Source organism: Mesorhizobium sp. M0276 (assembly GCF_040321755.1).
Lineage (GTDB): Bacteria > Pseudomonadota > Alphaproteobacteria > Rhizobiales > Rhizobiaceae > Mesorhizobium.
This window is the reverse complement of the sequence record NZ_JAMYSC010000002.1, coordinates 172560-229656: the sequence shown is the minus strand read 5'-3', so window position 1 is coordinate 229656 and position 57097 is coordinate 172560. Positions and strand designations below refer to the sequence as shown.

The window sequence follows — 57097 nt, the reverse complement described above, 5'->3', positions numbered from 1 at the left end:
ATGGTTGCCAACTGATCGTCAACGACTATTGGCGGCTCGCCATTGAGGAAGGCTGCGACTTCGTCCATCTCGGCCAAGAGGATTTGGCTGCGGCCGACCTGCTGGCGATTAAGTACGCCGGATTGAAGCTCGGGCTTTCCACGCACGATCATCTAGAACTGGAAACGGCCATCGCTGCCGAGCCCGACTATATCGCGCTCGGCCCCATCCATCCCACGGTCCTGAAGCAGATGAAATGGGCGCCGCAAGGGCTCAAGCGGATCAGCGAGTGGAAGCATCGGGTGGTACCCATTCCCCTAGTCGCCATAGGCGGCCTCACCCCTGACCGGCTCGACGGTGTCTTCAAGGCTGGTGCGGACAGCGCGGCAGTGGTCACCGACATCACGTTGAATGCCGATCCCGAAGCGCGCACGCGAGAATGGATCGAAAAGACAAAGCCATGGCGCTGAGGCGAGAACCGCATGTGCTCGTGGTCGGCGGATCAGACTCCAGCGGTGGGGCTGGAATTGCACGCGATATCGAGACGATCTCTTCCATTGGCGTGCGCACCTGCCTTACCGTCACCGCGCTAACGGTGCAGACGCACGAAGCCGTGATGGAAATCCATCCTTCGCAGCCCGATCTTGTGGCCAATCAGATGCGCGCTGCGCTGCAGGCCAACAAGGTGGCGGCAATCAAGATCGGCATGCTGGCAACGGCTGAGGTCGTCGTTGCCGTCGCGGCTGTGCTACGCGAAAATCCACAGGTGCCGGCAGTACTCGACCCGGTGCTGGCCTCGACGTCAGGCCGGGCGCTGCTGGACGCAAGGGCCATCGCCGCCATGAAACGCGACCTGATGCCCCTTTGCCGCCTCGTCACACCCAATCTCATCGAGCTGGCGCTTCTTGTTGGCTTAGAGCCAGCGGTGGATGAAGACGGCGCAGTGTGGCAAGGCCAGAAATTGCTGGTGGCCGGGATGCAGGCCCTGCTGCTCAAGGGCGGCCACGCGGCGGGACCCCGATCGACCGATATTCTGTTGCGCTTGGATCAAGGACCAATCCGCTTTGACATGCCGCGCCTTGCCGTATCGATGCGCGGGACGGGCTGCATGCTGGCCAGCGCGATTGCAGCGCATCTGGCGAAGGCGAGATCACTTGAAGACAGCGTGCGTGAAGGCAAGCTGTTTGCTTTCAAGAGGCTCCAAAAGAATGCAGCCGGACGAAATTGACTTTGCCTCGGTCAATCCAATCGTGGCCCCACAATCACGATATCCACGCTATGTCCGCGCAGCGCAAGATGTCCGCCATCCTTCTGCAAAACCTCGAGAATGGCGATATCGATCCTGTCCAGCGGCATTTTTCGTGACTCGTGCGAAAATCCTGCGATTTCTCGCAACGATTATCGAAACGCGCGATCCCGCGCAAGCGCATTCGCAAACACCTGCGCAACGATTCCTGGTTCACTACACTAGACAGGGAGTGAGCCCAAAAGGGCGGATCAGGAGAAGAAAAATGCGCGTCGGCTGCCCCAAGGAAATCAAGAACCATGAATACCGCGTCGGCCTGACACCGGGTTCCGTCCGTGAATATGTCGCGCATGGCCATGAAGTGCTGATCGAGACCGGAGCCGGAGCCGGCATCGGCGCCGATGACAACGCCTATCGCGCCGCTGGTGCCAGGATTGCCAAGACGGCTGCCGACGTGTTTGCCAAGTCGGACATGATCGTCAAGGTCAAGGAGCCGCAGCCCACCGAATGGGCGCAGCTTCGCGAAGGCCAGATCCTGTACACCTATCTTCATCTTGCTCCGGATCCGGAGCAGACCAAGGGCCTGCTCGCTTCCGGCGTGACGGCGATCGCCTACGAGACCGTGACCGACGATCGTGGCGGCCTGCCGCTGCTGGCGCCCATGTCTGAAGTCGCCGGACGCCTGTCGATCCAGGCCGGCGCCACGGCGCTTCAGAAGGCCAACGGCGGCCGCGGCGTGCTGCTCGGCGGCGTGCCCGGCGTGCTGCCCGGCAAGGTTGCCGTGCTCGGCGGCGGCGTCGTGGGCTGCACGCTGCCAGGATGGCGGCGGGGCTTGGCGCCGATGTCACCATCATCGACCGCTCGATCCCGCGCCTGCGTCAGCTTGACGACCTCTTCGCCGGCCGCGTCCACACCCGTTACTCGACCGTCGAAGCGCTCGAAGAAGAATGCTTTTCAGCCGATATCGTCGTCGGGGCGGTGCTGATTCCGGGTGCCGCGGCGCCAAAACTGGTTTCGCGCGAAATGCTGTCAGGCATGAAGAAGGGTTCAGTGCTGGTCGACGTCGCCATCGATCAGGGCGGCTGCTTCGAGACCTCGCATGCGACCACCCATGCCGAGCCGACCTACGAGGTCGACGGGGTTATCCATTATTGCGTCGCCAACATGCCCGGCGCGGTGCCTGTCACCTCGGCCCACGCGCTCAACAACGCGACGCTCCACTACGGTCTGCAGCTCGCCGACAAGGGCCTGAAGGCGCTGGTCGACGACCACCATCTGCGCAACGGCCTCAATGTCCACAAGGGCAAGATCACCAACCGTGCGGTCGCCGAGGCGCTCGGCTATGAGTTGGTCGAGCCGAAAGCCGTTCTCGCGGCCTGATTCCAGTTACAACCGTTTCCTCCCGTCTCGCCCGCCGGTTCGTTCCGGCGGGCTTTTTCGGTCAGACCTGTCTCCTCTCCCGTTTCCACCAACGTCCGCGGTGAAGCTTCATGCGCGAGACGCCGGTCGCCGATGAAGCTGATCGCGTTCTCACCAGACCGGCCTGACGAACTCCCTCCAGCCCCCTCCCCGAGGCACAAGCTTTGGCGTCTCTGGCTGGTCAGTGCAATCGATCCCCTATCCGATCGTTACTGACGAACAGGAGAACCTGCCCCACCGACGGGTCAGATTCTGCCGCATTATTTGTGTCCTAGTCGTACAGGCGCCGACCGCCTAATGATCACAGTTGAACTGTCACTGTGATACCACCATGCGGGGTCCTATGTGGCAATGCGTTCACGGCCGATCTGCGAGCTCGGGTCGGTCGGCGCGCCGGTGCCAGCTTTGTCGTCAACAGCCCCCCAGGCATCGGCTCGATACGGTCCAGGCATGAAGCTTCTGGATGAGCTTTGGTGGGGATGTTCCTCGCCGAGGTGCTGCTTCGCAGTCCGAAGCTTTGTGAACGACGTGTGCCCAAAATGAGCATTGCAGGCGAACAGCTTTTCCTTCCGGCGGCAAAGAACAGCATCCGGTACTTTATAGTCTACGAAATTGATAGACATAATCAGATGAGCTTGGGCCTTATCAATTGGAGAGAGAGACGATGATGTTGGCTGTGAAGTTTTCGAGAAGGAAGTTTGGTGCATTGGTCGCCGCTTTGGCGGTAACCTTGGTCGCTTCTTCCTCCGCTTTCAGGGCCGAGGCGGGCAGTCCGGACACGGGTAAACTGCCGACCAAAATCCCGGAGGGCACTGTGCTTCGTATCGGCGATCCGGAGACGCAAAGAGCCCTGGAACTCTCGGGTCTGATTGACCAGCTACCCTTCAAGGTTGAATGGGCCAACATCAGCGGCGGTCCGCAGACAATCGAAGCTTTTCGCGCCGATGCATTGGACGTCGGATCGGTCGCCGACATTCCGCCCATCCACGCGACCTGGACTGGGCTCAAGGTCAAGATCATTGCTGCGAAGTTCCGCAGGGATCCGGTTTCACACCCGATTTATCAACTCGGCATTGCGCCGGGCGTCGAGGTCAAGACGCTCGCGGATTTGCGCGGCAAACGGATCGCCTTCAGCCCTGGTCAGGCGCAAGGCGCGCTGGTGCTGAGGGTCCTGCAGGCCGCCGGCCTGAACAAGGAGGATGTAAATCTCATCGAACTGCCCAGCAAAGGCGATGCCTATCCGGTGGCACTTGCCAGCAAGCAAGTCGATGTCGCACCGATCTGGGGCGTCCTCGTCAAGCGCTATCTGCGCCAGTATGGGGCGGACGGCGCCACCACCATACCGCATGGCTTGCGCGATGATCCAGACCATCTTTACGCCCCGCAGGCCGTGCTCGACGATCCGGCCAAGGCTGCCGCTCTCGGCGAATATGTGCGCTACTGGGCACTTGCGGCCCGATGGGTAGAGCAGCACCCGAAAGAGTGGATCGAGGGCTATTACGTCGCCACCCAGGGCCTCAACCACGAAGATGGCCAGTATCTCGTCGAAGCCGACGGACGGTTCGACATTCCATCCGACTGGAACGATGTGATCGTGCGCCAGCAAGCGACGATCGATCTCCTGGCCAAAGAGCTGAACAAGCCTCGTATCCAGGCCGAGGATCTTTTCGACAGGCGCTTCGAGACGATCGCCGCAAATGCGCTGAACGCGTCCTGACGACCTGCTTCCCAGCACTGGAGACGACGCAGATGACCGCAATCTCACATACCGCCGCAGTTGCACTCCCCATCCCCTACGCATCCGATGAAAGGGGGTTGATTGCGCCCGCTGTACAGGCGCGCAAGGCGGGAACGAGGCGCCGCCTCGCCCTCGGACGGGCGATCCCCTTTGGCGCCATGATCGGGCCCGCACTGCTTCTCGTGATCTGGTCCATCGGCAGCGTCGCCGGTGTTATAGATCCAAGAACGCTGCCGGCCCCTTGGTCGGTTGTCGGCACTGCCATCGATCTCATCGCCACAGGCAAGCTCCAGGATCATTTGATGACGTCTGCCTGGCGGGCAGCACAGGGGCTGGTCTTCGGCGTACTGATCGGGACCGTGCTGGCTCTCATTTCAGGGTTGTCCCGGTTGGGCGAGGCGATCATTGACGGCCCGGTTCAGATCAAGCGAGCCATACCGACGCTGGCTCTGATCCCGCTGCTGATGCTCTGGTTCGGCATTGGCGAGGGCATGAAGGTGACGACTATCGCCTTGGCCGTACTGATCCCGATCTATGTCCAGACCCACAGCAGCTTGCGCGGCATAGACAACCGAATGTTGAACTGGCCCAGACCTTGCGAATGGGCTACGGCGAATTCATCCGCCAGGTCATCCTGCCAGGCGCCCTTCCAGGCTTTTTCCTCGGCCTGCGTTTCGCAGTGACCTATGCCTGGCTGTCGCTGGTCGTCGTCGAACAGGTTAATGCCACGAGCGGCATCGGCTACATGATCGATCTTGCACGCAACTATGGCCAGACTGACATCGTCATCGTCGGTCTTGCCGTCTACGCGTTGCTCGGTCTCGCCTCCGACGGCATCGTCCGCTTTTTTCAGGAAAGGTCTTTGTCATGGCGTCGCACTTTGGCGGATTGAGCGGCGCGCCCGCGGTGCGGGTCGAGAGCCTTGTGAGAAGGTTCGGGCCGCGAACCATCCTAGACGGCCTCAGTCTCGACATTGACAAGGGAGAGTTCGTCGCCCTTCTCGGCCGCAGCGGGTCGGGTAAGAGTACATTGTTGCGGGCGCTCGCCGATCTCGATGGCAAAGTCTCCGGGTCAGGCCGACTGGAAACACCCGATAAGAAATCGGTGGTGTTCCAGGATGCTCGGCTGTTGCCATGGAAACGGGTGCTTGAGAATGTCGTTCTTGGTCTCGGCCTGCCGGACGCCACCCAACGCGGGCGCGCAGCTCTCGAAGAGGTTGGCCTGAGCGGCCGTGAGACCGCATGGCCGGTCGAACTCTCTGGAGGCGAGCAGCAGCGTGTGGCATTAGCGCGCTCGCTTGTTCGTGATCCTGAACTGCTGCTGGCGGATGAGCCGTTCGGCGCGCTCGACGCGCTGACCCGCCTGCGCATGCACGATCTGCTGCGCCAGCTGTGTGCTCGTCACCAGCCGGCGGTCCTGCTGGTCACCCATGATGTGGACGAAGCCGTGACACTGGCGGACCGGGTATTAGTGCTCGACAACGGCGCGATCGCCGCCGACATCGCCGTCAATGTCACCAAACCACGCAATCATGGCGATCGCCGGTTCGGCGAGATCCGCTCCGAACTTCTGCGTCATCTCGGGGTCGAGACAGCGCCGGCTCTGCCAGTCTGAGGGCCTCAAGACTTCTCGCCCAATCACTACCCAGGAGACCAACACATGCCTGCCGAAAAACGACAGCTGAACCTCAACCTTTTCATCTATCCTGGCGGTCATCATGAAGCCGGCTGGCGCTACAAGGATTCCGCCCCCGAGAGAGTGCTGGACATCGCCTATTATCAGGAACTGGCGAAAAAGGCCGAGGCGAGCAAGTTCGACGCGCTGTTCTTTGCTGATGGGCCAGCACTCGCCGACAACATCCGCTACGCGAGCCGCTTCAGGCTGGAGCCGCTGACATGGATTTCGGCGCTCGCCGCGGTGACTGAAAGAATAGGCTTCATCGCGACCGCCTCGACCACCTACAACGAACCCTACAACCTGGCCCGGCTGTTTGCTTCTATCGATCATCTGAGCGGCGGGCGTGCCGGTTGGAACATCGTCACCACGGGCGACGCGTCGGCAGCGTTGAATTTCGGCTTTGACCGACATCCAACCCATGCCGACCGTTACGAGCGCGCCGGCGAATTCGTTGATGTGGTGACCAAGCTCTGGGACAGCTGGGAGGACGATGCGCTCGTCGCGGACAGGCAGTCCGGAATTTTTGCCGACACCGACAAGATCCACCCAATCAACCACATCGGCAAATATCATCGGGTAAAGGGACCGCTCACGCTTCCGCGCTCGCCGCAGGGGCGTCCGGTCTACGTCCAGGCGGGTTCGTCTGAAGACGGACGGTCATTCGCAAGCCGCTATGCCGAGGCGATATTCACAGCACATCAGACACTCGGCAACGCGCAGGAATTTTATGCTGACATCAAAGCGCGCGTGAAGTCGGTTGGCCGCAACCCTGACCATGTCAAGGTGTTGCCCGGTATCAGTCCCTTCATCGGTTCAACCGAGGCTGAAGCCCGGGCACTGCATGACGAGTTCAACGAGCTGACGCAGCCGGAATATTCTCTCGATCAGTTACGCCGCATCGTGGACGCCGACCTTTCCAGCTACGATCTGGACGGGCCATTTCCGCGCGAACTCATCAGTGTCGAGGGCGAGCGCGGTGCGAGCAGCCGCTTCCATGTCGTGCTCGATATCATCGAGCGCGAGAATCCGACCATCCGCCAGTTGCTCCACCGTCTCGCCGGCGCGCGCGGGCATTGGGTCCAGGCCGGGATGCCCGAACAGATCGCCGACAAGATCCAGGAATGGTTCGACAACGGTGCCGCGGACGGCTTCAATGTCATGCCGCCCTATCTGCAGGGCGGGTTCGACGTGTTCGCCGAGGAGGTTGTGCCGATCTTGCGAAGACGCGGACTATTCCGGCACGACTATGAGGGGGCAACGCTAAGAGACCATTTCGGTCTGCCCCGCCCGGAAAACACGTTCAGTCAGCCGCAAAAGGCGACCGCCTGAACTTACCTTCGCATCGAGCCTTCGACCTTGAAGCGATTCGATAACATCCTGCAGTCGATGTTGTTGGAACGAAATTCGAAACGGCAAAGTACGGTCGACAGTCCGGCCGAGACCGACGCCGGGCTTGTCTTCATCATCGCGCCTTGTCACCCAGCGCCAAGGCCGCCGAGGCGGCGCGGTCGGTATTGGCTCGTTTGCGCACTGCTCCGCAGTTTTTTCGTCCAAGCAAAATGCGATCAACAAAGTCTATCCAATTAGTAGAATATTCTTTGAGGGCCTAACCCCGACCCGGTACGCTCATCGACACTGGGCGTTCCCGACTGCGCTCCCTGAATTCGGGTGCAACGTGAGGCATGCTTCGTGCCGTGGATTCAAAAGACCTCAGCGACCATGGGAAGAGGAGTCCGATTGATGAATGCCTTCATACGATACGTTGCGAAGCTCGCGCTCGCCGGCAGCATTGCGTTGGGCGCCGCCACGGCAACTCATGCGGAAGACAAGATCGTCCGTATCGGGTTTCAGAAGTACGGCACACTCATTCTGCTGAAGACGAAGGGGTTGCTCGAGGAAAAACTGAAGCCGCAGGGCTACACGGTTGAATGGACCGAGTTTCCGGCTGGGCCGCAATTGCTTGAGGCACTCAATATCGGCTCCATCGATTTCGGCACGACCGGTGAGGCGCCGCCGATCTTCGCGCAGGCGGCCGGAGCACCGCTCGTCTATGTCGGCTACGAGCCCCCGGCGCCAGAAGCCGAGGCGATCCTGGTCCCCAAGGATAGCCCGCTCAAGACCGTCGCCGACCTGAAGGGAAAGAAGGTCGCGCTGAACAAAGGCTCGAATGTCCATTACCTTCTCGTCAAGGCACTGGAGAAAGCCGGGCTGGCCTATTCTGACGTGGAAGTCTCGTTCCTGCCGCCGGCCGACGCACGCGCTGCCTTCGAGAAGCAGGCTGTCGATGCCTGGGTGATCTGGGAGCCATTTCTGGCGGCCGCGGAAGCAGCTACCGGTGCCCGCCAATTGGCAAACGGCAGCGGCGTGGTGGACAACCACGAATTCTATCTCGCCTCGCGCGACTTCGTCGACACTCACCCCGACGTCGTCGACACCATCGTGGCATCCCTCGGCGAGATCGACACATGGATCAACGCCAATCGCGGCGATGTGGCCGAACAGTTTTCGCCGGCACTCGGCATTCCTGCCGACATTCTCGAAGTCGCAGTCCAGCGGCGCTCCTATGGCGTGAAACCGATCACACCGGAAGTGGTGGCCGCGCAGCAGAAGATCGCCGATGTGTTCCATGAACTCGGCCTGATCCCGACCGCGATCTCGATCGCCGATGCCGTGAGGAAGCCACAGTCGTGAACGTCGCCGCCGAGCTTTCTCCCGACCGCGTTAACGTGCTGTGGTTCCTGCCGACTCATGGAGACGGCAGGTACCTCGGCACAGCCACTGGCGGGCGCGCCACAGACCTGCCGTATCTGCGCCAAATCGCCCAGGCAGCCGACCAGCTCGGTTACTACGGCGTGCTGTTGCCCACGGGAAAAAGCTGCGAGGACTCCTGGATCGTCGCCTCGGCGATGCTGACCTCCACCGAGAAGCTGAAATTCCTGGTCGCGGTCAGGCCGGGGCTGCAGCCGCCGACGGTGGCGGGGCGCATGACCGCGACGCTCGACCGTCTGTCGAACGGCCGTCTACTGATTAACGTCGTCACCGGGGGTGACCCCGTCGAGAACAAGGGCGACGGCATTTTCGCGAGCCATGCCGACCGGTACGAGATCACCCGCGAGTTTCTGCATGCCTACAAGGCGCTGCTCGCCGGCGAGACGGTCAACACTTCGGGCAAGCACATCCGCCTGGAAGGCGGGCAGTTGCTGTTTCCGCCTGTTCAGGCGCCGCATCCACCGCTTTACTTCGGCGGCTCCTCGGAGGAAGGGATCGAAGTCGCCGCAGAGACGGTAGACAAATATCTGACCTGGGGCGAGCCGCCGGCGCTCGTGGCGGAGAAGATCGCGACGGTCAAAGCGGTAGCCCGGAAGCACGGGCGCAAGCTCAGCTTCGGCATTCGTTTGCACGTCATCGTCCGCGAGACGTCCGAGGAAGCCTGGGTGGCTGCCGACCGCCTCATAGCGCATCTCGACGACGAAACGATCGCCAAAGCGCAATCGGTGTTCTCGCGCATGGACTCTGTCGGACAGAGCCGGATGAGCGCGCTGCACGGTGGCCGCCGCGACAAGCTCGTCGTCAGCCCGAACCTGTGGGCAGGCGTCGGCCTCGTCCGCGGCGGCGCCGGGACCGCGCTGGTCGGCTCGGCCGAGGAAGTCGCGGCGCGGATGGAAGACTATCGGGCGATCGGCATCGATACTTTCATCCTCTCCGGCTACCCGCATCTCGAGGAGGCCTTCCGCTTCGCCGAGCTCGTCTTCCCCCTGCTTCCGCTCGCCCACGCACCGGAGAGGGCGAGTCTTTCCGTCAACACGGGTCCGTTCGGCGAGACCATCGCCAACGAGATCCGGCCGGCGGCCCGAAGGGCATCCTGACCGTGGCTCACCCGACGCAGCTTCGAAACGCAGGCGCAGCGGCACTGCAGATCCTCGCGTCCTGGGCCTTGCCGATCGGCATTGTGGTCGTATGGGAAATTGCTTCGCGCAGCGGAATAATGTCGACCCGCCTCCTGCCAGCTCCGAGCGCGGTGGCCACCGCTTTTTGGGAAAGCCTGCGCAATGGGACGCTTCTCACCCATGCCGCCATCTCGACGGAACGGGCGCTGAAGGGGCTTGCTATCGGCGGCAGTATCGGCTTCGTCCTCGGCGTTCTGGCCGGAATTTCGCGGCCGGCCGAGACGGTGTTCGACTCGTCGATGCAGATGCTGCGTAACGTGCCGCATCTGGCCATGATCCCACTCGTCATTCTTTGGTTTGGCATCGGTGAAGAAGCGAAGATCTTTCTCGTTGCGGTCGGAACAGCCTTTCCGATCTACCTGAATACGTTTCACGGCATCCGCACCGTCGACGTCAGGCTGATCGAAATGGCGCGCGTCTATGGGCTCGGCCGCCTGGCGCTGTTCTGGCGGGTGATCCTGCCGGGTGCGTTGCCGTCGATTCTTGTCGGCCTGCGCTTCTCGCTCGGCATCATGTGGCTGACGCTGATCGTCGCCGAGACGATCTCGGCCTCCTCGGGCATCGGCTACATGACAATGAATGCGCGGGAATTCCTGCAGACCGACATCGTTGTCCTCGGCATCATCGTCTACGCGCTGCTCGGCAAGCTCGCCGACGCGATCACCCGGCTGATCGAGGCTCGCGCTCTCGCCTGGCATCCGGCGTACCAACCCGCCGCCACCAGGGCAGCACCATGAGAGAAGTTGCAACCGCGCTCCGGCTGCGCGAAGGCGGCCCCACAGTATTCCAGGAAACGGATTCCGTCCTGGTTCGTACCAAGACGCTCCGCGAATTCGCAGAGCGTGGTCTTGAAGAGCGCTCAGCGAACGGAGAGGCCGTGCTGCTCGACGGCTTGTCCAAGTCGTTTGGAGAAAGGCGGGTGCTGTCCGAGTTCGGTCTGAGTATTCCGGCGGGGCAACTGCTGGCGATTGTCGGTCGCTCCGGCTGCGGCAAGTCCACGCTCCTTCGCCTGATCGCCGGCCTCGACCGCCCGACGAGCGGGACCGTCTCGGTCGGCGGCGCGGAGGTCCAATCGCTGCAGTCGAACGTCCGGCTGCTCTTCCAGGACGCGCGGCTTCTCCCTTGGCATCGCGTTCTCAGCAATGTCGGCATCGCACGGGCGTACGGCTGGCGCGAGACCGCCACGGCAGCGCTCGCCGATGTCGGACTTGCGGATCGGGCGAATGATTGGCCCGCGGTCTTGTCGGGCGGCCAGAGCCAGCGCGTCGCTCTTGCTCGTGCCCTGGTGAGCCGGCCCGGTGTTCTTCTCCTCGATGAGCCATTCGGTGCTCTTGACGCGCTGACGCGCATGGAGATGCACCGCCTGCTCGAGCGTATCTGGCGCGAGCACGGTTTCACGACGGTTCTCATCACTCACGATGTCGCCGAGGCGGTGGCCCTAGCCGACCGGGTGATTGTCATCCGCGATGGCGCCATAGCGCTCGACATTCCTGTCGATCTTCCTCGCCCTCGACGCGAGGCCGCGGACACGTCGGCAGTCGCCCTGCAAGCGCGAATTCTCGAAGAGGTATAGGCGCGGCATGCCTTCGATCAGTGCAGCGCTTCGGCGAAACAAGGAGATCGCAATGACGCACTGGGATCACGGATCAGAAGGCGAAGGCCAGACCGGCCGTGAGGCATCCGCACCGGATAGGGCAGATGTCCACAACGGCGGCCGCCGCCGGTTTCTTGGAGCGGCCGGAGGCGTCGCAGCGATAGCGGTTACAGGGTTACCTCCCCTCGCAGCCGTCGGCTCGGCCAGTGCGCATGCCGGCGAGGAGGAGACCGAGGCTCACCTTGTTTTCCGCAAACACGCCTATGTCGCGCGGAGCGCCGCGGCGGACACCGATTTCGCGGTGGCGGTTCCGCTGCATCCGGTCAATGGCGACGAGGAGAAGTATACGAACCTCATCGGTTCCGACACCCGCGGCCTGCCGCATGACGAACGCGGCGAAGTCGACCGACCAGCCTTCGACGCGACGCTGAAAGCCTACGCCTCGGGCGATCCGGTCGACTTCGAGGCGATACCGCTCGGCGGCAAGCGCAAGCAGCTCAATCCAATCGGTTCCCTCGCCGTGAATCTGACTGGCTGCATCGGCCCGCAGTTCGCGGTCCCGCCGGCACCTGCGCTCGACAGCGCGACGCGGGCCGGCGAGGCCGTCGAGCTCTATTGGCAGTCGATCCTGCGCGACGTTCCGCTGTCCGAGCTGACGGACGACACCAGCAATAAGGACGTGGTCGCCGCGGTCAACGAGTTGAGCAAGCTCGCCGCCTTCAACGGGCCGCGCACGAACGGAAGCATTACTCCACAGTCGCTGTTTCGTGGGACGGCGCTCTACGTCGACGCGGCCGATCCGTCAGGAAGAACCAGTCGCTATGTGACGCCGCCCAGACGCTCCATGGTCCCTACATCTCGCAATTCCTGCTCAAGGACGCTCCTTACGGCAGCCAGCTCATCCCCGCCCGCATTCGCACCGTCGCGGCCGGGAACGATTTCCTCACCGGCTACGACGAGTGGCTCGCCATCCAGAACGGCAATCCGCCCGCCAAGCCGACCAGCTTCGACCCGACGCCGCGCTACATCGCAACCGGCCGCGATCTCGCGGAATACGTCCACAACAATCCGGCCGCCTTCTGGTCGGCAGCCCTGCTCCTTGGTGTAGCACCCGACAAGACCAATCCGGACTATGGCGGTTTTGGAATCCCCTTCAGCAAATCCAATCCGTAAGTGAAGTCGAAGACGCAGACCGGCGGTTACGGCACGTTCGGCCTGCCCTACGCGCAGAGCCTGCTGCCGATCACCGCCTCGCTGGCCATCCGCGTTGCGTACTGGCAGAAGTTCTATGTCCACCGCACCCTACGGCCGGAAGCGTATGGCGGGCTGATCCATCACCGGATCGCCAACAAGGTGGACGTCTATCCGGTCCACAGCGACGTCCTGAACTCGGCTGCGTTGGCGCGAAGCGTCGGCAAGTTCGGCAGCCATCTCCTGTCGCACGTCTACCCCGAGGGCGCGCCGATCCACTCGAGCTATCCCGGCGGAGCCGCCCAGATCGCCGCGTCAAACGTGACGATCCTCAAGGCGCTCTTCGATGAGGACGCCGTGATTTCGAACCCGGTTCAGACTGATCCCAAGGATCCGACGAAACTCATCCCCTACCAGGGTGAGCCGCTCACTGTCGGAGGCGAGCTCAACAAGCTTGCCTGGAACTACGGCGTCGGCCGCGACTGGGCCGGCATCCATTGGCGCTCGGATTTCTCGGCGTCGCTGGCGCTCGGCGAAGAGCTCGCGATCAGCATTCTCCGCAACGAGCGGCAAACATATCGCGAGCCGTTCGAGGGGTTCAGATTCACCCGTTTCGACGGCACCAAGGCGGAGGTTTAGTCACCCGATGCCAGTGGTTGTGCAAGATAGTGTTGCAGGACGAACCGTGCCTGCCGTGCCGTCGGCCCGGGGAACCGACGCGATCCGATCATCGAGCCCGACGCACTACCATCGTTCGCCGCGTTCCGCTTGCTTGACGTGCGCGAACCCGCGGCATTCGAAGCGGATCATCCGGCCAATGCCCTCCGGGTGCCGATCGAAGCATGGGAGGCCGCGGCGAAGTCGGGCGAGACCTCCTTTGAGAACGTCACCTACTGGGAGCAGGCGATCACCGATCTCGGCGTCGGCGGCCCACGGCCCGCTGTGATCTAATGACGACGGGCGCATGACGGAGGCCGCCCGCGTCTGGTTCATCCTGCAATATTTCGGGGCAGAGGCGCTCATCGTGAATGGGGGATGGCCTGCCATCCGCGGACAGAGGGAACTGCTTGCGCAGGCAAGCGGACTTTCAGGTCCGACGACATTCCAGGCTCGACCGGGATCGGGATCGGTCGGGCTCGTTGACCGGCAGACGCTGAAGGCCGACCTGGACGGCGTCAGGCTTCTCGACGCTCGGACCGCGGACGAGTTCGCCGGCACGGATCTGCGGCGCAAATCACGGGGCGGCCATTTGCCCGGCGCGCGGTTGCTTCCGCATGAGAGCCTGCTCGACGATGGCCGCCTGAAGTCAGCCGGCGACCTTCGCAATCTTCTCTCCGACGCCGGGTTCCGGGCCGGACGTCACCTGGTCACCCATTGCGACGGTGGTGGCCGCGCGGCACTCGCGGCCGCCGCCGCGGTCCGGGCAGGATATGACGATGTCCGCGCCTACTATCTGAGCTTCGCCGACTGGGCGAAGGACGAGAGCTGCCCGGTCGTACTGGACCCGCAAACCCGGTGACCGCCATGACAACCCCCACCGTCGTCGGCTTCTCAGGCAATCTCACGCGGCCATCCAAGACGCGCGGTTTCGTCGAGCATTTCGTCAGGGAGATTGCGCATCGGCACGGCCTTGCGGCGGTGACCTTCGATCTGGACGATGTCGGCCCATCGCTCGGGACGGCGCGTTGGTCGCGCGACCTCGACGACACAGGCCGAAGGGTGCTTGATGCGGTCGTCTCGGCCGAGGTGCTCGTCGTCGGCTCGCCCACGTACAAGGGCAGCTACACCGGCCTGTTCAAGCATTTCTTCGACCTCGTCGATCCGGCTGCCTTGCGCGGTAAGCCGGTACTTCTGACCGCGACCGGCGGCGGTGAGCGCCATGCACTGATGATCGAACATCAGCTCAGGCCTCTCTTTGCCTTCTTCGAAGCGCTCGTCTTGCCGACCGCCGTTTATGCGACGGACAAGGACTTTCTGGATGGTGCGCTTGCCTCTGAGGCCATTCGCAAGCGCGGCGAACAGGCGATCGACGATGCGAGCTCTCTCCTGATCTCCCGCCGACGCAGCGTCGAACGCGCTTCTTTAACCTGACGACTATTCGAAAAATCCTGACGACTATTCGAAAAATCGATTCTTGGGACGTGCCAGACCAAGATTTTCGCGGAGCGTCGACCCCTCGTATTCGCGCCGGAACAGCCCGCGCCGTTGAAGTTCCGGCACCACCGTGTCGACGACATCGTCGAGCCCGGCTGGCAAGAACGGGAACATCACGTTGAACCCGTCGGCCCCCTCCTCGACGAGCCATTCTTCCATCTGATCGGCTATCGCTTTTGCTGTGCCGACAAACGCCAGGCCGGAATAGCCTCCCAGACGTTGGGCAAGCTGCCTGACGTTCAGGTTTTCCCGGCGAGCAAGCTCGATTACGCGTTCGCGCCCGCTTTTGCTGGCATTGGTCTCCGGAATGTCCGGCAGCGGCCCATCCAGATCGAAATTGGACGCATCGTGGCCTATCGCAATGGAAAGCGAGGCGATCCCGCTTTCATAGTAGACCAGGCTGTCGAGCGTGGCCCGCTTGGCACGGGCTTCCTCGACCGTGTCCCCGACGATCACAAAGGCGCCGGGCAATATCTTGATCTGATCACGAGCACGTCCTGCTTGTTCCGCCCGGCTTTTCACGTCTGCATAAAAACGTTGACCGGCCGCCAGATTCGCATGTGCGGCGAAAACTACCTCGGCCGTCTCGGCGGCAAGCTGCCGCCCCGCCTCCGATGCACCCGCCTGGACGATCACCGGCCAGCCTTGAGGCGGCCGAGCGATGTTGAGCGGCCCGCGCACCGCGAGTTGCGGTCCCTTGTGATCAAGGACATGCAATTTGGCCGGATCGAAGTAGAGGCCGCTTTGCTGATCGCGAACAAATGCATCGTCTGCGAAACTGTCCCAGAGACCGGTCACCACGTCGTAGAACTCACGAGCGCGGCGATAGCGTTCGCCATGCTCGACGTGATCCTCCAGCCCGAAATTCAGTGCAGCATCCGGGTTGGACGTCGTCACGATGTTCCAGCCGGCCCGTCCGCCGCTGATGTGGTCCAGCGACGCAAAGCGCCGGGCGACGTGGTAGGGCGCATCAAAGGTCGTGGAGGCGGTAGCTACCAGCCCGATGTGGTCGGTGACCGCCGCTAACGCCGACAGCAACGTGAATGGCTCGAACGAGGTGACGGTATGGCTCCGCTTCAGAGCCTCGATGGGCATATTGAGCACGGCCAGATGGTCCGCCATGAAGAACGCATCGAACTTGGCGGCTTCGAGCGTCTGCGCGAAACGCTTCAGGTGAGCGAAATTGAAGTTCGCATCCGGGAAGGCGCCGGGGTAACGCCAGGCACCCGTATGGAGACTGACGGGGCGCATGAACGCGCCGAGCCGCAATTGCCGTTTCTGTGTTATGGAAATGAGATCCTGGACAAATGCTCAGGCGATAGGGGATGTCGCACGCATGGATCGACCTTCACCTGCCTGACGCATAATTTCCACTCACCCGTTTCGCCGCCGCCTCGGCGGTCGCCATATCCCGTGCGCGCAGGAAGACGCTCTCCATCCGCCAATGTTCGTTGGTGTAGCGGGGGTCGTGTGCCCATTCGTCCCAGCCATGATTGCGGCGGAATTCGCCGAGCAGGCCGGAAGCCAGGATCTCGTCCTTGTCGACTGGAGTGGCGTTTTCACAATCGGGCGCGACGTAGATCGCGTCTCCCCGACAGTAGAGCTCGCACATGAAGCAGGTCTGGCAGTCCTCCTGCCGGGCGATGTGCGGCACATTGCCGGAGACGATTTCGAGCACGTTGGTCGGGCAGACTTCGACGCAGGCGTTGCAACCCGTGCAACGCTCGGCGATGACGAGTTCGATCATGATGCGAGTTCCAATGCGTGGCCGTAATCTGATCTCGTCCAGACCTTGTCCAGGCCGCCAACGAGGATGCGCCGGTCGAAGCGGGGATCCGTCTCCGGCCGATCGTCGCGCTGGTGCATGCCGCGGCTTTCGTCACGCGCCAGCGCCGACGCGGCACACCAGCGTGCCGTGGCCAGCATGGCCGCAGTTTCTCGAGTTCTCAACAGACCGCCGCCAACACCCTCTGCGTGCGCATCAAACTCCGCCCAGGCACCCTCAAGTACCTCAGCGGAGTGCCGAGCTTTTCCCCGCTGCGGAAGATGTTCTTGTCGTAAGGCTGCATCTCACTCTGAATGGCGGACAGCGTCGGACCAAGGTCGACGTCACGCCGCGCGGCGGCCGGGCGGAGGCCTGCTTGCCCGATGGCGCGCCCGTCCGACGCGGAACCGTTGGCCGCGACATGGCGCGCCGCACCCTGCCCGGCCCATTGGCCTGACGACACCGCCCAGGCAGAATTGACGTTACCGCCGCCTGAAATCGCACCGGCAACCAGTTCACGCGTCGCCGCGTCGCCTGCCGCATAAAGGCCGGGAACCGAAGTCGCACAATCCTCGCCGACAATGCGCAGCCCGCCGATGCCGCGGATCGTCCCTTCCCCATGCAAGGTCACTTCGAACCGGTCCTTGTATGGGTCGATGCCCCAGCGCCGGAACGGCAGCATGAAATTGGGCGAGATCGTCGGCACCTGCGCGCGGATATCCTCCGGCGTGCGGGCGAGATCGCAGAAGACGCGGCCCTTCAGCATGGCCCGCGCCAGTGGCCGTGTCGTCTCCGGCCCCGGCGGCATCGGAATGACTGCACCGTCCTCGTCGTAATAGGTGGCGAAGGCGTAGGACATCGAGCGTGTCATCGTCGAGCGCACCGGCGCGACGGTATAGTAGGTGGTGAACTCCATCCCAGAGAGTTCGGCGCCGGCTTCCGCCGCCATCAAATAGCCGTCGCCCGTATTGGTGTGCGAGCCAAGCAGGCGCGACAGGAACGAAGTGCCGCCGGTGGCGATCACGACCGCGCCGGCATTGACCTGCCAGTCGCCACCCGCCTGCCGCCGGATGCCGCGCGAGCCTGACACCGAGCCATCGGAACGCTGCAGCAGCTCCAGCGCCGGGCTGTGGTCGAGGACCGTCACGCCAAGACTGTCGACCAATTTGCGCAGAGCACGCATGTATTCCGGGCCGCGCAAGGCACGATACTGCTTCACGCCGTTCTCATCCGTGGAGAAGTCGTAGAAGCGTTCGAGTGTCGGAAGGCTCTCCCAGGTCCGCGCCAGGATGCGCGCCATCCATTCCGGATCGTTCAGGCCCGCCCCTGTCCTTCTCCTGTTGCGGATGGCCGTATCGCGCAATTCGGGAGGGTCTGGCGGTATCCACCAATGGCCGGGTCCGGCCGTCGCCGTGACGCCGCTGGTGCCGCAATAGCCCTTGTCGACCAGTATGACGGAAGCGCCCGTGCGCCGCGCCGCCGAGGCTGCCCAGGTTCCGGCAAGCCCGCCGCCGATGACCAGCACGTCGGCGGTCAGTTCGAGAGTCTCGCCGCTCGATCTGCTCATCGTCCAACACCCTCAAGCATTGCCATGAGTGCCATGGCGCACGCCCAGCCAGTCGAGAAGGCTGCCGCGTATCCTGGCGAAGACTGGATCGGCGACGTCGCGCGGACGGGCCAAGTCGATCCGTTCCTCATGCGCGATGATCCCATCCTTCATGACCAGAACCCGGTCTGCGAGAAGCACCGCTTCCTCGACGTCATGGGTGACCAGCAAGATGGCGCAGCCATGCCGCTGCCAGAGTTCACCGACCAGATCCTGCGCCTTGATCCGCGTCAGGGCATCAAGCGCGGCAAAGGGTTCGTCGAGAAGCAGCAAGTCGGGTTCGCGCACCAGCGCGCGGGCCAGCGACTTGCGCTGCGCCTCGCCGCCCGACAGCACCTTCGGCCACACGTCGGCGCGGTGGCCGATGCCGACCTCGTCGAGTGCCGCCAGTGCGCGCGTCCTGTCGGGTCGCCCCGGCAAGCCGAGCACGACATTGCGCCACACCTTCTTCCACGGCATCAGCCGCGGCGCCTGGAAGGCGACGGCGCGGCGCACCGGCACTTCCACCTCGCCGAGGATTTCGCGGTCGAGATTGGCGAGGATGCGCAGCAGCGTGCTCTTGCCGCAGCCGCTGGCGCCGAGCAGCGCCACGAACTCGCCCGGCGCGATGTCGACATCGAGGCTCTTCAAGACCTCGCGATCGCCGAAGCGGCGCGAGAGGCCGCGAACCCTGACTGCAGGCAGCGGCGCTTTCGGCTTTTTCGGGGCGGACGTCGCGGCCGCCTCAACCACGTTCACGTTCCGCTGAAAGCTGGCCGCCATGCGAGAAACACCTTTTCTAGAGTGCGGACGGTGAAATCGACGCCAAGGCCGAGCAAGGCATAGACGACGAGACACACGACGATGACGTCGGTCTGGAACATCTCCCGCGCATTGGCCATCAGATAGCCGATGCCGGCAGTGGCGTTGACCTGCTCGCCGAAGACCAGCGCCAGCCAGGCGATGCCGAGCGAGTAGCGCAAGCCGACCAGCGCGCTCGGCAGCCCGCCCGGCAGCACCACGTGACGGATCATCGCGGCGCGGGACAGGCCAAGCGTGCGACCGGCCTCGATCAGCGTCGAATCGACGTTGCGGATGCCGGCATAGACGTTGAGATAGAGCGGAAAGGCGGTGCCGAGCGCGATCAGCGCAATCTTCGGCGCCTCGCCGATGCCGAACCAGATGATCAGCAAGGGGATCAGCGCGACATTGGGCACGGTGCGCAGCATCTGCATCGTGGCGTCGACCAGATCCTCGCCGAGCCGAAACAGTCCGGCGAGGACAGCGAGCGTCACGCCAATTGTGCCTCCGATCGCCAGGCCCGCCAGGGCGCGGCTGAGCGAGATGACCATCGCATCCTGCAGCTCGCCGGTCTCAATGAGCTTGGCGGCGCTGCCGATCACCGTGGACGGACCGGCAAGCACCTCGCCCGGCAGCACGCCGGTTTGCGACGCGACATGCCAAAGCAGGACCAGAAGCACGGGGCCTGACAGACGCCGCAACCAGCGCGGCATTCCCTGCCCGGCGGAGGACGCCGGCTCGATGCGCTGCCGCGCCGGCGAAGCGTCGGATCTCGCGGTCTGCTCCGCCGGCCGCCTTTCAGCAGCGCCCGGCGGAATGGTAATCGTGGTTATCGAACTCATCGGCTGCTCCTTCGAACCGGCGTCAGTTCGTCGGCAAGCCGCGGTAGACGTAGTCGGCGAGATTGACGTCGCCGCTCAGAACGCCGGCTTCCTTCCAGGTCTCGAAAACGTTCTGGAGTGAAGCGACGAAAGCGTCGTCGATCGGCGTGCGCTCGAAAGCGGCCTCGTCCGGATAAAGGCTCTCGACCGTCGCCTTGTCCTGTTTCGTGAAGGCCGCGTAATAGTCGAGATAAGCCTCCTTGTTCTCCTTCGACCATTTGTAGGCACGATCGGTGCGGGCCGAGAAATCGGCAATCGCAGCCACCTTTGCCGGATCCGACAGCGCCTTGTCCGTGGCGCTAAGCACGCCATTGCCGGTATTGATGCCGGGGCCATCGATCAGCACGGTGGCCTTCAACGTTCCGATCGAGCGCGCCTTGTAGATTCCCCAGGTTGCCCATGCGTCGATGCTGCCGGCCTGGAAGGCGGCGCTGGCATCGGATGGGTTGAGGAAGGCAAGCTTCACATCGTCCTGGGCAAGGCCGGCTTTCTTCAGCACGCCGAGCACGAGGTAGTGCGCGACGCTGCCGCGCGTCGTCGGCGAAATGGTCTTGCCCTTGAGGTCCTGGATGGTCTTGATCGGGCTATTGGCGGGGATGATCAACGAGCTGCCGAGACCGCCGTTCGACCAGCTGGCGACGATCTTGATCTTGGAACCGCCGGCAATTGCGCTGACCGTCGGCGAATCCGCCGCCGACCCGATGTCGACGGCATCCGCCTTCAGCGCCTCATGCAGATTGACGGCGGCTGCAAAGACCGACCACTCAATCTGATAGGGGACGTCGTCGAGCAAGCCGGCCGCTTCGAATTTCGCCCTGGTGGCGCCGGTCTGGTCGCCGACGCGCAGAACGACCTTGCTGAGATCTTCGGCGGCGAGAGCCGGCAGCGCTGTGAGGCTGGCAATTGCGGCCAGCCCGCCTAAGAGGAGATTGAACATGCGGCGGGAGACGATGGTCATGGCAGGGTTCACTTTCAATTTGTGGGAGGGACTTGTTCGGGAATGAGTAAGTTCACTCGGCCGCCACGGCGGCGGTGTTCCTGGCGTAGCGGTTGGGTGGAACGGTAATGCCGAGATTGCCGCGGAACGTCTCGTTTTCGTATTCGGTGCGGTAGATGCCGCGCTTTTGCAGGATCGGAACGACGGTCTCGGCGAAGACTTCGAGCTCCCTCGGCAGCGACACGTTGACCACGAAGCCGTCGGAGCCGCGTTGCTCCAGCCAGCGCTGGAACGCGTCGACGACCTGTTCCGGCGACGAAGAGGAAATCGAACTTCGCCGCCTCGGCGAGTTGCGCCTGCTTCTTGTAGTATTCAAAGCTCGTGCTCGCAGCCGGGTCGGCATCCGGATGGCGCCAGTCGCCCCTTCCAATGCCGACGCCGTGGAGCATGAAGCCGAGTTTCAGCTTGACGTTTTTGGGACATGACGGACTCCCTGGCTGTGAACCGGAGACGACGGTCGTTCGTCTCAAGGATGTCCGTCAGAGTAATTTCTACTAATTTAGTAGACTAGGCACAGCGTGCTGAACTTTTCCCCGATTGGAGAGTCGAATTCTCCTTTTCGGCCCATGCCGGGCATGTTGTCTGGGGGGTGGAAATCGGCTGCCAAGCTTATCGCGATACTTTACGGACGTCGAAGACCTCCATGAGCGTGACCGAACGAAAATCCGATACGAGGACCGTGACGCGAACGATCCAGAAGCCATCCAGCGGCAGCACGAAGCCATCCGCATGATAGATTCCATCGCCGGCCCGGCGCGCTTCCCGCGTGAACGGGCCGATGCCGTAGGACGGCTTGTCGAGATCGACGCTGACGCTGATCGGCTCAAACGGCTTTCCATTGAGAAGCAAATTGCCGACCTCTACCCTGACCGGGCCGACGATCGGCGGATGGATCGACAGGGCAGCGCTGACACTCTCCTTCCGCGCACGGACTTCCTGTACTTCGAACAAACCAGGGTTTGCCGCGATCGCGCGCGGAAGCGGTGTGAAACGCCACAGGCCGAGCACGGCGATGATGGCGGTCGCAAGGACGATTTCAGCACCAACGCTGCGCCTCAGACGCCGCGTCGCGCTTGCGTCGCCAGCGACTGCGGGAGCGGTCAAGTAAAAGCGGTTGAGCGCCGCTAGCAGGAGCAGCGCGACGACCAATGCGAGCTTGGCCAAGAGCACACGGCCATAGTCGGTATCCCAGAGCGCCGGGACGGTCTGCACCTGCACGATCGCCAACAGCAGGCCGGACGCCGCCAAAACCGCCACGATCGCCGGAATGATACGGGAGAACTGCTGCAGGATGATCGGCAACGCTGCGCCGCCGCGGACAAGCACCGCTCCGAGCGGAATCAGGGCGCCGATCCATAGCACGACCGTTATGGCATGGAGAAACACTGCCGGCACCGTGAGATATCGCGGCGGCGCGGTCGAGGCGTGGCCGGCAGAAGCGACCGCCACACCGACCAGAAGCGTCGCTGCGGCGGCGAGCGAGAGTCCAAGACGGGACCGGTAGCCGGCCTGCCCGGCCGCGTAGGCGATGCAGATCGCCGTTGCCGCCAGCAGCGTCGAACGGCCATAGCTCGTCGCCCACAATCCGGCCTCCCAGACATCGGCCGTCGCCACATCGGAAAACGGCGCGCCCAGCGCATCGAGCCCCTGGAAGCCGACCAGCAACGGCGCAGCAATCAGGCCCGCGACCAGGGCGCTCGTCACGATGCGGGCTCCCGGCGCCGGGTTGGAACGGCCAATCAAGGCGTTGAATGCCACGCCGCCGACACCGACGATCAGGCCGACGAGCAGCAGGAAGCGCGCCGACCAGAGCCCGATCCGGACGGAAAGATCGGATTGCTCGATCGTCGCCGGTGCGACCGCGCTCGGGGCGCCGACCGAGAATACCAGGCCGCCGCCGATCGGATGGCCGTCGGACGAGGCGACTCGCCAGGAAAGGACATGCGTGCCGTTTTCCAGGCCGGACGGCAAGGTCAGCACGATCACCGAACCTTTTTCACCGATCTCCTTGAGGATTTCGGTGCGCCCGCCCGGATGGATCAGCCGCGCCACCAGCGGCCGGGCCGGTTCGGAGAACCGCAAGGTGACGGTTCGCGGCGCGATCGCCACGATCGCCCCATCGGCCGGCTCGGCGGCGATCAGCGTCGCGTGGGCAAAAGCCGATCCCGTGCAAAGGCCCGACATGAAAACGGCGGGCAAGATCGCCGCCGCCAGCCGCAACAGCAGGACACGAAGCCGGATCACGACCCGGCGCGTATCTTTATCGACGGAGCCGGGAATTTGAGATCGTCGGATGAGGCGCCGGCCGGCGGGATCTCGATCCAGCGCTGCACGCCAGACTCGCATTCCTGGACGATCGGAACAAAGATCGCCGCCACGGCGATGTCTTCCGCCACCTTCGCGCGGAAGACGAACTCGTCATAATGGGCGTCTTCGAGTTTTCCGCCCGACCAGGCGATCTGCTTGATGACGGTGTCGTCATGCCCGCCATGAGCGTCGTGCCCGGTTTCGCCGGAGCCGTCGCCCTGGGCTTCGACCCTTGTGATGTCGAGCTTCCAGCCGGGCTTTGGCTGCGGCTTGGCCTCCGTCAATTCCTCCGGCAGCGCGATCCTGACCGCCGTGGTCGGAGAATCAGCGCAGCCATGCGGCACCCGAAGTACCAACTTGACCGTAGTGCCCGCCTTCACCTCCTTGTTCTCGAAAGTGATATGGGCATGGGCGGGAAGCGATACCGCAAACGCCGCCACAGCGAGGGTAGCGCGCAGGCCGTAGTTGAGGATTTTCATTTGAAGGATTCCGATCGGTTTACCACGTAGCGGCAAGGCCGAGATGGCCGAGCGCCTCGCGCCTAAGCTCTGCCAGGCGCGGATCGCCGCGGTGGCGTGGATAAGGAAGATCGACCTCGATGTCGGCGACGATGCGCGCCGGCCGCGGGCCGAAGATCAGCACGCGTTGCGTCAGGAACAGCGCTTCCTCGACATCGTGGGTGACGAGGACGGCGGTCAGTCCCGCGCGCTGCCACAGGCCGACGAGTTCGGTCTGCATGGTCAGCCGCGTCAGCGAGTCGAGCTTGCCGAGCGGCTCGTCGAGCAGCAGCAGGCGCGGCTCGTTCACAAGCGCGCGGGCCAGCGCCACGCGCTGCGCCATGCCGCCTGAGAGCTGATGCGGATAGGCCTTGTCGAAACCGTCGAGCCCGACAAGCTGGATCGCGTCGTCGACGCGCTGGCGCGATTTTTTCAGGATTCCCCTGGCTTCGAGGCCCAGCGCCACATTGTCCCACACCGTTCGCCAAGGAAACAGCGTCGGGTCCTGAAAGACCATGATGCGCGAGGGATCGGGCTCGCCGACATTTTCACCATCGACCTTCAAGTCGCCTTTGGTCGGATGATCAAGACCGGCGAGCAGTCGAAGCAGCGTCGACTTCCCGCATCCCGAGGGGCCGAGCAGCGCGACGAACGATCCCGGCTCGACCGAGAAATCGATGCCGTCGAGCACCGGAAGCGGCTCACCCTCGAGTTCGAATTGATGGAAGACGTGTCTGATGTCGATCTTCTGGCCGGCAGCGGTGGATGCCGCTGCCGGGTTCGTTGCAAGAGCTACCATCTGACCAGACCCTTCTGCCAGGACAGCGTCCAGTCACGCACCCTGAAGAGAATAGTGATCAGGCTCGAGCACATCAGCGCCATCACGAGAAGTGCCGCATACATGTTGGCATAGGCCGCCCATCCTTGCGCCCATTGCAGATACCAGCCGAGGCCGGCCTTGACGCCGAGCATTTCGGCGACGACGAGCACCGCGAAGGAGGTGCCGAGACCCATGAAAAGTCCGACGAAAACATGCGGGAGTGCTGCCGGTATCGCCACTTTCAGGATCAGGAAGGATGGCTTTGCGCCAAGCGTGCGGGCGATGTCGTAATAGTCCCGGTTGACACTGGCGATGCCCGACCAGGTGAGAATGGTCACTGGGAAGGCGGTCGCAAGCGCTATCAGGAACACACTTGCCGATCCGCTGCTGGGAAAGATGAAGAAGGCGAGCGGCAGCCAGGCCGTGGCGGGCAGCGGCCCGACCAGGCGCAGCAGCGGATGAACCCAATAGCTCGCCGCTCGCGACCAGCCGATGGTGACCCCGGTGACGAAGCCGGCGAGAGCACCGAAGAAGTAGCCCTTGGCGAGTAGCGCAACTGAATAATAGACGCTGATGCCGAGTCTGCCCCAGTCGTCGAAGAACACTTCCAGAATGCTCTGCGGCGACGAGAAGAAGGGCACGGGCAAAAGGCCGGTCTTCGCTGTCACCACCTCCCAGCCTGCGACGACGAGCGCGGCGGCAATCGCCCACGGCCCGTAGTAGCGAATGGTGGTCGCTACGGCTCCGAAAAGCCGTCCCGTCGAGGCGACCACGATCAATCCGAGCGCGATCACCAGGGCGATGACTGCCAGTTCCCGGCCGTAGGGCTGGGGGATGATCTCCGGCCACAGCTCGATCAGCGCGGCTACGCTGATCCAGCTGGCCGCTGCTGCCAGCCCGAACACCCATATGCCCGCCCAGGTTCGCGCGGGAGCATTTTCCTGGGCGGACGTTTCGGCGCGCTCCGACAGCGCCGGATCAATCGAGGTCATCGTCCAGCCCCCTTATGCCGTCAGCACGTCGGCATAGACGCGCTCAGCGAATTCCTGCGGATCGGTCGAGTTCTTGAACACCTGCACGTCACGCAGCTCCTGCGCATAGAGCGCGATTTCCTGCCTGAGGTCGGCCCCCGTCGGGTTGTGGCCGTGGGTCTGGTCGAGCAGCACGCCGACCAGTTCCTCGACGGTCTTGTCCTTCGGCGCGTTGGGCAGGAACGCCTTGGCGGCGATCTCTGGCTTGGCGACGGTCAGATCCTGCGCTTCCAGCAGCGCGCGGGTCAGCGCCGATGCGGTCGGCAGCTCGTCGCGGACGAGGCTGCCCGTCAGGCCGACGATGCAGCAGACGCGGTTCTCGAAGCCGTGATCGAGATTGGACGCGATCTGAAGGTATTTGGGATCCTGCAGCCAGAAATAGGCCTTGGGGTCACCATCGGCGATGGCGTGGATTTCACCCTTCTCGGCGGCAAGCTGCAGCAGCTCGCCCGGATATTGCCGCCATTCGACGTCAGCGACGGGATCGAGGCCTTCCTTGTGGAGGAGTATCGAGAAGAAGTTCTTGCCGGGACTGGCGAGATCGGAGATGCCGATCGTCTTGCCCTTGAGCTGGCTGAGTTGCGTGATCCCGGCAGACTTCAGCGCCACGAGGCGCGAGCAGCCGCCATGGGTGCCGGCCGTGATCTTGACGTCGAAACCCTGCTCCAGCGCCTTCAGCCAGCGCAGCGCCATGCCGACACCGCCATCCGCCTTGCCGGTGGCGATGGCTTCGAGCAGCGCCTCGGTCGAGGCGCCGAAATTGACCAGCTCGACCTCAAGCCCGTATTTCTTGAAGATGCCCTGCTCCTGTGCGACGAACACCGGCGCGAGGCAGATCGCCGAGGCGTTGGTGGCGAATTTGATTTTTTTCAATTCGCCTGCCGGTGCTGCGGTCTGCGCTGCGAGGCTACCGATCGACAATGCGCCTAGCGGAGCCGCCAGCCCGAGTGCTCCCGCCGTCTTCAGGAACGAGCGGCGATCAAATCCGCCGATAAAGGAGTTATTGCGTGCCGATGCGATAGTCTTCCAGGTCATGTTCGTTTCTCCTGAGGATGCCGTGCTGGATGATGGGAGCGCGTAGCCCGTTGGCCTTGCCCGGGAACTATTCCGCTGCCTGGGCAGGCGCCGCCGCATTGTCCCGTTCAGCGACGAGGGCGCGCACGCGGGGAATGAGATCGCGGCCGTAGTGGAGGGCGTCTTCGAGCGGATCGAAGCCGCGGATCAGGAAGGTGGTGACGCCGAGGCCGTAGTAGTCGAGCATGGCGTCGGCGACCTGGTCGGGCGTGCCGACCAGCGAGGTCGAATTGCCGGCCGCGCCGGTCAGAGCAGCGATTTCCGTCCAAAGCCGCTTATCGAGCCGCGCGCCTTGCGCGGCTGCTGCCAGCAGCCGGCGCGAGCCTTCGTTCGGTGGCTGGCCAGAACCGCTTTTCGCGTTGACGCTTATCAGGCGCTCGCCAGACGCGCGCAGGGCCGTGGCCTGCTGTAGGATGCGGTCGGCCTTCGCCCACGCTTCCTCCTCGGTCTCGGCAAGGATCGGACGCAGCGACAGGCTGAATCGTGGCGAGCGGCCATGGGAAGCCGCCGCAACGCGGATGCGCTGGATCGTCTCCGACACCTGCGCGTAGGTCTCGCCCCACAACGCGTAGATGTCGGCATGCTTGCCGGCGACCGCGATCGCCGCGTCGGACGAGCCGCCGAAATAGATTGGAATGCCATCCGACCCCTGCGGCTTGACCTCCGAGAAGCCACCGGTGACGTGGTAGTATTTGCCGTCATGGTCGAACGGTTTTTCGCTGGTCCATTCCTGCCGCACGATATCGAGATATTCGCTGGTGCGGGCGTAGCGTTCGTCCTTGGTCAGGTGGTCGCCGTCCTGCGCCAGTTCCTGATCGTTGCCGCCGGTGATGATGTGGACAGAGACCCGGCCGTCGCTCAGGTGGTCGAGCGTCGCCAGTTGGCGCGCGGCCAGAGTCGGTGCGGTAAATCCCGGCCGATGGGCGATCATCAGCTTCAGATTTCGCGTGAGGCTGGTCACATACTGGCCGACCAGAATGCTTTCCGGCGACGTCGAATGGAAAGCGAGAAGCACCCGGTCGAACCCGCCATTTTCATGAATGGCGGCAGCCGCCGCGATATGATTGCGGTCAACGATCGGGCCGGAGCGCGCGATCGTCTCCGAGGCGTTGAAATTTCCGATGTAACCGATGAATTCGACTGGCATGAAAACCTCCGTCAATTGTTTGTCAAATGCCCAGGGCGAGACGGCCAGCACCGAGACGGACCGTGTCTTCCTGGGGGCTGTGAATGCGGCCGCACAGCACATCGCGATGATGGCGCTCGAGCGGGTTGTGGCGTGAGATGCCATGATTGCCGGTGAGCTTCAGCGCTTTTTCCACCGCGGTGATCGCGTTTTCCGTGGTGACGACCTTGATCAAGCCGGCTTCAGACAAGGTGAAAGGGCGGCCCTCGTCGACATCGCGCGCCGCCGACGAAATCAGCCGGCGGTTCACAGCGATCAATTCCTCGATCTCGCCGACCGCCTGCTGGATGCGAGGAACGGTCGCCAGCGCCTGGCCAAGATTGGTCGGCACGCGCTCCTTGAGAAAACGCACCAGCCAGTCGCGCGCTGCTTCCGCGACGCCCGTATAGAGCGCGCCAGGCAGCGTACCGAACCAAGCCGCCTGTCCCTCGCCGCGCGTGTCCCACTCGGAGGGAAGTCGGATATCGGCGGCGTGATCGAGCGGAACCCGCACATTTTCCAGCACGGCGTCGTGGCTTCCGGTGGCGCGCATACCGAGCGGATTCCAGGTCTTCTCGATCCGTAGACCAGGAGCATTGGCGGGAACCAAAAAGCCGCCGACGCGCGGCTCGGCTTCGTCCGTCCGCGCCCAGACGATGGCCCAGCTGAGACCCTCCGCGCCGGTCGAATAGATTTTTCGACCGCTGATCGACCAGCCGTCGGCCGTACGCCGCGCCGTGGTGGCCGGAAGCCCTCCACGTATCGGAGTACCAAGTTCAGGCTCGACGCGGAACGCATTGATCAGGGCGCCGTTTTCGACGGCATCGCCGATCACCTTGCGCACGAGATGTTCGGGCCAACGGCTCTTGGGCAGCGTTGCTAGGTTGATGTATTGCATGATCAGGATGAGCGCGGTCGACGGCTCGCCACGCGCGATTTCGCGGATCACTTCGGATGCTTCGGCGAGGCCGGCGCCCGCGCCGCCGAATTCAACCGGCGCCGTCAGGGCGATAAGGCCGGCATCATGCAACCGGAATATGTTTTCGTGCGGAAACGCAGCGCTTTCATCGTAGTCGCCGGCGGTCTCGGCAAAGACGCCTGCCAGTTCAGCGGCAATCTCCACAGCGCTGGGAGTAGCCGTGCTCGACTTTGGACGAAGCGGCGTGACCGTCATTTTGGCATGCCCGCTGTGAAAGAAGAGGGTCTCATTCGGCAGCCATGGCCGTATGATTCGAAATCGAGGAAAAGAATGCCCCAAGCTCCGCAACGGCCTGTTCGGCACGGCGGCGGATGGGCTCGGAGACAAGGCGATAGTCGGCGAAATCGCGGTCGGCGGCATAGACTGCGCTCGGCAGCGTATGCGCCATGAAGAAGCCGAAGAGCGGGCGCAGCTGATGCTCGACAATCAGCGCATGGCGATCGCCGCCGCCCGTCGCTGTCAGGATCACCGGCTTGCCTTGCAGGGCGATCGGATCGACCAAATCGAAGAAATGCTTGAACAGACCGGTGTAGCTACCCTTATAGGTCGGCGATCCGACCACGAGCACATCAGCCGAAACGATGTTCTGCACTGCCTGTCGTGCAACCGCATCGAGGTCATTGGAATGACGAGCATTGCCCAGAGAAGGACCGATATCGGTGAGGTCGTGGAGCTGCGTGCGAAAGCCGTATTGCTCGGCTGCAAGGCCGGCAACCGTCTCCACCAGCGCATAGGACTTGGAGGGGCGACTGAAATTGCCGACCAGGCCGACCAATTTTGCACCAGACATGCAACTTCCCTTCAGCGTTGAAATTCCAGCACTTTTCGAGATCGTGGCGCGTTGCGCCAATTCAATCAGCGGTCGATGCCTCAATATCTACAATATTTATCGATTTTGCAGACAAGGAGTCCGGGACGTTCCGAATGTTCGCGGTCCGTTAGAAAATCATGCTTGGTGCGGAGCCGTTCATGGAACTGCGGGCATCCGCTTTCGGCACGCACTGCGTGCCGGACCGGAGCAGTGTTCGGCGTGCCTTGGCTTGCCGATTTCGGTTGCCTGCCGATCAAGGTTCGGCAAAACGCCGCGATCTGTCCGCTCGAATTAGACAATTCGTTGCGCGGCGAAATCTTCTGCGGAATTTTTTATCTCGCGCCGCGAACTCTCAACTTTATCCTGAGTGAACACGATGGTCTCGCCATCGTCTGTGCCGCCTCGGCGGCCAATTCTCATCGACGGAGCAGTCCGATGGCACAAGCGCAATCGCTCAACGAAACCCTTGCGGAGTTCCAGGCCAAGCGGGCGCTGACGATGCCCGCCGACCGGCTGAAGATCAATGTCGACCAGCGGCGCCTGCTCGTCGATACCGCCGACCGCTCGGCCTTCGTGAAAGCGGGCGACACCGTTCAACCTTTCGAATTGACGGAGGTGGATGCCGGTCCGCTGTCGCTCTCAGAGCTTCTGAAGAACGGGCCGCTCGTCCTGATCTTCTTCCGCTTTGCCGGTTGCCCCGCCTGCAACATTGCTCTTCCCTATTACAGCCAGCATCTCGCTCTGGAACTGCGCAGGCTGGGTGCGACGCTGGCCGGCGTGAGCCCGCAAGTTCCCGAAAAGCTGCGCGACATCAAGGATCGCCATCAACTGGATTTCCTGATCGCGACCGACGCGGGCAATTCACTGGGACGCCGCTTCGGCATCCTCTATTCATTCGACGAAGCCTCGCGCCGCCTTTCGGTGGAGAGCGGGAGCCCGATCGGCGAGGTTACCGGAACGGGAACCTGGGAGCTTCCGATGCCGGCTGCGATCGTCATCGATCAATCGGGCACGGTGCGATTTGCCGATGTCAGCCCAGACTGGCTTGTGCGCACCGAACCGGCCGATATCATCGCGGCCGTCCAGGCCATCACGGCGCGCATCGCTACTGCTTGACTAGATACGACCGGCACAGAGAGAGGCGACTTTGACCAAGGACCACGGCCGCGACGGCCATCATCACGATCACGACCATGATCACGCGCCGGTCGACTGGCGCGAGAATGGGGTAAAAGTCATCCCCGGAAATTCGCTCGACCCCAACACCGCGCAGACACCCGGCATGAATCGGGCGGCGGCGATCAGCAAGGCACGGGCGGGCGCCGAAAGGATCTGGGCTGGCACGGTGACCATTCACGCCAACGCCAAGACCGGCGCGCATCACCATGGCGACCTGGAAAGCATCATCTACGTCGTCAAGGGCAAGGCGCGCATGCGCTGGGGCGACAACCTGGAATATGTTGCGGAAGCTGGCCCCGGCGACTTCATCTACGTGCCACCCTACGTGCCGCATCAGGAGATCAATGCCAGCCGCGACGAGACGCTGGAATGCGTTCTTGTCAGGTCGGGCCAGGAACCGGTGGTCGTCAATCTCGACATCGAACCTGTGGAAGCACCCGAGGAGGTGCTGTGGATAGATCCGATCCACCGGTGAACTGCCGAGCTACAACGCTGATGAGTTGACCTGACGTGCCTGCTGACGCCAGGCGAGATACGGCGGGCAAAAGGCCTAATCATGCCGGATCGCAGACCTCATCTGGTGGCCATAGCCGGAAGCGTGCATCGACCGTCGAGGTCGCGCGCGTTGGCGGAACCGGTTGCGGAGGCGACCATGCACCGAATCGACCTTCGGGTCAGTTTTCGATCTCATCGATGCCGGCTCCGGCCTTGGCGCGGCATTCTCATGGGGCGAACAGTCGATGCGGCTCTTTCCATCATCGGAGGTCGTCGAGGCCGATGCGATTTGCGAGCGATCACGAATTTGCGGACGGGTTTGCGGCCGATCCCGTGGTGAAGGAGCGCACAGACCTGGCCGGCGCACATTTGACCGCATTGTTGTTGCAGCGTCGCCCGTAAATGGTTCTCCGGAAGCGGCGCTCAGAAGAAATTTCCTCTACGCCGCCTGGTCCCGGAGACGCTCCACACACATTTGTCCCCGGCGTCGGCGTGATTGTCGCCACGGCCTTGTTCAGCGCCGTGGCCAACGTCACCGACTTCCGCAGTGGCCGCGATCTCGCCGCCTTCCTTGGGCTTGTTCCGAAGCAAAGATCAACCGGAGGGAAGACCACGCTGCTGGGCATATCGAAGCGTGGCAACACCTACGTGCGAACTCTGATGATCCACGGCATGAGATCTGCTTTCTATAACCGCAAGAAACGCGAAAACGGCGTCACCGCCTTCATGGAACGCCTCGTCGAGCGCGGCATGCATACCAACAAGATCGTGGTCGCAAGCGCCAACAAGGCTGCGCGGATTATCTGGGCCGTCTTGACAAAAAAACATCATTTCAGCCGGACGCCGCATGAGGCAATAGGCTGAATGACTTGCGCCCGCCGCCTGCTGAGAAGCTCGGAGGAAACGGCATCCGTGCTTGACGATGTCACCTTCGATTGCATCCGCCGGATTCTCGCGTATCCTGCTCCCGCGCATGTGAGCATAAGGTGGCGCCTGGCGCTTCGACTAGTGGTCAAAATCTGACTCTTGGTACCGGGGTCGTAAGCCCGCTCAGGGTGGAACTCCGCCGTTCCCTGTCGTCGATAGGAACCGGCAAGTTGCGCCATGAGCGGCCCCTTAGGGACAAGGCATCGAATGACCGTAGTGGGGCCGGAAGCGGAAGATCGGCTTCTGGCAGCAACGAAGATTGCAGACCTTCAACCTACTGGAGAAGGGTCGCGAATTGCGATTAGGACGATGCGCACGACTACAACCACGGGGTGAATTCGACCGGGACGAGTGCGCAACGATGGCCCACGCCGTACGAGGCGGCCGGCCTGGGTGGCGCGGGTTGAACGGAAAAGAAACCATTCAGCATCAGACTAACGCTTTTCGACGCATCTTTTCGAAACGTGGGGACGAGCCGCTCGCGCCAAAAATGCCCCCATTGGTGAACCAATTCCATGATGAACCTAACAATACGTCACCGCATACTCATCAGCTTCGCTGCGATATTGGTGGTGATGTGCGTGATAGGTATCATCGCGTACGTCTGGTTTCTTCAGACGCAGCAGGAGGCGACAGAGGTCGAAAAGGGCATCCTGCCAGATCTCTATCACAGCACCGAGATCATGATGGGTCAGATGACGGCCCATAGCCTGCTTCAAGAATATGCTCTTCAAGACAGCCCGACAGACAAACGCGCGCTTGAAGGCACGATCGCGACCAATCGCGCGCACGTGCAGCAATTGATGGATGATTATGAAAGAACCATCACCTCTGATGTCGACAAGCAGAACTACGCAATCGTCAAAGACTTGGCCAATCAATTTGGTCAGGCAGAAACCGCCGTTTTGGATGCAAGCCGGGCAGCCGTGTCGAAGGGTGAAATTCCGAACGAACGCCCAGCCATTAAGGACGCAGTCGAGCCGATCTTTCTGAAATTGCAGTCCGCTCTGCAAGCCATGGTCGAGGACCACAGAGGCGAAGCAAACAGCGCGACACAACGGATCAGTTCCATCGTTAATACGGCAGAAGTGGCTTTGAGCGCTGGTTTGCTCGTAGCGCTCGGTCTGGCCTTGCTCTGCGGCTATTTCCTGTTCAGAGCCGTAACAGGGCCTCTTAACCGCCTGGTCGACGTCGTCCAGTTGATGCGGCAAGGCGACTTCAGCGGTCGGCTCAATCTTGACCGCCGGGACGAGTTCAGCATGCTTGCCGACGGGGTTAACGCAATGGCGGATGATCTCGCCATACTTATCGGCCAAGTTCAGAAATCCAGCATACAGGTCAACACTTCGATTACCGGGATCGCCGCCACCTCCAAGCAACAACAAGCGACTGCAACTGAAATCGCGGCGACCACCACTGAAATCCGTGCGACGGCAAAGGAGATCTCCGCCACCTCGAACGAGCTCGTCCGCACAATGAACGAGGTCTCGGCGGTCGCCGAACAGACGGCAGCGGTCGCCGGCGGCGGTCAGGCAGGACTGACTCGCATGGAAGCGACCATGCAGCAGGTCATGGAAGCCGCCAGCGCGATCAATTCCAAACTGGCTATCTTGAGCGAGAAGGCCGGCGGCATCAATCAGGTGGTCACGACCATCACCAAGGTGGCCGATCAAACAAACCTCCTGTCCCTCAATGCGTCGATCGAAGCTGAGAAGGCGGGCCAATATGGTCGGGGTTTTGCAGTGGTTGCAACCGAGATCCGAAGGCTTGCCGATCAGACGGCCGTTTCCACGTACGACATTGAGCAGATGGTCAAGGATATCCAGTCGGCCGTCGCGGCTGGCGTGATGGGGATGGACAAGTTTTCCGAGCAGGTCCGTCGCGGCATGCAGGAGGTGCAGCAGGTTGGCGGGCAACTTTTCGAGATCATTCAGCAGGTGCAAGGCCTGGTGCCACGCTTCGAAGTTGCGAATGAGGGCATGCAAGCCCAGGCAGCCGGCGCAGGGCAGATCAGCGATACCTTGACACAGCTAAGCGACGCCGCTCAGCAAACAGTCGAATCGCTTCAACAATCAACGCTCGCGATTGATGAGCTCAATCAAGTTTCGGGCGGGCTGCGAAACAGCATTGCTAGGTTCAAGCTGAGAGCATAGCGAACTGCCAGCCGGAGGTGAAAATGCTATTCCTCGCCTTCAAGATGGGAAATGATCGCTATCTGCTTGATGTTCATCAAGTTGAGGAAGTCTTGCCCTACACTACCGTCAAAGCACTGCCAGGTGCGCCAACTGGGGTGGTCGGCCTTATCGACTATCACGGCGCGCCCATCCCGCTGATCGATATCACTCTTCTTGCGCTTGGCCGTCCGTCGGTTCCGGTGCTGAGCACGCGAACGGTTGTAACGTGCTATTCCACGCAGGATGGTGAGCAGCGCTTGTTAGCTCTGCTCGCGGAGCGAGTGACCGACACGTTCGAGCGAGACCCTTCCGACTTCGTACCCTTTGGACTGGAGCCATCAACTCCGCCGTATCTCGGTCCGGTAGCCTCAGACGACGAAGGACTCACACAGCGGGTCAACGTCGAGGTCCTGCTTTCAGAAGAGATCCGAGCCGCACTACTCTGCCAGGTTTGCGCGGGGTGAATGATGCCCGGTTCGGTTGAAAATCTTCTGAAGGTGACAATGGGGCTGGACAGCGCCAGCGTTGGCCCGACGGTCGTCCGTCAAGCGGTTCGAGAGCGGATGACTGCGTGCCGGATAGCCGAGCCTGAAGCCTATTGGGAGATCTTGAACGGTTCACCGCAGGAACTCCAGGAACTGATCAATGCAGTCGTGGTCCCGGAGACCTGGTTCTTTCGCGACCGGGAAGCGTTCGCGGCCTTGTCTCGATATGCACGCGTGCACAAGCGCGCGAACCAGCCCATAAAAATTTTAAGCCTGCCATGTTCAACAGGCGAAGAGCCCTATTCGGTCGCCATGGCTATGTTTGATGCTGGGTTCGGCCCACAAGAGTTCAAAATCGATGCGGTGGACATCAGCACCCGCAATCTCGCGATAGCGGAGCGCGAAGTCTACGGGCGAAATTCTTTTCGCGGTAGTTCCCTCGAATTCAAAGATCGCTATTTCGAAGCGGTTGAAGGAGGGCTCCAGCCTAACACCGCGGTGTTGAAACAGGTTCGATTCAGAGCCGGAAACCTGTTCGACTTTCAGGCGTCGTCCTTCGGGCCGGGGGGCTATGACGTTCTCCTCTGCCGCAATTTGCTGATCTATTTTGACCGAGAGCTGCAGGATCGCGCGCTGGTCTGCCTCAAAGGGCTCCTCACCAGCGATGGACTTCTGCTTGTCGGTCCGGCGGAATCGGCTCTTCCCAGGCTGCATGGCTTTGCTTCCGCTGAATGGCCAATGGCGTTTGCCTTCCTTAAGTCGAACCGGGTTCAGACCGGGACGCGGGCCATTCCACTTTCCAGTCCAACACGAACCCCATCGGCTCCGAAGCCAAAGACTAAGGTTGTTCCACCGGTGGGGAGAGAAGAGCAATTACAAACCACGGCCCAGTTGCTTGATCAAATCACTGAGAGCCTCAAAACGATCGAACGGATTGCCAATGCGGGGCGGGTTAAGGAGGCACAGGAAGTCGCTCGGGAGCATCTGAAGCAATTCGGTCCTTCAGCGGAACTTTTCTACCTGCTGGGTCTCGCTCAGGATGCAGAGGGTGCTGCTCCTGAAGCGGTCCAGAACTATCGGAAGGCGCTCTATCTCGCGCCAAGCCACCAAGAGGCCCTTACCCATCTTGCTCTGCTCCTTCGAAAGCAAGGTGACCTCAACGGCGCCGAGGCGCTGACAGGTCGGCTGGGTCGAATCCGAAAAGGGAGCGGCACCTGATGTCAGCCTCGACAACGTTCGCGGGCCCGGTGGAGGAGATTGAAATCGACGACTGCTGGCGGCAAATCGGCATTCGGGGTGACAAGTCCTGCCCCGAACTGGAGCAGCATCTCCATTGCCGCAATTGTCCCACTTACAAGAAGATTGCACGAGGGCTATTAGACCGCGCCGTGTCGTCGGCCTATGGCGACGAACTGGCTAGACATACTGGCCGCGACGTCGGCTCGGCAGCCGAAGCCGATGCACTTCGGACAGCGATTCTGTTTCGTTTGGGCGAGGAATGGCTGGCACTCCCAGTTGCCATATTTCACGAAGTGGCTGAATCTCGCCCGATCCATTCGCTTCCACACCGCAGAAACAGCGCAGTGCTCGGCATCGCCAACGTCCGCGGCGAGTTGCTTATTTGCCTGTCCCTGGCTGAATTGCTTGGCATTGACGACGTCCAGAACGGCGAGCCCGGCAGACAAGCCAAGAGTTTTCGGCGCCTGGTCGTGGTAGGCGAGCGCGACAAGCGGGTCGCTTTCATGGTTGATGAAATCCACGGGATACATCGCTTCAGCGAAAATGAAACTCTCGCTGTGCCGACAGTCGGCAAGGCGGTCTCGGCCGCCACCGTCGCGGTGCTTCCATGGCAGGGGCGAACAGTCGGGTGTCTCGACGGAGCTCAGTTGCTCGCGATGTTGGATCGGAGCATTGCATGAGCGACGAGGACTTCAGCCAGGTCTCTATGCTGAATCTTTTCCGGGCCGAACTGGAGTCACAGTCGCAGGCTCTGGTTTCCGGTCTCCTGACACTCGAACGCGATCCCGTCGCTGCCGACGCATTGGAAGGCTGCATGCGAGCTGCGCATTCCCTGAAAGGAGCTGCCCGTATCATCGAGTTGACGCCAGCGGTCGAGGTGGCGCATGCAATGGAAGAATGTCTGGTTGCCGCGCAACGAGGGCATCTCAGGCTGCGTCGGGAGCACATCGATACGCTGCTGCAGGGAATCGACGTCCTTAAGTTAGTAGCGTCGGACCCAACCTCGAAGGAGGGCAGCGCAAATTCTGACGTTGCCAACTTCCTGGCGGCGTTCAAGAAAGTGCCGCTGGCCGAGGACATTGCCTTGGAAGGCAATCTTGCGGCTGATTTCACAGCACCAAATGACGAAGTGCTGGCAAGCAGTTCTTCGGCAGGCCTGCTCCTTCGGCCGGAACCGCAGACTGAGGGCAACGTCGGTTCTGACCGAATGGTTCGGGTTACGGCAGATAGCTTAAACCGATTGCTTGGGCTGGCCGGCGAGTCCCTGATGGAGTCCCGCCGTCTCAGGCCATTCGCCAGCGGGTTGCTCCGGCTGAAACGACTTCAGTCAGACCTCGCAGCAGCGTTCGATGATGTTCGGTCGATGTTGCCATCAGAAGACGAGAGATTGGCCCACGCGCTTGCTGAGGCGCAGCAAAAGCTTCGGCTGAGTCAGATGTTCCTGGCCGAGCGTTTGGATGAATTGGATTCGGTAGACCGAAAGGCCACCGACCTTGCCAATCGATTATATGACGAAACATTGGCGAGCCGGATGCGCCCTTTTGAAGATGGTGTACGGCACTATGCGAGAATGGCTCGTGACCTCGGCCGTACGCTCGGCAAGAAAGTGCGATTGGAGATCGTCGGCGGCTCAACCGGCATCGACCGTGACATCCTTGACCAGCTCGATGCACCCTTGGGGCATCTCCTGCGCAACGCTCTCGACCACGGGCTAGAATCGCCCCAGGAACGTCTCGCGACCGGCAAAACCGAAGAAGGTCTAATACGCCTGGAAGCACGGCACAATGCTGGCCTGCTGCAGATCACCGTTGCAGACGACGGACGGGGGATCGACCTACAGAAACTGCGCGAGACTATCCTCGCGCGGCAGCTTGCAACGGCGCAAACCGTTGCAACGCTGAGTGAGTCAGAACTACTTGCTTTTCTGTTCCTGCCAGGCTTTTCAATGAAAGCAGACGTTACGGAGATTTCTGGCCGTGGCGTTGGGCTTGATGCAGTGCAGGCAATGACGAAGGAGGTTCGGGGCGTTGCCAGCGTCTCGTCGGAATTAGGCGTCGGAACGCGATTCCAATTGCAGCTGCCGCTGACCTTGTCGGTACTCCGCACGCTGCTCGTCGACGTCGACGGAGAGCCCTACGCGTTCCCGCTCGCCGCGATTTCCAAGACAATAAAGTTGAAGCGCACGAACATCGAACTCCTACAGGGGCATCCGCATTTCCGCTTCAACGGCCGACAGATAGGACTGGTTACAGCGCGTGAAGTCCTAAACCGCAGTGACACACTGTTGGATAGCGACGATCTGTCAGTTGTCGTGCTCAATGGAAATCAGGGCGAAGCATATGGCCTGATTGTTGATCGTTTCCTCGGCGAACGTGAGTTGGTGATCCGTCCCCTCGATCCTCGTTTTGCCAAGATCAAGGATGTCAGCGCTGCGGCGCTCATGGAAGATGGTTCGCCGGTACTGATCCTCGACGTCGATGATTTGGTTCGATCCGTCGAGAAGCTTGCCTCAACGGGCGGGCTACGAAGTCTGCGGCGCACCGCAGCCAGCGCCGAAGCGCGGAGGCGTAAGCGCGTGCTTGTTATCGACGATTCGCTAACGGTCCGAGAGCTCGAGCGCAAGCTGCTTGGCAACTATGGCTACGATGTCGAAGTTGCCGTCGATGGTATGGATGGTTGGAACGCCGTTCGATCTGGCGGTCCCTTCGACCTTGTGGTCACTGACGTAGACATGCCTCGCATGGACGGTATCGAACTGGTGGGTTTGATCCGAAAGGATACCCAACTCAAAAACACGCCGATCATGATCGTTTCTTACAAAGATCGGGAGGAAGATCGCACCCGCGGTCTTGATGCCGGTGCGGACTACTATTTGACCAAAGGTAGTTTTCATGACGAGGCGCTGATTCATGCCGTGGTAGACCTGATCGGCGAGGCGACCACATGAGACAGAAGGTGGAGACCAGCAGATGAGAATCGGCATCGTCAACGATATGCCGATGGCCGTTGAGGTTTTGCGCCGGCTGGTTGTTTCGAACACGGAACATCAGCTCGCCTGGACCGCGACCAACGGCCGTGAAGCAGTTGAAGCCTGCAGACGAGATCTCCCGGATCTCGTGCTTATGGACCTAACAATGCCAGAGATGGATGGTGTGGAGGCAACACGCAGGATCATGGCAGAGACCCCGTGCATGATCTTACTGGTAACAGCCAGCATCGCAGCGAATGTGCCCGGTGTCTATGAAGCGATGGGCTACGGCGCGCTTGACGCGGTCGATATCCCGTCGATTGGCATCGACGGCAAAGTTTCATCGCAATCCGCTCGGCTTCTGGCGAGTAAGATAGCGACAATGGGTAAGCTGGTCGGTGACGCGCCGTCAAAGTCGAACAGCCGGATGTCAGATGCAGCTAAATTGGCGCCCCGGCATCTGGTTGCGATCGGTGCCTCCGCGGGCGGACCGGCTGCTGTCGCCACGGTCCTGAGCGCATTCCCCAGTGACTTCGTGGGCGCGATCGTGCTCGTCCAGCACCTCGATGCCCAGTTCGTTCCAGGCTTGGTCAATTGGCTGGGGCAGCATACCACTCTTCCGATCCGTGCCGCGCGGGAAAGAGATAGCCCTCAAGCAGGCACTGTTCTCATTGCCAGCACTACGGACCATCTGGTTTTCAAATCAGCCCAGCAACTCGGATACACATCCAGCCCAAAGGACAATGTCTACCGACCGTCGGTCGATGTGTTTTTTGACAGCGCGGCGCAGTGGTGGCCGGGCTTGGTGATCGGTGTTTTGCTCACAGGAATGGGAAGGGATGGTGCCCACGGGCTGAGACATCTCCGCGAAAAGGGGCATCTCACGATTGCGCAGGACAAAGCAACCAGTGCCGTTTACGGCATGCCGAAAGCCGCCGCCGCAATCGGCGCGGCCCGCGACATTCTTCCTCTAGCCTTGATCGGCCCGCGTGTCATCGAGGCCTGCGATCGTTCTACGTGGAAAGGCACCTTCGCATGACGCAAGAACCGGAACTGGTTCCGCCGCTCCCGGAGAATTATTCATCGATGGTTCTCCTGGTCGACGATCAAATCATGGTGTGCGAGGCCGTCAGACGCGCTCTCAGCAACGAGCCAGATATCGCCTTCCACTTCTGCACCGACCCGTTGAAAGCGATGGCGGTTGCGGACGAGGTCAAGCCGACAGTTATCCTGCAGGATCTCGTCATGCCGGGCATGGATGGGCTACAACTGGTACGGGCATACAGGAAGAATTCATCGACGCACGCTGTGCCGGTCATCGTGCTTTCCAGCAAAGAAGATCCAAGCACCAAGGGCGAAGCTTTTGCAGCGGGAGCCAATGATTATCTCGTCAAACTTCCGGACCGGATTGAGCTGATTGCACGTATTCGATACCACACCCGGGCCTTTCTTGATCATGTGCAGAGAGACGCAGCTTATCGGGCACTGCGGGAAAGCCAGCGGCAGCTGATCAGTGCAAATCTCGAGCTTGAGCGTCTGACACGGATCGATGGTCTAACCGGTCTCGGTAATAGGCGATATTTTGATGAATACCTCGCGGCCGAGTGGAAGCGCGCTTTCCGTACTAAGGGTCCTTTGTCGGTATTAATGATCGATGCTGACAACTTCAAAAGATACAATGATGCCTATGGCCATATGGCTGGCGACGAGGTGCTCAAACAAATTGCCCACGCAATCCAAACTGGCGCTGGCCGGTCCAACGACCTGGCTGCACGGTATGGGGGCGAGGAGTTTGTGATCGTCTTGGTTGACGCTTCAATGGAACACGCGAACGCAATCGCCTCCCGGCTCGTCCAAAACGTGCGAGATCTGAACATTCCGCACGATTCCGGCAGAGTGACCGTCAGCGTTGGCGTCGCTACAACGGTACCCAATGAGAACGAGAGCCCGAATGATCTCGTCAAAGCCGCCGATCTGGCACTATTCCGTGCAAAATCGGAGGGACGAGATCGCGTCGTGGTTGATGGTGTATGAGAAGGCCGTTGCCCCGGAGGTCATGCGCGACAAGCAGTCCGTTTCGACCAAGCCGCTCTCTGATTGAATACCCGCCGAAAAAATCCAGGAGGAACGCCCCTCATTTCAAACGATCCTTTCGCCCCTCTCCGGCAGCGTTTCCTTGTCCGATGCGCCGATCAGCTCACGGAGCTGAAGGCCATTGCACGTCAAGGCGATGCCCTCGCCACCCGTGACGCGCTGATCCGCATCGCCCATTCGCTGGCGGGGGCGGCGGGTACGTTCGGGTTTGGGGAGATCAGCGCGCGGGCGTCCGCGCTGGAGACGCTGCTGATCGATAAGAGGGATGAAGCGGCGCCCGAAGCCGCGCTCCATGCCCTAATTGCGGAGATCGAGCGGACGCTGCAATGATGCGTCCGGCCATGCTTATTTCTTGGTGCCGGACAGGCCGGTCCTGGTCATCTCGCCCCAGCTCTGGTCTGCCCGCAAGAATTGCCACCACCCCTTCACGCGCCAGAAATTGTTGAGTTGGCGATAGCCAAAATTTTCGATCACGGCGACCGCCGTCAGTACCGCCAGGTCGCGGGCGCGCGGGAAGCGCTGGAGCTCGGCCTCTTCGAGGATAAGGGAGCATACGCTGACACAGACGCCATAGGTGAAGATAAGCGAGGTGAAGGCCAAAAGATATTCCGCCGAAAGGATGCCAAGCAGCCAAAAAGCCGGGATCAGGATATAGCCCAGCACCTCCGCCACCGGCCCGAGCACGTCGACAATCAATATGTGGCCGAAGCCGAGGAAGCCAATGCGGCCATAGCGCGGATTGAAAAGCATGGTGCGGTAGCGGAAGAAGCATTCGAGCGAGCCGCGCTGCCAGCGCGTGCGCTGCCTGGCAAGCACACTCAGCGTTTCCGGCGCCTCGGTCCAGCATACCGGCTCGGGAATGAACTGGATGCTGTATTTGCGCTTTTTATCTCGCATGTGGCGGTGCAGCTTGATGACGAGGTCGAGGTCCTCGCCCATCGAGCCCTTGGTGAAGCCGCCCACTGCCACCACCTCGGCGCGGCGAAACATGCCGAAGGCGCCGGAGACCAGCATCAGCGTGTTGATGCGGCTCCAGGCAAGCCTGGCCATCAAAAAGGCGCGCAGATATTCGACCACCTGGAGCAGCGGCAGCAGGCGCCGCGGCAGATGGACCTCGCGCACCCTGCCCGCCTCGATTTTCGAGCCGTTGGCAATGCGGATCGTGCCGCCGACGGCGATGGTGCGCTCGGGGTCGTCGATGAAAGGCTGGGCGGCGCGCATCAGCGCATCGGGCTCGAGGATGGAGTCGCCATCGATCACGCAGAACAGCGGCGCGCGGCAGACATTGATGCCGGCATTCTGGGCGTCGGCCTTGCCGCCATTCTCCTTGTCGACGACGAACAGCCGCTCGGTCATCGGCGAGGAATAGAGGCCCCGGATCGGCATGTGCGCGAGCGCCTCCTCATATGGCCGGTGGAATTTCACCAGCTTGAAGGCCTCGATGAGGCGCAGCAAGGTCTCGTCCTTCGAGCCGTCATTGATGACGATCACTTCGAAATTCGGATATTCAAGCGCGAGCATAGAATGAACGCTCTCGACCACGTTCAACGCCTCGTTATAGGCGGGCACCAGGAGCGCGATCGGCGGCGCGACGTCGCCATAACGGTGCCAGAGCAGCGCCGAACGGGCAACCGGCGGGCGCTTGGACAGCGCATAGCCGGCGACGATGAGCTGCAGGAGGTAGATCGTGGTCTGCGCCAACCCCGCCCCGATGATGAACCAGGACAGGATGGTGGCGGCAAGAACGACCTCGTGGCTCCAGTCGGCGATCATAGGGCTGGCCCCTCGGCGAGAATGAGGGAGGCGGTGCGCTGGCTGCGCGAGACCTCGCTGTCGGCGATCTGGCGCAGCAGCCGCTCTCCCGGAGGGCCGAAGGAGCGCAGCGCATTGGCGGCGGCATAGCGCACGTTCCACACCTCGTCGTCCATCATCTTGGACAGCGGCGGGGCAAGTTCGGCGAGCCCCAGCCGGCCGGCGGCATCTGCGGCGGCGCTGCGCACCTCCCAGTCGGCTTTCGCCATCGCGCTCGCCAGGATCGCCGGCGCGTCGACCTGCCCGGTGAGGCCAAGCGCCCGCAGCGCCGCGGCGGCAACCTCGGCCGAGGCGTCCCCGGCCAGGCGGGCAAAGAGGTCGGCGAAGCTGAAGCCGCCGGCGCGGGCCAGCGCGTCGATAGCGGCCGCCCGGATGAAGGGCACGGCGTCCGCGCGCACGGCATGGTCCGCCAGCTCGTCCAGGCGCGCCGGCGGAAAGCGCCTGAACAGTTCGATCAGGCGCCGCGAACGCTGCCCCGCCACACCGATCTTGCGCAGCGCAATGCCGAGCGGCGGCAGGCTGTCGACATCGCAGAGCGCGATGGCGACGGCGATCCTTACCTCGCGCGAACGGTCGTGGTCGAGCGCAAAAAGCAGGCTTGCCACCGCACCTTCCGAGCGGAGCGCCGCCAGCATCTCGGCCGCATGGATTCGTTCGGCGCCATTGCCTTTTTCCAGCTGCCTTCCGACAAGCACCGGCAGGCCGCACTCGTTGAAAGCGGCAAGGACGTCGTCACGCTCCTCGCCGCGCAAAAGCGAAATGAACTCGAACCCGGCATTGATAGCCACGCCCGCTGGCACCGAAAGGATGTCCGCTTTCAACGCCTCGCGGTCGCGGTTTTCGGTGAAGGCTATCAGCGCCGTCAGAAGCTGGCGCCGCTGGTCGGCCCCAGCCCTTCCCCCGCGCTCTTGCAGCACGCGACGTGCGATCAGGAACAGCATAACTACCAGGGAGAGAACGCTGAGCAATATGGACAGATCCCAGATGTACCACATGGTCAGAACCGCGCAGTCAGACCGAGCCCGAATATGCTTCGGTCGAATGTCGGGCGTTGCTCATGCGCGATGCTGGCGCGCACAGTCAGCGGGTCGCTGACGTCCCAGGAAATGCCGCCGAAGACGGTGCGCGTCGGCACCAGTGTTCCTTCGGAGATTTCAGGGGCGTCGGCGTAGCCGCCGAACACGTTGAAGCGCTGTGTCACCGCAAGATCGGCGCGAAGCACGTAGCCGTCTGCACGCGTACCGATATCGTCGCTCGCGTGCACCCAGCGGGCGGAGAGGCCCAGGCGGCCATCGAGGATATAGCCTTGGATCCAGGGTGAAGCGCTGGTGACGCCGGTATTCGCGAAACTGTCGTAGCGGACATCGACGTTGAGCAAAAGCGGGCCGAGCGCGTGTCCCGGCGCTACGACCTGCCAGGACGCGCCGGCGCCGACCGAATAGCGCGCCAGGAAATCGGCATCCGGCGTCGCAGCGGCCAGGGCATAGGCGGAGAACGCCGGCGAGAAGGCCTGGTCGATGCGGCCCTCGATCTGAACGTCGGTGTGGCCGAAGCGGGTCGCCACCCGGGTGCGGCCTGAAATGGTCGCGCGTGGCGACAGCCGATAGGCAAGGCCAGCCGAACTGTCGGTCCAGTCACCGATCCCATTGGTGAGATCGCTCACCTCGCTGCCGAGGTCGAGCCGCCATTTGCGCGGCGGCCGGACGGCAAGCCTTTGCTCGATGTCGGCCGAGCCCGGCGCGATGGCGAGCGCTTGGCTGTAGGCTTGACGCGCGCCGCCGTCGTCACCCTCGGCGCGGCGCACATCGCCGATCCCCACTAGCGCCTCGGCATTGCGCGGATCGAGCGCAAGCACGCGCTGGAACGACTGCTCGGCGCGGCTGTAATCGGCCTCGAGCAGGGCGACCCTGCCATCGAGATCGAGCGCCTCGACATTGTCCGGCGCCGTTGCAAGCACGCCGTCGACAGCCACGCGGGCGCGCGTCATGTCGCCCTGCCAGATCGCCAGGCGCAGCTTGCCCAGCCGCGCATCGAGAAGACCGGGCTTTATGGCCAGCGCGCGGTCGAAGAAATGCCCCGCCTCGTCGAAGCGCTGGCTGGAGCCGACGACAAGACCAAGGACGATCAGGATGTCGGTGTTCTTCGGCGCCAGCTTTAGCGCACGGCGATAGGCCTTCTCCGCCTCGGGCAGCTTTCCCGCTGTCCGCAGGCGCCTGCCCTGCTCCATCAGGTCGGCGACGCGGTCGAGTCGCAGGCGGTGCGGTTTCTTCGCCGCCGCCGCAGCTGCGGCAGCTCGTTTCGCCTCGCTGGCCTTGCGGATGTTCTCGACAAGTGCTGCGGCGTCGGCATTGCTCGGGTCGGCCTGCGTGACCGTTTCGGCGAGCGGCAGTGCTGCGTCCAGGTTGCCGGAGCGGAACTCGACCTCGGCCATGCCGAAGCTGGCGTCTCGATAGGTCGGGGCGAGCGAGAGCGCCTTGGAAAAGGCGTCCCGTGCCGCAGACAGATTGTCGCGGCCGAGCTCGGCGAAGCCGAGTTGGACCAGAGCGTCGGCATTGTCGGGCTTGAGCGCCAGCGCGCGCCGAAGAAGATAAGCCGCCTCGTCAAAATGCTGCGCTTGCCTGGCCTTAACGCCGGACGCGTAGAGCTCATCCCCCGTCTGCGCCAGCGCAGCCCCCTGAGGCGCGGCGATCGCCAGAACCAGGCATGCGGTCAAGGCTGCGCGCCGGCCACGCCTCATCAGCGTTTCCCGCTCTTGCGCGAGATCAGACGCGCGAGCCGGGCCAGAAGTTCCTCGGGGATGAATGGCTTCACCAGATAGTCGTCGGCTCCCTTTTCAAGGGCCGAGACGATGTCCCTTTCGCCCTTGCGGGCGGTCAGCATGACCACCGGGGTTTCGGACAAAGCCGGATCGCTCTTGATGCGGGCAAGAACCTCCAGGCCGTCGGCCTTGGGCATCATCGCGTCGAGCACGATGATGTCCGGGGCTTCGTGCTCCGCCTTCGCGAGCGCTTCCGCCCCGTCCACCGCCTTGATGACCTCGTATCCCTTTGCCCTCAGCCTGAATTCCATCAGCTCGAGCAACAAGGGATCATCATCGCAGATCAGAACTCTTGCCTTCGCTCCATCCACCAGTTCCGCTCCGGTTCACGCCTCGTAGCCCCCCGGAGTGATCAACCCATGAACCGACATCCGCCAACGCGGTCCATGCTGGAAATACCGCGCGGCTTTCCCCGCGCCCGCCAACGGCGTCAAAGCCGGCTGCTGTGCAACACCTGTAGAGATGCGGCTCTGTCGTCGAGTTCGCGATCCTAGAGGAAGCCGATTCGCGACGGTTGCATTTCGATACAATCACTAGATGAATATCGACCCATGGTATAGGGAGCCGTAAACGCCAATCAGCGTTTGCCGACAGGCTTCTTGCCGTCGCCTTGCCCTGGCGCGTCTAGGTCGTGCCATCGCGCCGCTGGAGCAGCTTCCTTACTTCACCTGCAAGCGCCAGCGGATCGAAGGGTTTGGCGATGACCGCGACCGCTCCCATGGCGAGATAGCGCTCGACCTGATGCGTCTGCGTACGCGCCGTGATGAACGCCACGGGTATCGATGCCGTCAGCGGCGAATCGGCCAGGCGCGTCAGCGTTTCCGGCCCGTCCATATCCGGCATCATCACGTCGAGCAGGATGAGGTCGGGCTGCCAATCGGCGGCATCGGTCAGCGCCTCGACGCCAGAAGTGCAGGACCGCACCTCGAATTCCGGATCGAGCTCGAGCGACATCTGGGCGATTTCGCGGATATCATCCTCGTCGTCCACATATAGGATCCGTGCCGGCATTATCGTCGCTCCTAGCGAGGGGTTGGCGCGCTGCCGTCGCGAGAAGCGATCAGCATGCTTCTGACCAGCTTCGCGACGTCGATTTCGGAGGCCTTGGTCTTGGTCATGATCGCCTGCACCCGGTCGCCGAGTTTCTCGTCCATTTCCGCCGCCGAGAACACGATGACCCGGGTCTCCGGCGGCAGATCGGCGAGCAGGTCCAGACCCGATCCGTCCGGAAGCGCTATGTCCAGGATGACCAGGTCAAAGCGACGCTTCGCGACCGCTCGCCGGGCGTCCTGCAGCGTTTTCGCCGAGGCGATCGAGACGCCCGGACCCAGCCCTGCCGACATCACGGCAAGCACGCCCTCATCGTCCTCGACATGCAGAATCTGCGCTTTCTCGACCCTGCGGCCGACGATCTTGGCGAGAGCGGCGTGAAGCCGCGCCGAGTCCACCGGCTTCTCCAGCCAGTCGACGATGCCGACGGCGCTGCCGTTCAGCGAGCGTCTGGCCTCATCGGCGACGGCGGAGATGACGATGACCGAAATGTCGGAATTCACCGGTGATGCCCTTATATCGTGGAAGAGCTTGATGCCGGATTCTCCCGCCAGCTTGATGTCGAGCGTCAGCGCCACATAGTCGCGGGAGCGTAGCAGCGCCTTGGCGGTGTCGATGTCGGGGGCGACGTCGCTGGAAAAGCCTTCCGCGTCGAGAAGGGCCGCGATCACCGCAGCGACGTCGGGCTCGTCCTCGCAGATGAGGACACGCAGACGGCCATCGCGCTTGCGCGCCCGGCGTTCGGCCAAGATCGGCTTCTCGGCCTGCCTGTGCGCTTGGGCAAGGTCGACGTGAAACGAGGTTCCTTTGCCTTCTTCCGTTTCGAAGGATACGGCGCCGCCCAGCTTTTCCATGATGGTCTTGACGATGCTCAAGCCCAAGCCCGTGCCTCCCTTCTTGCGGGTGCTGGACGCGTCCGCCTGCTCGAACTTGCCGAATATGCGGCTGCGGAACGCCTCCGGGATGCCGGCGCCCTGGTCGATCACGGAGATGCGCAGCATGTCGCGGTCGCGGCGCTGGAACTTCACCGTCACGGTGCCGCCGGCATCGGAGAACTTGATCGCATTCGACAGCAGATTCGCCATCACCTGGTGCAGGCGGTCAGGGTCGATATTGGCCTCGGCGCGCGGGGCATCGTCGACCAGAACGATGCGGATCCTGCTCTCGGCCATGTAATTGGAACTGGCGGCAATGGCCTGCTCCAGGACCGGACGCACAGGCACCTGCCTGATCTTGAAGGCGATCACGCCCGATTCGATCTTCTCCATGTCGAGGATGTCGTTGATGAGAATGACCAGCCTTTCGCTGTTTTTGTGGGCGATGTTGACGAGATTGGCGGCCTTGGGCGACAGTTCGCCCGCCACGCCGGCCGCGATCAGGCCGAGTGACCCGCGGATGGAGGTCAGCGGTGTGCGCAATTCATGGCTGACCGTCGAGATGAAGTCATTCTTGAGCTGGGCGTTTCGCTTCTGCTCGGTGATGTCGCGGTTGTAGGTGATGACGCCGGCGATCTTGCCGGCCTCGTCGCGGAAAGGTGCTTTCAGCGTGTAAAGCCAGCCCTGCCTGCCGTCCGGTAGGAGAGCAGGCTGGTCGATGCGCAATGTCTGCCCGGCCTCCAGCGCGCCCGTTTCATCCTGCCTGAAGCGCTCGGCCACGTCCTTGGGGTAGAAATCGAAATCCGTCTTGCCGATAAGGTCCTCGACCGAGGCGGCGCGCACCAGTTCGGCGGTGGCTGGATTGGCCGCGATGAAGCGGCCGTCGACATCCTTCACGTTGAGGCTATCCGGCAGCTCGCGAACCATGGCTCGGTAGATCATGTTGGACATGGCGAGATCGCTCCGCCGCTGCTGGCGATCGAGCAGCACAGCGATGATGAAGGTGCTGAGGAAGCGGAAAACCAGCGACGGGAACGTGCTCTGCTGCACAAAGCCAGCGACAACTTGCGGGGGGATGACCAGTAGGGTGATCAGCCCGGCCAGCGAGACCGACACGCCCAGGCCAAGTATGTCGAACATGGTGCGCGACCTGGCGGCCACGATGTGGTGCCATGCCAGACCGACCACGGCGGTGATCAGGATGCTCATGACGCCGACGCTGGCGCCCTGCCCGCCAAGATAGAACCGATAAGCAATGGAGCCGGCGGTCGCGATGAACATCGCCGGCCACCCGCCGAAGAAGGCGGCGGCGCCGACAAAAGCGGCGCGCAGATCGACGACGAAGCCGGAGACGGACAGGGCCGTCGCCATGGAAATGATCGCGCCCACGCACATGACCACGCCGAGAAGCAACGACTGCATCCGCCGCGAGAGACGACCGGTGAAATCCGCCACAAGGTCCCAGGCGACCACGAGGATGGAGACCAGGGCAAGGTTGGCGAGGAGTGAGTGCCAGATCTCGTTCATGACTTTCCGGCTCCTTTTGCCGATAGATATCGGCAAAACCTATCCAAGCTCTAAAAAAGGTGCGCGCTAGCCGACGGTGTCGGACCGATAGCAGCCCGACGGGGCAATATGGCAGGCGTTTTAGTTGCTGCACGCTCCTCGGCATCTCTTTGGCGCAGGCTCCAGCTTCGTATTGACTATTGGTTGTTCTCCGGCGTCCGCTTCCGAGCGGAGGCAAAAGATGCTCCTATGGCCGTCATGGGGCGCAAAGCAGTCCCTCATGTCGCGCCGTGCGTAAGTCAGCTTCGGGTCATGGGCGTGAGTTCGGCCAAGGGCGAGTGAACGTCCGCATCGGGGACGGAAGAGGTATTCTGCATCGGGTACCAAGTGTCAGATTTTTACCACTAGCCACCAGCACGAGAACCAGCGTCGGCATGGCGAACCGAAAATGCTGAGGCAAGAGACCGCCATTCCATAAGGAAACAACCGTCATGGAACCCATGCCGTTATTGCGTCCCTGCCAGTCGCCGGGACCGACCGAACGCATGGATCGCCGCCAATCTGAACGGCGCTCTGGTAAGCGGCTTGCCGGGTCGGCCGAGTTGAAGGAGATGGTTTGCCGCCTTGCGGTATTCTTCCGCCAGATCGTGTACCTGCTGCGGGGATGCTAGCTCACCAGGATGGTTGCGTTCTTCGATAATCATTTAGCGCAAATTAAAGATGCTACGGGGAGGGTTTCGTAAGAAAAAACCATGCGGTCACTCTTGCGTTTCTTTCTCTCTTGGCGACTGTTCTGGAACCTTGTCTGGCTAGTGTGTCGTTTACGCTTCCGGTTTCCACTGAGGACGCAGCGAGCGCCCCTCGGCGGCAAAAAGGCGCTCGGAATTCAATCAGACTGGGTTCCGGACGCACCTTGGGCAGAGGAGCGGCCTCGGCCTTTCAGACGGAAAGCCTGTCTCGCTCGGTGTTGCGTGAGATCGACGTTTTCGGGGGATTTGATCTTCGGCGGCAAGACAGGCAATTGTAGCATCCGGCGGGGCATACAGCAGGAGCGGCCGAACCATGATCTTGTATACCTATTCACTTGAGGTTGAGCTGAACGAAGACCGCTGGAAAGACACTGGAACCCCGGGCTTCTTTTTTGCGGAACTGGACGAGGTGCGGCAGGCCGTGAGCGAACTCCGCCGCGAAGTCACCTCGAATGAGGAGGAAGAACCTTCATGGAGTCCGGTTCGCATCGAGCGGATTGAAATCCTCGCTCCGACAGCGCAGGACGTCCTGACCCTACTCAACGAAGGGATTGGACCGCTGATCCAGCGCTATGAGATCGTGGAGACCATTGCGTGAAAGTGATAGTCAAAGGATCGCTCGGCCAGTGGTTCGCGCGGGCGACCCATGCATCCATCTGCGGAACGACTACGCCCTGGTCGATCTGGGCTTGGCACACGCGATCAAGTGAAACCCGCGTCCAACTCCAGAACCCTCACGGACGCGATACAAAGGAGACGCTTTTGGTGCTAGCGAATGTATCGCAGCGTGGCACTGTCGTAAAATTGCCCATGTGGTCGGGCAACGGTTCGAAGAATTGGCTGCTTTGACCGGACCAGCCGGAGCTTTCGCTTTGGACGGAAAGGCATCCGCAGCGGCACTATCGGCCTTCCGCACGCATGAGGGCCTGCGCACGTCGCTGGGCCACGGAGTCGGCAAAGTCGTGCTCGACCAACGAGGCGGTTGGTTGCTCGTCTTGCGAACGCTTGCCTTCCGATCAAAGCAACCGCAACGTACGGTCCTTGTTATCGAAGAGAACGAAGCTGAAGAAACCGTCAAATCACTCCAAGCCGCTGGGCAGCGGCTCCTTTCGGAACTAGGAAATTTGCGGCATGCCCTCGGCCCGAGCTGAATCCTCGGGCGGAAAAGAGTGCCTGCATGCTTCCGTAAAGCCCCGGGCGAGGCGGGGGATACGCTGGACAGTTGTGCTATCTCACGAAAAGCCCGCCGCGCCTTTCGCGCGCAGCGGGCCTCCTCCTTCGAAGCTGGAGTGTCAGCAGCTCCAGAAGGTTACAGGTCCTCTCTTCAGCGCCGCGCGAGTTGCAAGCAAAGCTGACGCAGGTCGCTATCATACGTGCCTTCGTTGTTGATGACATCGATGCAGCGCTTCTTCATGCGCGCCAGCTGGCCGCTCGATATGTTGCCAGAGATGCTAGGCATATTGGAGCTGCTGGGAGTCCCGATGGTCGATGGAGTGGTCCCGACGCCAACGCCGGCACCCAAGCCAGTCCCGGTACCGACCGCTGCGGTGGCGTTGTCGGTCCCGAGAGTTACGTTGGCAACTCCGCTTGTTCCTCCGAGGCAGGCGTCACGCCAGAGCTGCCGATTGAGGCAGTCGCGTGGGCGCTGTTGGCACCGGTTGAGGCATTGGCATTACCGTTTGCTGGTGCACCGGAACCGCCAACGTTGGCGCTAGCGCTCCCGCCCCGGACGGATACTCCGCCTACGCCACCTATACTAATTCCAGCGGCATTGGCCGGCATGCAAAGAACGGCGATAACGACTCCGCTGAGAATGCTGCCAGTTAGACATTTAAACATTTTTGTCATGTGAGGCCTCCCTTTAATTTGCCGTATTACGAATTCCAAGCAGTGCTGTCCTGACAACGAGCAAGACGAGGCATAGGTTTCAGCAAGAAATAAATTTTGCTACAACAGGGATGACTGTTATGTAAGTTAATTTAACCGAATATAATCAAATTTTAGGTATATTCATTTTCGTAGAAGGGGTATCCCACCAGCCAAGGCCGATGGGAAGACAAACAGCAAAGCGCCAGGACTTTTGTAAAGACTGCGACACTCATAGAAAGGCTTCGACACATCGGCTTCAACTATGTCAAGTCGCGATTGCGGGGATTGCTCGCTTCGGCTTTCTGCTGGCAAGCCTGCTTGCCGGCCTCCTCGCCTCATGATCGGCTTACGGCCGGACGATTGTCGGCTCCGTCCTGCTTTCGGTAAAGCCACCGATCAGCTGCAAGTGTTCGCGCAAATGACCGAGCAGTGGGCAGGCGCTCTTCTCAGAGTCGCGCCGGAGGCTGAAGGCGCCCAGAAGATGCTTAAAAACATCTTCGAAAACACAGCGGCGGTCGGCATCGAACTATCGCTGAAGACGACTCTTTTCTAAAAAGAGAACGCAGAACTGCGAGTGGACCACTCCAAAGTCATTGTGGAGGTCGTTCCACTTTTCGGCCGAGCGGCGAGCATGGGGAAGCATCTGTCTTAGCTCGAAGCCGGGGTCAGGTCATCCCGCCAGCTGGCGCACGCCCTCTGCGGCCAACCGCTGGACGACGGGCTCAAGGTCTTCGATCGCGATGCGCGTAAGGACTTCGCTCTGATGTTCCATGAAAAAGTGATCGCCGGCGCAAAAATGCGCCTTGAACTGTTTCGTGGTATGCTCTTTCCAGCCGATAATGTGGTCGCCCGTAACATAGGGGTCGATGCGGCCTCCTATCGCTGTGATTGGGGCGTCGAGCGGGGGATGGGAACCATAGCGATAGGCGTTGTTGATCTCGTAGTCCGCTTGGATAATCGGAAGCATCATCGCGCGCATTTCGGGATCTTCGAACAGCGCCTTGTTGTTGGCGAAATTTACCTCCTTTAGCATCTCGACGAACTCGCTCTCGTCGAGTTCGTGTTCGGCCTTGCCGGTCTCATGATTGAACTGCTGGACGTCGATGGCGAACTGGTCGTCATTGTAGATCTGTGGCGAGCGACCACCGGCCACGAAGAAGTATTCCGGCTCCAGCCCGTGATCGCGGCGCACCCGCTGGGCAACCTCGAAGGCCTGGACGCCGCCATAGCATAACCCGAAGAAGGCGAAGGGTTTTTCCTTAAGGAAGGGCAGTATCTCCGGCACGATGCCGTCGACCATGTCCTCCATCCGCATCCAGAACCCCTCTTCCAGGCGCGCGCTGCGGCCTGGCATCTGCAGGATGCCGAACTCTATGTGATCCGGCATCTTGTCGATCCAGCGCTGGAACACGAGCGGGCCGCCGCCGGCATAGGGAAAGCCGATCAGACGGATCGGCGCGTCAGGCTTCGGACGCGGAATGATCACCACGCTCTTGTCATAGCCCTGGGCGCTGTTGGCCGCGACCGGCGCGGTCAGTACCGCCTCGCCATCCGCAACGCCCCCGAGAGCGGCGGTCACCTGCGTCTCAGTATAGGCCGCGATCTCCGCGATAGAGGCACCCATCACGAGGTTCTGAAGCGAAACCTTGATGCCGGCCTTGGCGAGTTCGTTGCGCAACTCAATTGTAGCCAAGGAGTCGAATCCCATCTGGTTGAGTGCTTCGTCCATCGGCAGGCTGTCCGGATCGGCCATGCCGAGCACACGGGCGACTTCTCCGCGCAGGAAGCTTTCGATCGCCTGACCGCGTTCGCTCGGTGCGACCGAGCCGAAGCGCCGCGCAAGTGGATCTGTCGCTTCGTCGACATTGGCCTCCTGCGGATTCTTCTGCACATTCGACAGAGGCGCGAGCCAAGCCGGCGTCTCCCCGTACTGCTTCTTGGCGAAACGTCGCCACAGGATCGGCGCTGCGGTGAGCGTGCCATTTGAGGCGAACAGGCCCTCCAGCCGCTCGAGCGCCTCCCGGTTGCGGATTGCGAGCAGGCCGAAATCGGTCAGGCGCTTGCGCAGGCGCTCGTCGAGACCGGATGCCATACCGGTTTCCGCCCACGGACCCCATTCGATGCTGACGCCTGGCAGACCCTCGGCGTTGCGGCCCTCGACGATGCGGTTCATGGCAGCATTGGCCGCAACGTAGGCCGCTTGGCCCTTCATACCGAGAAGCGCGCTAACCGAGGAGAAGCAGACGAAGAAGTCGGGTGAGAAGCGACGGCTCGCATTGTCGAGAACGAGCGTGCCCTGGAGCTTGGCCCGGAGTGCGCGTTCGAGTTCGCTCGCCTCCTCTATCGATCCGAGCGTGGCGTCCTGAACGATGCCGGCGGTGTGGATGATCCCGCCGAGTTGATGGCCCGCCTCCGAGAGATCGCCCAGGATTCGCTCGACTCCGACCTGGTCAGCGATGTCAACCGCATGCGCCGCGATCTCAGCGCCTGAACGGCGCAGGGTTTCGAGCCGTTCCTGTTTGGCGCCGTCCGCGATGTCCCTGTTGAGAAGCACGAGGCGGCGCGCACCGCGATTGATCAGCCATTCGCCCACTAGCGATCCGAGAGCGCCAAGCCCGCCGGTGACGAGATAGGTCTTCTGCGGATCGACCGCGCAATCCGTACCGACATCGCCGCTTTCGCTTAGGCGCAGGACGTAGCGTTCCTCGCCGCGCACGGCGTAGGCGGTCTCCGACCCAGAGCCAGCGAGGAGAATGCCGATCGCGACCGCGATTTCTGCGTCGCTCGGCTCCGCGCCGAGATCGATGTCACCCCCCCACCGATCTGGCTGTTCGCTCGCGAGCACCATCGCCATGCCATGCAGTGAGGCGCTGACCAGTGAGGCTGGACGAGCGGCGTGCGGAATTGGCCTGTCTGTTTGCGGCACGGCACGCCCGGACTGGCCGACGACCCAAATCTTCGCCTTTGCCAGATTGCCATGTTTGGTGGCTGCTTGAACCATCTGGACGAACTGCATGAGGGTGGCGGCGTGACTGTGCGCCGCCTCGCCGATCTGTCCACTTGAGGCGCCTTCCGCGTTCTCAGGGGTGACGATGATCCCCGCGATATGCGCGTCGAGCACACCGCTAGTGAGACATGTTTCGACATTCGAAAGAACGACCGCTGTCTGTTCCGGCCCTTCCCGCTTCGCCTCGATGGCCTGAGCCAAGCGTCCGGCGAGACCGAGGGCATTGCCCAGGATAATCCAAAGGGCCTTGGCTTTCGGCGATTGCGGCGCCGACTGCTTTTCCACGTGCCATTCGCGGCGGCAGTGCCATGCCAGCCGGTCGCTCGCTTTCGTGTCGATCCAGTGATGCTGACGCTCGAAGGGATAGATAGGAAGATCGACGAGCCGGCGTTCATTTTCCGGCAGATCGGTGAGCGTATTGATCGTAAGGCCGGCCAGGAAAAGGCGGCCGGCTGTCTCGGCGAGAACCTCTTCGTCATTGCGGGTGCGATTGAGGCTCGAAACGAATTGCGAGGGCGAGGCAATGCCATCTAGGGCCGCCTGCGCGATCGGAGTGAGGACCGGGTGCGGTCCGATTTCAAGGAAGAGATTCGCCCCAATTTCCTTTGCCGTCATCATGCCCCGATGGAACAGGACGGGCTGGCGAACGTGGTCGGTCCAGTAGCGCGCATCAGCGACTTCCTCGCCGGCGATCTGACCCGTCTTAGCACTGATCAGTCGGCCGTCGGGCTTGGAAAAATCGAGGGTGCTCGCGAACGCCTCAAACTGCTCGAGGATCGGATCCATGAGATGGGAATGAAAGGCGTGCGAAACCTTCAACTGCGTCGTGCGGACGCCTTTTCCCTTGGCGACCTTGATCAGCGTTTCAAGCGCGTCCGTCTCGCCCGCGACCACCGTACTGGCTGGTCCGTTCTCGGCCGCGATGGCGAGCTTGACTTCGGCGTTCCGGATCATCTGATGGGCTGTGTCCGGATCAGCCGTCAGGACGACCATACCGCCATTGCGCGGAAGCTGCCCCATCAGTTCGCCGCGCTTGGTGATCAGCTTCAGCCCGTCCTCGAGCGAGAACACGCCGGCAAGATGGGCCGCCACGTATTCTCCGATGCTGTGGCCCATGACGATCTCTGGGACGAAGCCCCTAGCCTCGAGAACTCGGGCGAGTGCGAGTTCGATCGCGAACAAGGCGGGCTGGGTATATTCGGTATCGTGAACGAAATGGGCGAGCGTCCTATCACCGTAAAGGATCTCGCCCAATCCGTGTTTTCGAAGCCGTGCGACCACCGCGTCACAGGCGTCGAAGGCTTCGCGGAAGATCGGATCGCTCTCGTAGAGTCCGCGCCCCATAGCTTCGCCCTGGCCGCCCTGTCCGGTGAACAGGGCGGCGGGAACCACGTGTTTGGAGACATCGACGCGGGCATAATCGCTTGCGCGAAGACTCTCGGCCAACCCCCTGGTTGTCCGACCGGTCGCGAAACTCCGATACTCAAAAGCGCGGCGGGCGGTGTTCGCGGTGAAGCAGATGGCGTCGCGCTCGTTGGGCTGTGCCGTATCGAGTCGCAAGGCAAAACTCTTGGCCATGGCGCCCAGGGCCTGTGGCGTGCGTGCCGAAATGTTTAGCGTACGAGGCACGTCGGGGTGGTGCGGCGCATCGTCCGGCTGAGATGAACCGTTCGTCTCGCTCGGTGCTTCCTCCAAAATGACATGGGCATTCGTTCCGCCCACGCCGAACGAACTGACGCCCGCGCGCCGCGGACCCTCGGACGTCCAGGGCACAGCGCTCGCCGGCACGGCGAAAGGAAGGCGATCGAAGTCGATCTCCGGATTGGGCGTCTTGAAATTGACCGCCGGCGGCAAGGTTCGCGACTTCAGTGCCATGACCGTCTTGATAACACCCGCGACGCCGGAAGCGGCGATCGTATGGCCGATATTGGCCTTCACCGAACCAAGATTAATCGGCGCGGCGTCCGCCGGCAAACCGGCGAAGACTTCGCTGAGGGCTTCGATCTCGATCGGATCACCCAGTTTCGTGCCCGTTCCGTGCGTCTCAATGTAGGAGATCGTTTCCGGCGCGAGCGAACTGTTCATGAGTGCTCTTGCGACGACGCTCGATTGGCCCTCGATGCTCGGTGCCGAGAAGCTGATCTTGTCGTTTCCATCATTGTTGATCGCCGACCCGCGAATAACAGCGTGGA

53 protein-coding genes and 2 pseudogenes (2 of these 55 only partly in view) are annotated in these 57097 nt (G+C 62.0%); 30 read left to right on the top strand and 25 right to left on the bottom strand.

The genetic code is table 11. From position 1 onward, the window contains the following. The 3 genes and pseudogenes from NKJ01_RS02755 to ald form a co-directional block, all read left to right on the top strand. Window positions 1-449, top strand: the 3' portion of a protein-coding gene (locus tag NKJ01_RS02755; RefSeq protein ID WP_352725847.1) for a thiamine phosphate synthase. 157 nt of this gene lie to the left of the window's left edge; 449 of the gene's 606 nt are visible here — the last part of the coding sequence; its start codon lies beyond the left edge, outside the window; it ends in the stop codon at window positions 447-449. Next, the gene (locus NKJ01_RS02750; RefSeq protein WP_352726035.1) at window positions 440-1207 is read left to right on the top strand and encodes a hydroxymethylpyrimidine/phosphomethylpyrimidine kinase; all 768 of its coding nucleotides are present in this window, start codon (window positions 440-442) and stop codon (window positions 1205-1207) included. The genes NKJ01_RS02755 and NKJ01_RS02750 overlap by 10 nt, the downstream gene beginning before the upstream one ends. Before the next feature lie 283 nt (window positions 1208-1490). Beyond that, window positions 1491-2605: pseudogene (ald, locus tag NKJ01_RS02745) on the top strand (alanine dehydrogenase). A gap of 684 nt (window positions 2606-3289) precedes the next feature. Here ald and NKJ01_RS02740 read toward each other — a convergent pair. Further along, window positions 3290-3424 carry a hypothetical protein gene (locus NKJ01_RS02740; RefSeq protein WP_352726050.1) on the bottom strand — a complete coding sequence of 45 codons (135 nt, stop codon included), beginning with the start codon at window positions 3422-3424 and terminating at the stop codon, window positions 3290-3292. Between NKJ01_RS02740 and NKJ01_RS02735 the strand changes: the two genes are divergently transcribed. The 13 genes and pseudogenes from NKJ01_RS02735 (at window position 3363) to msuE (NKJ01_RS02675) (ending at window position 14882) form a co-directional block, all read left to right on the top strand. Beyond that, window positions 3363-4361, top strand: coding sequence for an ABC transporter substrate-binding protein (locus NKJ01_RS02735; RefSeq protein ID WP_352726033.1), 999 nt, complete (start codon window positions 3363-3365; stop codon window positions 4359-4361). The two genes, NKJ01_RS02740 and NKJ01_RS02735, sit on opposite strands and share 62 nt — an antisense overlap. A gap of 32 nt (window positions 4362-4393) precedes the next feature. Beyond that, window positions 4394-5274, top strand: a pseudogene (locus NKJ01_RS02730) (ABC transporter permease). Further along, the gene (locus tag NKJ01_RS02725) at window positions 5250-5996 is read left to right on the top strand and encodes an ABC transporter ATP-binding protein (protein WP_352725845.1); all 747 of its coding nucleotides are present in this window, start codon (window positions 5250-5252) and stop codon (window positions 5994-5996) included. Before NKJ01_RS02730 ends, NKJ01_RS02725 begins: the two are co-directional and overlap by 25 nt. Window positions 5997-6041: 45 nt before the next feature. Beyond that, window positions 6042-7388, top strand: a complete 1347-nt coding sequence (locus tag NKJ01_RS02720; RefSeq protein ID WP_352725843.1) for an LLM class flavin-dependent oxidoreductase — start codon at window positions 6042-6044, stop codon at window positions 7386-7388. Window positions 7389-7799: 411 nt separating this feature from the next. Next, window positions 7800-8750: a sulfonate ABC transporter substrate-binding protein gene (locus tag NKJ01_RS02715; protein WP_352725841.1), complete on the top strand. Its 951-nt coding sequence runs from the start codon at window positions 7800-7802 to the stop codon at window positions 8748-8750. Further along, on the top strand, window positions 8747-9925 hold the full coding sequence (gene ssuD / locus NKJ01_RS02710; RefSeq protein WP_352725839.1) for an FMNH2-dependent alkanesulfonate monooxygenase: 1179 nt from the start codon (window positions 8747-8749) through the stop codon (window positions 9923-9925). Before NKJ01_RS02715 ends, ssuD begins: the two co-directional genes overlap by 4 nt. Window positions 9926-9927: 2 nt before the next feature. Continuing rightward, window positions 9928-10743: an aliphatic sulfonate ABC transporter permease SsuC gene (gene ssuC / locus NKJ01_RS02705; RefSeq protein WP_352725837.1), complete on the top strand. Its 816-nt coding sequence runs from the start codon at window positions 9928-9930 to the stop codon at window positions 10741-10743. Between the two features lie 140 nt (window positions 10744-10883). Further along, on the top strand, window positions 10884-11579 hold the full coding sequence (locus NKJ01_RS02700) for an ATP-binding cassette domain-containing protein (RefSeq protein ID WP_502905841.1): 696 nt from the start codon (window positions 10884-10886) through the stop codon (window positions 11577-11579). Between the two features lie 52 nt (window positions 11580-11631). Further along, on the top strand, window positions 11632-12708 hold the full coding sequence (locus NKJ01_RS02695; RefSeq protein WP_352725833.1) for a hypothetical protein: 1077 nt from the start codon (window positions 11632-11634) through the stop codon (window positions 12706-12708). A 65-nt stretch (window positions 12709-12773) separates the two neighbouring features. Continuing rightward, window positions 12774-13430 (top strand): vanadium-dependent haloperoxidase, encoded by a 657-nt coding sequence (locus NKJ01_RS02690; RefSeq protein WP_352725831.1) that lies wholly within the window; start codon window positions 12774-12776, stop codon window positions 13428-13430. A 129-nt stretch (window positions 13431-13559) separates the two neighbouring features. Further along, on the top strand, window positions 13560-13742 hold the full coding sequence (locus NKJ01_RS02685) for a rhodanese-like domain-containing protein (protein ID WP_352725829.1): 183 nt from the start codon (window positions 13560-13562) through the stop codon (window positions 13740-13742). Window positions 13743-13755: 13 nt separating this feature from the next. After that, window positions 13756-14310, top strand: coding sequence for a sulfurtransferase (locus NKJ01_RS02680; RefSeq protein WP_352725827.1), 555 nt, complete (start codon window positions 13756-13758; stop codon window positions 14308-14310). A gap of 5 nt (window positions 14311-14315) precedes the next feature. After that, window positions 14316-14882: an FMN reductase gene (msuE, locus tag NKJ01_RS02675; RefSeq protein ID WP_352725825.1), complete on the top strand. Its 567-nt coding sequence runs from the start codon at window positions 14316-14318 to the stop codon at window positions 14880-14882. A gap of 24 nt (window positions 14883-14906) precedes the next feature. Here msuE (NKJ01_RS02675) and NKJ01_RS02670 read toward each other — a convergent pair whose 3' ends face one another. From NKJ01_RS02670 to msuE (NKJ01_RS02595), 16 genes are all read right to left on the bottom strand, one after another. Next, window positions 14907-16232, bottom strand: a complete 1326-nt coding sequence (locus NKJ01_RS02670) for an LLM class flavin-dependent oxidoreductase (protein ID WP_352726031.1) — start codon at window positions 16230-16232, stop codon at window positions 14907-14909. A 61-nt stretch (window positions 16233-16293) separates the two neighbouring features. After that, window positions 16294-16692, bottom strand: coding sequence for a 4Fe-4S binding protein (locus NKJ01_RS02665; RefSeq protein WP_352725823.1), 399 nt, complete (start codon window positions 16690-16692; stop codon window positions 16294-16296). Beyond that, window positions 16689-16871: a hypothetical protein gene (locus NKJ01_RS02660; protein WP_352725821.1), complete on the bottom strand. Its 183-nt coding sequence runs from the start codon at window positions 16869-16871 to the stop codon at window positions 16689-16691. Before NKJ01_RS02660 ends, NKJ01_RS02665 begins: the two co-directional genes overlap by 4 nt. 20 nt (window positions 16872-16891) lie before the next feature. Continuing rightward, a complete protein-coding gene (locus NKJ01_RS02655) occupies window positions 16892-18277 on the bottom strand; it encodes an FAD-dependent oxidoreductase (protein ID WP_352725819.1) in 1386 nt (461 codons plus the stop codon). A gap of 12 nt (window positions 18278-18289) precedes the next feature. Further along, window positions 18290-19078, bottom strand: a complete 789-nt coding sequence (locus tag NKJ01_RS02650) for an ABC transporter ATP-binding protein (RefSeq protein ID WP_352725817.1) — start codon at window positions 19076-19078, stop codon at window positions 18290-18292. Beyond that, a complete protein-coding gene (locus NKJ01_RS02645; protein ID WP_352725815.1) occupies window positions 19051-19938 on the bottom strand; it encodes an ABC transporter permease subunit in 888 nt (295 codons plus the stop codon). The genes NKJ01_RS02650 and NKJ01_RS02645 overlap by 28 nt, the downstream gene beginning before the upstream one ends. A 22-nt stretch (window positions 19939-19960) precedes the next feature. After that, a complete protein-coding gene (locus NKJ01_RS02640; protein ID WP_352725813.1) occupies window positions 19961-20935 on the bottom strand; it encodes an ABC transporter substrate-binding protein in 975 nt (324 codons plus the stop codon). Window positions 20936-20987: 52 nt separating this feature from the next. Continuing rightward, the gene (locus NKJ01_RS02635) at window positions 20988-21290 is read right to left on the bottom strand and encodes a hypothetical protein (protein WP_352725811.1); all 303 of its coding nucleotides are present in this window, start codon (window positions 21288-21290) and stop codon (window positions 20988-20990) included. Between the two features lie 293 nt (window positions 21291-21583). Further along, on the bottom strand, window positions 21584-23218 hold the full coding sequence (locus NKJ01_RS02630) for a copper resistance CopC/CopD family protein (protein WP_352725810.1): 1635 nt from the start codon (window positions 23216-23218) through the stop codon (window positions 21584-21586). After that, entirely contained in the window at window positions 23215-23760 is a 546-nt protein-coding gene (locus NKJ01_RS02625) for a YcnI family copper-binding membrane protein (protein ID WP_352725808.1), read from the bottom strand. Before NKJ01_RS02625 ends, NKJ01_RS02630 begins: the two co-directional genes overlap by 4 nt. A gap of 19 nt (window positions 23761-23779) precedes the next feature. Continuing rightward, window positions 23780-24577 (bottom strand): ABC transporter ATP-binding protein, encoded by a 798-nt coding sequence (locus NKJ01_RS02620; protein WP_352725806.1) that lies wholly within the window; start codon window positions 24575-24577, stop codon window positions 23780-23782. After that, window positions 24571-25590 carry an ABC transporter permease gene (locus NKJ01_RS02615; RefSeq protein ID WP_352725804.1) on the bottom strand — a complete coding sequence of 340 codons (1020 nt, stop codon included), beginning with the start codon at window positions 25588-25590 and terminating at the stop codon, window positions 24571-24573. Before NKJ01_RS02615 ends, NKJ01_RS02620 begins: the two co-directional genes overlap by 7 nt. A 12-nt stretch (window positions 25591-25602) precedes the next feature. Continuing rightward, window positions 25603-26664 carry an ABC transporter substrate-binding protein gene (locus NKJ01_RS02610; RefSeq protein ID WP_352725802.1) on the bottom strand — a complete coding sequence of 354 codons (1062 nt, stop codon included), beginning with the start codon at window positions 26662-26664 and terminating at the stop codon, window positions 25603-25605. Window positions 26665-26731: 67 nt separating this feature from the next. Then, a complete protein-coding gene (locus NKJ01_RS02605; protein WP_352725800.1) occupies window positions 26732-27850 on the bottom strand; it encodes an LLM class flavin-dependent oxidoreductase in 1119 nt (372 codons plus the stop codon). 22 nt (window positions 27851-27872) lie between these two features. Then, on the bottom strand, window positions 27873-29042 hold the full coding sequence (locus NKJ01_RS02600; RefSeq protein ID WP_352725798.1) for an acyl-CoA dehydrogenase family protein: 1170 nt from the start codon (window positions 29040-29042) through the stop codon (window positions 27873-27875). Between the two features lie 31 nt (window positions 29043-29073). Beyond that, window positions 29074-29637: an FMN reductase gene (gene msuE / locus NKJ01_RS02595; RefSeq protein WP_352725796.1), complete on the bottom strand. Its 564-nt coding sequence runs from the start codon at window positions 29635-29637 to the stop codon at window positions 29074-29076. A 456-nt stretch (window positions 29638-30093) separates the two neighbouring features. Here msuE (NKJ01_RS02595) and NKJ01_RS02590 point away from each other — a divergent pair, with 456 nt between their 5' ends. The 11 genes from NKJ01_RS02590 to NKJ01_RS02540 all read left to right on the top strand — a co-directional run bounded on the left by NKJ01_RS02590 (window position 30094) and on the right by NKJ01_RS02540 (window position 41549). After that, window positions 30094-30774, top strand: a complete 681-nt coding sequence (locus NKJ01_RS02590) for a peroxiredoxin-like family protein (RefSeq protein WP_352725794.1) — start codon at window positions 30094-30096, stop codon at window positions 30772-30774. Between the two features lie 31 nt (window positions 30775-30805). Further along, on the top strand, window positions 30806-31312 hold the full coding sequence (locus tag NKJ01_RS02585; RefSeq protein WP_352725792.1) for a cupin domain-containing protein: 507 nt from the start codon (window positions 30806-30808) through the stop codon (window positions 31310-31312). Window positions 31313-31824: 512 nt separating this feature from the next. Next, complete coding sequence (locus NKJ01_RS02580; protein ID WP_502905840.1) at window positions 31825-32196, top strand: transposase; 372 nt, start codon at window positions 31825-31827, stop codon at window positions 32194-32196. 578 nt (window positions 32197-32774) lie between these two features. After that, on the top strand, window positions 32775-34412 hold the full coding sequence (locus NKJ01_RS02575; RefSeq protein WP_352725789.1) for a methyl-accepting chemotaxis protein: 1638 nt from the start codon (window positions 32775-32777) through the stop codon (window positions 34410-34412). Between the two features lie 23 nt (window positions 34413-34435). Further along, complete coding sequence (locus tag NKJ01_RS02570) at window positions 34436-34897, top strand: chemotaxis protein CheW (RefSeq protein WP_352725787.1); 462 nt, start codon at window positions 34436-34438, stop codon at window positions 34895-34897. Between the two features lie 3 nt (window positions 34898-34900). Next, window positions 34901-36136, top strand: a complete 1236-nt coding sequence (locus NKJ01_RS02565; RefSeq protein WP_352725785.1) for a CheR family methyltransferase — start codon at window positions 34901-34903, stop codon at window positions 36134-36136. After that, a complete protein-coding gene (locus NKJ01_RS02560; RefSeq protein WP_352725783.1) occupies window positions 36136-36837 on the top strand; it encodes a chemotaxis protein CheW in 702 nt (233 codons plus the stop codon). The genes NKJ01_RS02565 and NKJ01_RS02560 overlap by 1 nt, the downstream gene beginning before the upstream one ends. After that, on the top strand, window positions 36834-39104 hold the full coding sequence (locus tag NKJ01_RS02555) for a hybrid sensor histidine kinase/response regulator (protein WP_352725781.1): 2271 nt from the start codon (window positions 36834-36836) through the stop codon (window positions 39102-39104). The genes NKJ01_RS02560 and NKJ01_RS02555 overlap by 4 nt, the downstream gene beginning before the upstream one ends. Window positions 39105-39126: 22 nt before the next feature. Then, entirely contained in the window at window positions 39127-40164 is a 1038-nt protein-coding gene (locus NKJ01_RS02550) for a chemotaxis response regulator protein-glutamate methylesterase (RefSeq protein WP_352725779.1), read from the top strand. Next, on the top strand, window positions 40161-41159 hold the full coding sequence (locus tag NKJ01_RS02545) for a GGDEF domain-containing response regulator (protein ID WP_352725777.1): 999 nt from the start codon (window positions 40161-40163) through the stop codon (window positions 41157-41159). Before NKJ01_RS02550 ends, NKJ01_RS02545 begins: the two co-directional genes overlap by 4 nt. A 63-nt stretch (window positions 41160-41222) precedes the next feature. After that, window positions 41223-41549: an Hpt domain-containing protein gene (locus NKJ01_RS02540; RefSeq protein WP_352725775.1), complete on the top strand. Its 327-nt coding sequence runs from the start codon at window positions 41223-41225 to the stop codon at window positions 41547-41549. Window positions 41550-41564: 15 nt separating this feature from the next. Here the strand turns inward: NKJ01_RS02540 and NKJ01_RS02535 are convergent, their stop codons facing one another. The 6 genes from NKJ01_RS02535 to NKJ01_RS02510 form a co-directional block, all read right to left on the bottom strand. Further along, a complete protein-coding gene (locus tag NKJ01_RS02535; RefSeq protein ID WP_352725773.1) occupies window positions 41565-42992 on the bottom strand; it encodes a glycosyltransferase family 2 protein in 1428 nt (475 codons plus the stop codon). Then, window positions 42989-44026 carry a HEAT repeat domain-containing protein gene (locus tag NKJ01_RS02530; protein WP_352725771.1) on the bottom strand — a complete coding sequence of 346 codons (1038 nt, stop codon included), beginning with the start codon at window positions 44024-44026 and terminating at the stop codon, window positions 42989-42991. Before NKJ01_RS02530 ends, NKJ01_RS02535 begins: the two co-directional genes overlap by 4 nt. Window positions 44027-44028: 2 nt before the next feature. Beyond that, window positions 44029-45768 (bottom strand): YaiO family outer membrane beta-barrel protein, encoded by a 1740-nt coding sequence (locus NKJ01_RS02525; RefSeq protein WP_352725769.1) that lies wholly within the window; start codon window positions 45766-45768, stop codon window positions 44029-44031. After that, on the bottom strand, window positions 45768-46160 hold the full coding sequence (locus NKJ01_RS02520) for a response regulator transcription factor (RefSeq protein ID WP_352725768.1): 393 nt from the start codon (window positions 46158-46160) through the stop codon (window positions 45768-45770). The genes NKJ01_RS02525 and NKJ01_RS02520 overlap by 1 nt, the downstream gene beginning before the upstream one ends. 313 nt (window positions 46161-46473) lie before the next feature. After that, the gene (locus NKJ01_RS02515) at window positions 46474-46860 is read right to left on the bottom strand and encodes a response regulator (RefSeq protein WP_352725766.1); all 387 of its coding nucleotides are present in this window, start codon (window positions 46858-46860) and stop codon (window positions 46474-46476) included. Window positions 46861-46871: 11 nt separating this feature from the next. Beyond that, window positions 46872-49301, bottom strand: a complete 2430-nt coding sequence (locus tag NKJ01_RS02510) for a hybrid sensor histidine kinase/response regulator (RefSeq protein ID WP_352725764.1) — start codon at window positions 49299-49301, stop codon at window positions 46872-46874. Window positions 49302-49771: 470 nt separating this feature from the next. On the opposite strand from NKJ01_RS02510, the gene NKJ01_RS02505 reads away from it, so the two are divergent. Then, on the top strand, window positions 49772-49951 hold the full coding sequence (locus NKJ01_RS02505; protein ID WP_352725762.1) for a hypothetical protein: 180 nt from the start codon (window positions 49772-49774) through the stop codon (window positions 49949-49951). Between the two features lie 391 nt (window positions 49952-50342). Next, window positions 50343-50627 carry a hypothetical protein gene (locus NKJ01_RS02500; RefSeq protein ID WP_352725760.1) on the top strand — a complete coding sequence of 95 codons (285 nt, stop codon included), beginning with the start codon at window positions 50343-50345 and terminating at the stop codon, window positions 50625-50627. A 726-nt stretch (window positions 50628-51353) separates the two neighbouring features. Here NKJ01_RS02500 and NKJ01_RS02495 read toward each other — a convergent pair. Beyond that, window positions 51354-51488, bottom strand: a complete 135-nt coding sequence (locus NKJ01_RS02495; RefSeq protein WP_352725758.1) for a hypothetical protein — start codon at window positions 51486-51488, stop codon at window positions 51354-51356. Window positions 51489-52235: 747 nt separating this feature from the next. Here NKJ01_RS02495 and NKJ01_RS02490 point away from each other — a divergent pair. Next, the gene (locus NKJ01_RS02490; RefSeq protein WP_352725756.1) at window positions 52236-52451 is read left to right on the top strand and encodes a hypothetical protein; all 216 of its coding nucleotides are present in this window, start codon (window positions 52236-52238) and stop codon (window positions 52449-52451) included. 117 nt (window positions 52452-52568) lie between these two features. Here the strand turns inward: NKJ01_RS02490 and NKJ01_RS02485 are convergent, their stop codons facing one another. Next, window positions 52569-57097, bottom strand: the 3' portion of a protein-coding gene (locus tag NKJ01_RS02485; protein WP_352725754.1) for an SDR family NAD(P)-dependent oxidoreductase. The gene runs 811 nt beyond the window's last position; only the last 4529 of its 5340 coding nucleotides appear in the window; the start codon falls outside the window, past its right edge; it ends in the stop codon at window positions 52569-52571.

What these genes read in the sequence shown, in the direction of transcription:
- NKJ01_RS02750 (WP_352726035.1), top strand. Translation starts at nt 440, where the DNA reads ATGGCGCTGAGGCGAGAACCGCATGTGCTCGTGGTCGGCGGATCAGAC.
- NKJ01_RS02725 (WP_352725845.1), top strand. Translation starts at nt 5,250, where the DNA reads ATGGCGTCGCACTTTGGCGGATTGAGCGGCGCGCCCGCGGTGCGGGTC.
- NKJ01_RS02720 (WP_352725843.1), top strand. Translation starts at nt 6,042, where the DNA reads ATGCCTGCCGAAAAACGACAGCTGAACCTCAACCTTTTCATCTATCCT.
- NKJ01_RS02715 (WP_352725841.1), top strand. Translation starts at nt 7,800, where the DNA reads ATGAATGCCTTCATACGATACGTTGCGAAGCTCGCGCTCGCCGGCAGC.
- NKJ01_RS02695 (WP_352725833.1), top strand. Translation starts at nt 11,632, where the DNA reads ATGACGCACTGGGATCACGGATCAGAAGGCGAAGGCCAGACCGGCCGT.
- NKJ01_RS02680 (WP_352725827.1), top strand. Translation starts at nt 13,756, where the DNA reads ATGACGGAGGCCGCCCGCGTCTGGTTCATCCTGCAATATTTCGGGGCA.
- msuE (WP_352725825.1), top strand. Translation starts at nt 14,316, where the DNA reads ATGACAACCCCCACCGTCGTCGGCTTCTCAGGCAATCTCACGCGGCCA.
- NKJ01_RS02665 (WP_352725823.1), bottom strand. Translation starts at nt 16,692, where the DNA reads ATGATCGAACTCGTCATCGCCGAGCGTTGCACGGGTTGCAACGCCTGC.
- NKJ01_RS02660 (WP_352725821.1), bottom strand. Translation starts at nt 16,871, where the DNA reads ATGCTGGCCACGGCACGCTGGTGTGCCGCGTCGGCGCTGGCGCGTGAC.
- NKJ01_RS02655 (WP_352725819.1), bottom strand. Translation starts at nt 18,277, where the DNA reads ATGAGCAGATCGAGCGGCGAGACTCTCGAACTGACCGCCGACGTGCTG.
- NKJ01_RS02650 (WP_352725817.1), bottom strand. Translation starts at nt 19,078, where the DNA reads ATGGCGGCCAGCTTTCAGCGGAACGTGAACGTGGTTGAGGCGGCCGCG.
- NKJ01_RS02645 (WP_352725815.1), bottom strand. Translation starts at nt 19,938, where the DNA reads ATGAGTTCGATAACCACGATTACCATTCCGCCGGGCGCTGCTGAAAGG.
- NKJ01_RS02640 (WP_352725813.1), bottom strand. Translation starts at nt 20,935, where the DNA reads ATGACCATCGTCTCCCGCCGCATGTTCAATCTCCTCTTAGGCGGGCTG.
- NKJ01_RS02625 (WP_352725808.1), bottom strand. Translation starts at nt 23,760, where the DNA reads ATGAAAATCCTCAACTACGGCCTGCGCGCTACCCTCGCTGTGGCGGCG.
- NKJ01_RS02620 (WP_352725806.1), bottom strand. Translation starts at nt 24,577, where the DNA reads ATGGTAGCTCTTGCAACGAACCCGGCAGCGGCATCCACCGCTGCCGGC.
- NKJ01_RS02615 (WP_352725804.1), bottom strand. Translation starts at nt 25,590, where the DNA reads ATGACCTCGATTGATCCGGCGCTGTCGGAGCGCGCCGAAACGTCCGCC.
- NKJ01_RS02610 (WP_352725802.1), bottom strand. Translation starts at nt 26,664, where the DNA reads ATGACCTGGAAGACTATCGCATCGGCACGCAATAACTCCTTTATCGGC.
- NKJ01_RS02605 (WP_352725800.1), bottom strand. Translation starts at nt 27,850, where the DNA reads ATGCCAGTCGAATTCATCGGTTACATCGGAAATTTCAACGCCTCGGAG.
- NKJ01_RS02600 (WP_352725798.1), bottom strand. Translation starts at nt 29,042, where the DNA reads ATGACGGTCACGCCGCTTCGTCCAAAGTCGAGCACGGCTACTCCCAGC.
- msuE (WP_352725796.1), bottom strand. Translation starts at nt 29,637, where the DNA reads ATGTCTGGTGCAAAATTGGTCGGCCTGGTCGGCAATTTCAGTCGCCCC.
- NKJ01_RS02590 (WP_352725794.1), top strand. Translation starts at nt 30,094, where the DNA reads ATGGCACAAGCGCAATCGCTCAACGAAACCCTTGCGGAGTTCCAGGCC.
- NKJ01_RS02575 (WP_352725789.1), top strand. Translation starts at nt 32,775, where the DNA reads ATGATGAACCTAACAATACGTCACCGCATACTCATCAGCTTCGCTGCG.
- NKJ01_RS02570 (WP_352725787.1), top strand. Translation starts at nt 34,436, where the DNA reads ATGCTATTCCTCGCCTTCAAGATGGGAAATGATCGCTATCTGCTTGAT.
- NKJ01_RS02565 (WP_352725785.1), top strand. Translation starts at nt 34,901, where the DNA reads ATGCCCGGTTCGGTTGAAAATCTTCTGAAGGTGACAATGGGGCTGGAC.
- NKJ01_RS02560 (WP_352725783.1), top strand. Translation starts at nt 36,136, where the DNA reads ATGTCAGCCTCGACAACGTTCGCGGGCCCGGTGGAGGAGATTGAAATC.
- NKJ01_RS02555 (WP_352725781.1), top strand. Translation starts at nt 36,834, where the DNA reads ATGAGCGACGAGGACTTCAGCCAGGTCTCTATGCTGAATCTTTTCCGG.
- NKJ01_RS02550 (WP_352725779.1), top strand. Translation starts at nt 39,127, where the DNA reads ATGAGAATCGGCATCGTCAACGATATGCCGATGGCCGTTGAGGTTTTG.
- NKJ01_RS02545 (WP_352725777.1), top strand. Translation starts at nt 40,161, where the DNA reads ATGACGCAAGAACCGGAACTGGTTCCGCCGCTCCCGGAGAATTATTCA.
- NKJ01_RS02535 (WP_352725773.1), bottom strand. Translation starts at nt 42,992, where the DNA reads ATGATCGCCGACTGGAGCCACGAGGTCGTTCTTGCCGCCACCATCCTG.
- NKJ01_RS02530 (WP_352725771.1), bottom strand. Translation starts at nt 44,026, where the DNA reads ATGTGGTACATCTGGGATCTGTCCATATTGCTCAGCGTTCTCTCCCTG.
- NKJ01_RS02525 (WP_352725769.1), bottom strand. Translation starts at nt 45,768, where the DNA reads ATGAGGCGTGGCCGGCGCGCAGCCTTGACCGCATGCCTGGTTCTGGCG.
- NKJ01_RS02515 (WP_352725766.1), bottom strand. Translation starts at nt 46,860, where the DNA reads ATGCCGGCACGGATCCTATATGTGGACGACGAGGATGATATCCGCGAA.
- NKJ01_RS02510 (WP_352725764.1), bottom strand. Translation starts at nt 49,301, where the DNA reads ATGAACGAGATCTGGCACTCACTCCTCGCCAACCTTGCCCTGGTCTCC.
- NKJ01_RS02505 (WP_352725762.1), top strand. Translation starts at nt 49,772, where the DNA reads ATGGAACCCATGCCGTTATTGCGTCCCTGCCAGTCGCCGGGACCGACC.
- NKJ01_RS02500 (WP_352725760.1), top strand. Translation starts at nt 50,343, where the DNA reads ATGATCTTGTATACCTATTCACTTGAGGTTGAGCTGAACGAAGACCGC.
- NKJ01_RS02495 (WP_352725758.1), bottom strand. Translation starts at nt 51,488, where the DNA reads ATGCCTAGCATCTCTGGCAACATATCGAGCGGCCAGCTGGCGCGCATG.
- NKJ01_RS02490 (WP_352725756.1), top strand. Translation starts at nt 52,236, where the DNA reads ATGATCGGCTTACGGCCGGACGATTGTCGGCTCCGTCCTGCTTTCGGT.